50 protein-coding genes and 1 pseudogene (2 of these 51 running past the window's edge) are annotated in these 57671 nt (G+C 42.9%); 15 read left to right on the top strand and 36 right to left on the bottom strand.

What is annotated here, in order from left to right; translation table 11 throughout:
- On the top strand, positions 1–1017 hold the 3' portion of the coding sequence (gene pnpS / locus CXM95_RS04665) for a two-component system histidine kinase PnpS (RefSeq protein WP_086299210.1). Its footprint begins 705 nt before the window's first position; 1017 of the gene's 1722 nt are visible here — the last part of the coding sequence; its start codon lies beyond the left edge, outside the window; its stop codon occupies positions 1015–1017.
- Positions 1018–1088: 71 nt separating this feature from the next.
- Here the strand turns inward: pnpS and CXM95_RS04660 are convergent, their stop codons facing one another.
- The 3 genes from CXM95_RS04660 to CXM95_RS04650 form a co-directional block, all read right to left on the bottom strand.
- The gene (locus tag CXM95_RS04660; RefSeq protein ID WP_101698868.1) at positions 1089–3326 is read right to left on the bottom strand and encodes a GH25 family lysozyme; all 2238 of its coding nucleotides are present in this window, start codon (positions 3324–3326) and stop codon (positions 1089–1091) included.
- 122 nt (positions 3327–3448) lie between these two features.
- Positions 3449–4357 carry a phosphate ABC transporter substrate-binding protein PstS family protein gene (locus CXM95_RS04655; RefSeq protein ID WP_086332128.1) on the bottom strand — a complete coding sequence of 303 codons (909 nt, stop codon included), beginning with the start codon at positions 4355–4357 and terminating at the stop codon, positions 3449–3451.
- Between the two features lie 186 nt (positions 4358–4543).
- A complete protein-coding gene (locus CXM95_RS04650) occupies positions 4544–5713 on the bottom strand; it encodes a pyridoxal phosphate-dependent aminotransferase (protein ID WP_008377389.1) in 1170 nt (389 codons plus the stop codon).
- 177 nt (positions 5714–5890) lie between these two features.
- Between CXM95_RS04650 and CXM95_RS04645 the strand changes: the two genes are divergently transcribed.
- Positions 5891–6610, top strand: a complete 720-nt coding sequence (locus CXM95_RS04645) for a DUF2087 domain-containing protein (RefSeq protein WP_086299207.1) — start codon at positions 5891–5893, stop codon at positions 6608–6610.
- Positions 6611–6770: 160 nt separating this feature from the next.
- On the opposite strand, the gene CXM95_RS04640 is transcribed toward CXM95_RS04645, so the two are convergent.
- From CXM95_RS04640 to map, 8 genes are all read right to left on the bottom strand, one after another.
- Positions 6771–7298 (bottom strand): type II toxin-antitoxin system Phd/YefM family antitoxin, encoded by a 528-nt coding sequence (locus CXM95_RS04640; protein ID WP_005237249.1) that lies wholly within the window; start codon positions 7296–7298, stop codon positions 6771–6773.
- Positions 7299–7399: 101 nt separating this feature from the next.
- Positions 7400–9724: a heavy metal translocating P-type ATPase gene (locus CXM95_RS04635; RefSeq protein WP_086299206.1), complete on the bottom strand. Its 2325-nt coding sequence runs from the start codon at positions 9722–9724 to the stop codon at positions 7400–7402.
- Between the two features lie 118 nt (positions 9725–9842).
- Positions 9843–10052 (bottom strand): copper chaperone CopZ, encoded by a 210-nt coding sequence (copZ, locus tag CXM95_RS04630; protein ID WP_005237251.1) that lies wholly within the window; start codon positions 10050–10052, stop codon positions 9843–9845.
- Between the two features lie 37 nt (positions 10053–10089).
- Positions 10090–10536 carry a CopY/TcrY family copper transport repressor gene (locus CXM95_RS04625; RefSeq protein ID WP_086299205.1) on the bottom strand — a complete coding sequence of 149 codons (447 nt, stop codon included), beginning with the start codon at positions 10534–10536 and terminating at the stop codon, positions 10090–10092.
- Positions 10537–10677: 141 nt separating this feature from the next.
- On the bottom strand, positions 10678–11664 hold the full coding sequence (locus CXM95_RS04620; RefSeq protein ID WP_061053870.1) for an aldose epimerase family protein: 987 nt from the start codon (positions 11662–11664) through the stop codon (positions 10678–10680).
- 286 nt (positions 11665–11950) lie between these two features.
- Entirely contained in the window at positions 11951–13177 is a 1227-nt protein-coding gene (locus CXM95_RS04615; protein ID WP_086299204.1) for a glycosyltransferase family 4 protein, read from the bottom strand.
- A gap of 19 nt (positions 13178–13196) precedes the next feature.
- Positions 13197–14120 carry a YihY/virulence factor BrkB family protein gene (locus CXM95_RS04610; RefSeq protein ID WP_005237256.1) on the bottom strand — a complete coding sequence of 308 codons (924 nt, stop codon included), beginning with the start codon at positions 14118–14120 and terminating at the stop codon, positions 13197–13199.
- A gap of 79 nt (positions 14121–14199) precedes the next feature.
- Positions 14200–14964, bottom strand: coding sequence for a type I methionyl aminopeptidase (gene map / locus CXM95_RS04605; RefSeq protein WP_005237257.1), 765 nt, complete (start codon positions 14962–14964; stop codon positions 14200–14202).
- Between the two features lie 176 nt (positions 14965–15140).
- Here map and CXM95_RS04600 point away from each other — a divergent pair, with 176 nt between their 5' ends.
- Positions 15141–15587 carry a flavodoxin gene (locus CXM95_RS04600; protein ID WP_005237258.1) on the top strand — a complete coding sequence of 149 codons (447 nt, stop codon included), beginning with the start codon at positions 15141–15143 and terminating at the stop codon, positions 15585–15587.
- 54 nt (positions 15588–15641) lie between these two features.
- On the opposite strand, the gene CXM95_RS04595 is transcribed toward CXM95_RS04600, so the two are convergent.
- Complete coding sequence (locus CXM95_RS04595; RefSeq protein ID WP_005228861.1) at positions 15642–16217, bottom strand: TetR/AcrR family transcriptional regulator; 576 nt, start codon at positions 16215–16217, stop codon at positions 15642–15644.
- Between the two features lie 231 nt (positions 16218–16448).
- On the opposite strand from CXM95_RS04595, the gene CXM95_RS04590 reads away from it, so the two are divergent.
- The 11 genes from CXM95_RS04590 to vanS all read left to right on the top strand — a co-directional run bounded on the left by CXM95_RS04590 (position 16449) and on the right by vanS (position 27909).
- Entirely contained in the window at positions 16449–17684 is a 1236-nt protein-coding gene (locus CXM95_RS04590; protein ID WP_005237260.1) for an aminopeptidase, read from the top strand.
- 142 nt (positions 17685–17826) lie between these two features.
- Complete coding sequence (locus CXM95_RS04585; RefSeq protein WP_008377371.1) at positions 17827–18474, top strand: metal-dependent transcriptional regulator; 648 nt, start codon at positions 17827–17829, stop codon at positions 18472–18474.
- 9 nt (positions 18475–18483) lie between these two features.
- Positions 18484–20010 carry a glucose-6-phosphate dehydrogenase gene (gene zwf / locus CXM95_RS04580; RefSeq protein ID WP_008377369.1) on the top strand — a complete coding sequence of 509 codons (1527 nt, stop codon included), beginning with the start codon at positions 18484–18486 and terminating at the stop codon, positions 20008–20010.
- 103 nt (positions 20011–20113) lie between these two features.
- A complete protein-coding gene (gene thiD / locus CXM95_RS04575) occupies positions 20114–20902 on the top strand; it encodes a bifunctional hydroxymethylpyrimidine kinase/phosphomethylpyrimidine kinase (protein ID WP_086299203.1) in 789 nt (262 codons plus the stop codon).
- The gene (locus tag CXM95_RS04570; protein ID WP_015510153.1) at positions 20899–21378 is read left to right on the top strand and encodes an ECF transporter S component; all 480 of its coding nucleotides are present in this window, start codon (positions 20899–20901) and stop codon (positions 21376–21378) included. The genes thiD and CXM95_RS04570 overlap by 4 nt, the downstream gene beginning before the upstream one ends.
- Before the next feature lie 5 nt (positions 21379–21383).
- Positions 21384–21929, top strand: a complete 546-nt coding sequence (locus tag CXM95_RS04565) for a TIGR01440 family protein (RefSeq protein WP_176285398.1) — start codon at positions 21384–21386, stop codon at positions 21927–21929.
- Positions 21930–22274: 345 nt separating this feature from the next.
- The gene (gene vanC / locus CXM95_RS04560; protein WP_086299201.1) at positions 22275–23327 is read left to right on the top strand and encodes a D-alanine--D-serine ligase VanC; all 1053 of its coding nucleotides are present in this window, start codon (positions 22275–22277) and stop codon (positions 23325–23327) included.
- Positions 23324–23896, top strand: coding sequence for a D,D-carboxypeptidase/D,D-dipeptidase VanXY (gene vanXY, locus CXM95_RS04555; protein ID WP_101698867.1), 573 nt, complete (start codon positions 23324–23326; stop codon positions 23894–23896). Before vanC ends, vanXY begins: the two co-directional genes overlap by 4 nt.
- Positions 23893–25995 (top strand): membrane-bound serine racemase VanT, encoded by a 2103-nt coding sequence (gene vanT, locus CXM95_RS04550; RefSeq protein WP_086299200.1) that lies wholly within the window; start codon positions 23893–23895, stop codon positions 25993–25995. Before vanXY ends, vanT begins: the two co-directional genes overlap by 4 nt.
- A 98-nt stretch (positions 25996–26093) precedes the next feature.
- Complete coding sequence (vanR-C, locus tag CXM95_RS04545) at positions 26094–26789, top strand: vancomycin resistance response regulator transcription factor VanR-C (RefSeq protein WP_005237269.1); 696 nt, start codon at positions 26094–26096, stop codon at positions 26787–26789.
- Positions 26779–27909: a vancomycin resistance histidine kinase VanS gene (vanS, locus tag CXM95_RS04540; protein WP_303393847.1), complete on the top strand. Its 1131-nt coding sequence runs from the start codon at positions 26779–26781 to the stop codon at positions 27907–27909. Before vanR-C ends, vanS begins: the two co-directional genes overlap by 11 nt.
- A gap of 83 nt (positions 27910–27992) precedes the next feature.
- On the opposite strand, the gene CXM95_RS04535 is transcribed toward vanS, so the two are convergent.
- The 19 genes from CXM95_RS04535 to CXM95_RS04445 form a co-directional block, all read right to left on the bottom strand.
- Positions 27993–29432: a glutamate synthase subunit beta gene (locus CXM95_RS04535; protein ID WP_101698866.1), complete on the bottom strand. Its 1440-nt coding sequence runs from the start codon at positions 29430–29432 to the stop codon at positions 27993–27995.
- A gap of 1 nt (position 29433) precedes the next feature.
- Entirely contained in the window at positions 29434–33939 is a 4506-nt protein-coding gene (gene gltB, locus CXM95_RS04530) for a glutamate synthase large subunit (protein ID WP_086299198.1), read from the bottom strand.
- A 364-nt stretch (positions 33940–34303) separates the two neighbouring features.
- Positions 34304–37099, bottom strand: coding sequence for an isoleucine--tRNA ligase (ileS, locus tag CXM95_RS04525; protein ID WP_086299197.1), 2796 nt, complete (start codon positions 37097–37099; stop codon positions 34304–34306).
- Positions 37100–37595: 496 nt separating this feature from the next.
- Complete coding sequence (locus CXM95_RS04520) at positions 37596–38351, bottom strand: DivIVA domain-containing protein (protein ID WP_005237274.1); 756 nt, start codon at positions 38349–38351, stop codon at positions 37596–37598.
- A 20-nt stretch (positions 38352–38371) separates the two neighbouring features.
- Positions 38372–39154 carry a YlmH family RNA-binding protein gene (locus CXM95_RS04515; protein WP_086372687.1) on the bottom strand — a complete coding sequence of 261 codons (783 nt, stop codon included), beginning with the start codon at positions 39152–39154 and terminating at the stop codon, positions 38372–38374.
- 18 nt (positions 39155–39172) lie between these two features.
- Complete coding sequence (locus CXM95_RS04510) at positions 39173–39436, bottom strand: YggT family protein (protein WP_005228822.1); 264 nt, start codon at positions 39434–39436, stop codon at positions 39173–39175.
- Between the two features lie 26 nt (positions 39437–39462).
- Positions 39463–40116: a cell division protein SepF gene (locus tag CXM95_RS04505; protein ID WP_005237276.1), complete on the bottom strand. Its 654-nt coding sequence runs from the start codon at positions 40114–40116 to the stop codon at positions 39463–39465.
- A gap of 16 nt (positions 40117–40132) precedes the next feature.
- The gene (locus tag CXM95_RS04500) at positions 40133–40804 is read right to left on the bottom strand and encodes a YggS family pyridoxal phosphate-dependent enzyme (protein WP_008377340.1); all 672 of its coding nucleotides are present in this window, start codon (positions 40802–40804) and stop codon (positions 40133–40135) included.
- 12 nt (positions 40805–40816) lie between these two features.
- A complete protein-coding gene (gene ftsZ, locus CXM95_RS04495) occupies positions 40817–42061 on the bottom strand; it encodes a cell division protein FtsZ (protein ID WP_086299195.1) in 1245 nt (414 codons plus the stop codon).
- Positions 42062–42092: 31 nt separating this feature from the next.
- Positions 42093–43415 (bottom strand): cell division protein FtsA, encoded by a 1323-nt coding sequence (ftsA, locus tag CXM95_RS04490; protein ID WP_005237279.1) that lies wholly within the window; start codon positions 43413–43415, stop codon positions 42093–42095.
- Positions 43416–43568: 153 nt separating this feature from the next.
- Positions 43569–44561, bottom strand: coding sequence for a cell division protein FtsQ/DivIB (locus CXM95_RS04485; RefSeq protein WP_005237280.1), 993 nt, complete (start codon positions 44559–44561; stop codon positions 43569–43571).
- Positions 44562–44647: 86 nt separating this feature from the next.
- Positions 44648–45742, bottom strand: a complete 1095-nt coding sequence (murG, locus tag CXM95_RS04480; RefSeq protein WP_005237281.1) for an undecaprenyldiphospho-muramoylpentapeptide beta-N-acetylglucosaminyltransferase — start codon at positions 45740–45742, stop codon at positions 44648–44650.
- A gap of 15 nt (positions 45743–45757) precedes the next feature.
- On the bottom strand, positions 45758–47116 hold the full coding sequence (gene murD, locus CXM95_RS04475; RefSeq protein ID WP_005237282.1) for a UDP-N-acetylmuramoyl-L-alanine--D-glutamate ligase: 1359 nt from the start codon (positions 47114–47116) through the stop codon (positions 45758–45760).
- Between the two features lie 12 nt (positions 47117–47128).
- Positions 47129–48091, bottom strand: coding sequence for a phospho-N-acetylmuramoyl-pentapeptide-transferase (mraY, locus tag CXM95_RS04470; RefSeq protein WP_005237283.1), 963 nt, complete (start codon positions 48089–48091; stop codon positions 47129–47131).
- A gap of 15 nt (positions 48092–48106) precedes the next feature.
- Positions 48107–50302: a penicillin-binding transpeptidase domain-containing protein gene (locus CXM95_RS04465; protein ID WP_008377336.1), complete on the bottom strand. Its 2196-nt coding sequence runs from the start codon at positions 50300–50302 to the stop codon at positions 48107–48109.
- Positions 50303–50722: a cell division protein FtsL gene (gene ftsL, locus CXM95_RS04460; protein WP_008377334.1), complete on the bottom strand. Its 420-nt coding sequence runs from the start codon at positions 50720–50722 to the stop codon at positions 50303–50305.
- Positions 50723–50727: 5 nt separating this feature from the next.
- Positions 50728–51687, bottom strand: a complete 960-nt coding sequence (gene rsmH / locus CXM95_RS04455) for a 16S rRNA (cytosine(1402)-N(4))-methyltransferase RsmH (RefSeq protein WP_034878729.1) — start codon at positions 51685–51687, stop codon at positions 50728–50730.
- Positions 51688–51712: 25 nt separating this feature from the next.
- A complete protein-coding gene (mraZ, locus tag CXM95_RS04450) occupies positions 51713–52144 on the bottom strand; it encodes a division/cell wall cluster transcriptional repressor MraZ (RefSeq protein ID WP_086299296.1) in 432 nt (143 codons plus the stop codon).
- Positions 52145–52342: 198 nt separating this feature from the next.
- Positions 52343–52711 (bottom strand): DUF3397 domain-containing protein, encoded by a 369-nt coding sequence (locus tag CXM95_RS04445; RefSeq protein ID WP_005237289.1) that lies wholly within the window; start codon positions 52709–52711, stop codon positions 52343–52345.
- 332 nt (positions 52712–53043) lie between these two features.
- Here CXM95_RS04445 and CXM95_RS04440 point away from each other — a divergent pair, with 332 nt between their 5' ends.
- Entirely contained in the window at positions 53044–53163 is a 120-nt protein-coding gene (locus CXM95_RS04440) for a DUF4044 domain-containing protein (RefSeq protein WP_005237290.1), read from the top strand.
- Positions 53164–53225: 62 nt separating this feature from the next.
- Here CXM95_RS04440 and cls read toward each other — a convergent pair whose 3' ends face one another.
- The 5 genes and pseudogenes from cls to CXM95_RS19175 all read right to left on the bottom strand — a co-directional run.
- Positions 53226–54671: a cardiolipin synthase gene (cls, locus tag CXM95_RS04435; protein WP_005237291.1), complete on the bottom strand. Its 1446-nt coding sequence runs from the start codon at positions 54669–54671 to the stop codon at positions 53226–53228.
- 123 nt (positions 54672–54794) lie between these two features.
- Positions 54795–55679, bottom strand: a complete 885-nt coding sequence (gene ftsX, locus CXM95_RS04425) for a permease-like cell division protein FtsX (protein ID WP_005237292.1) — start codon at positions 55677–55679, stop codon at positions 54795–54797.
- Positions 55672–56358, bottom strand: coding sequence for a cell division ATP-binding protein FtsE (gene ftsE, locus CXM95_RS04420; protein ID WP_005237293.1), 687 nt, complete (start codon positions 56356–56358; stop codon positions 55672–55674). Before ftsE ends, ftsX begins: the two co-directional genes overlap by 8 nt.
- A gap of 112 nt (positions 56359–56470) precedes the next feature.
- Positions 56471–57578, bottom strand: a protein-coding gene (gene prfB / locus CXM95_RS04415) for a peptide chain release factor 2 (RefSeq protein ID WP_101495161.1) whose coding sequence is annotated in 2 segments (ribosomal slippage) — positions 56471–57505 and positions 57507–57578 — 1107 coding nt in all. Because the reading frame shifts where the segments join, the coding sequence is not laid out codon by codon here.
- 88 nt (positions 57579–57666) lie between these two features.
- A pseudogene (locus tag CXM95_RS19175) lies at positions 57667–57671 on the bottom strand (SEC-C metal-binding domain-containing protein); its annotated part runs 70 nt beyond the window's last position; the annotation flags it as partial.

Raw genomic sequence — 57671 nt, 5'->3', positions numbered from 1 at the left:
TATGCGGCTTCTGAACAGCAACTGTACGGCTTGCTCAGTGAACTGATGATCGGTGTCTTTATCATCAATGAAGAAAATCAACTGCTGCTGTTGAATCCGACGATGCAAGAACAGCTAGGGATGGAAACCGCACCGATCTTACCGCAACCTTTTACTGAAGTGATCCATGACACACAATTGATCCAGTTGATCTATCAATTTAATGACGAGACCCCTATTTTCCATGCGGAAACCACCCTTAGCGGGGAACGTTCAAAAGTCTTAGATGTTACCTTGCGAAGCTTCCAAGAAAACCAGTTGATTGGTATTTCTTATGACTTGACACGCATCCGACAATTAGAAAAGATGCAAAAAGATTTTGTCGGCAATGTTTCCCATGAATTAAAAACGCCGGTAACTTCCTTGATTGGGTTTACTGAAACACTGCTGGATGGCGCCAAAGAAGACCCTGAAACGTTGCAGACCTTCTTAGAGATCATTCAAAAAGATGCTTATCGCTTGAAAAATCTAATACAAGATATCATCCAATTGTCTCAAGACAGTGATTCTTTCCAGTATGTCGACCAACCGATCAACTTTTCTGAGCTGCTGCAACAAGTCGTTCAAACCTATGGTCCCGCAGCTGTTAAGAAGCAATTGACCTTTCAATTTGAAGGACCCGAACAATTCATTTTATCTACCAAAAAAGAGCTGCTGCAGCCCATCGTAAAAAATCTAGTTGAAAATGCGGTCACCTATTCAAAACCTGGAGGTGTCATCACATTATCCTATTCCGAGCAAGATGACCAGCTGCTTTTTCAAGTGCAGGATCAAGGCATCGGCATCGATGAAGAAGATCAAGAACGGATTTTTGAGCGGTTTTATCGGGTGGACAAAGCCCGTGCTCGCAATTCTGGCGGCACTGGACTTGGGCTGGCTATCGTCAAAGACTATACCAAATTATTAGGCGGCAGCATCAAGGTTGACAGTTTCCCTAAAATTGGTTCTACCTTTACGGTGACTTTGCCGCTTCATTGAGAACATTAGAAAGAAAACTAGCCGAGAAAACGTCTAATGGCATTTTCTCGGCTAGTTTTTTGGAACCATACTTACTTAACAACTTTTGTTGCTGATTCATTGACGTAACCTAGCCAAGTTCCTTTATTATCATAAATTGACAGGTAATTACTTCCATTAAAGTGGCGATACACGTAACGCGCTTCGAACGTCTGTCCTTTCATGGCGTTAGTCACAGTACTTTTTTGTTTCCAAGAGAAATTTTGCCATAGTGGGAAATTCTGAGTAAACGTTATTTTTTTATGGTAACTTTGGTTTATTCCGGCAGCATTACTTGCTTCCTTTGTTCCATTGGCATTGATATAGCCAAGCCAAGTTCCTTTATTATCATATAGTGACGAATAGGTGCTACCATTGAAATGGTTGTAGTAAACTTTTACTTGAAGTGTTTGACCATAAAAATTACTGCTTTTATTTTTTTCTTTCCAAGAAAAGTTTTGCCACATCGAATAATTTTTACTTGTAACAGTGACATATTTACCACTTGAAATAGCTGTTCCACCTGCATTATTCGCTGTTTTGGTACCATTAGCGTTCATATAGCCTAACCATGTACCAGATTGATCATATAGTGAATAATAAATACTGCCATTTAAGTGTTCATAGCGATATTTCGCTAAAACTGTTTTATTCAAGTAATCCTTGCTGGATGCCTTTACTTTCCATGAAAAATTTTGCCATATCGAGTAATTTCCACTGGTGATCGTTACATAGCGTCCATCGGCCAATGCGGGGCCTTGATTCGTTTGAACTGCTAATTTCGTTGAAGCGATGTACCCAATCCATTTTCCAGAAAAATCATAAACTGAATCATAATACGTGCCATCAAAGTGATGGTAAGTACCGGTTACTTTATAGGTATTTTTCACCATATCTGAAGTTACCGGTGCAGTCTTAGTAAATGTAAAATCTCGATATATCGTTCCTGGCTCTTTGAATTTGACATAGATTTGCTTTGATTGCCAATTCCCTTGAGGACCATCAGCAACTTTGACGCCACCAGAGTTAATGTACCCAACCCAATTCCCTTGGTTGTCGTATAATGAATAATAGGTGCTACCGTTAATATGCTCATAACGCACTTTTATTTGCAGAGTCTGACCCAGATAAGCTTTAGAGTCTGCTTTTTTGGTCCAAGAGAAATTTTGCCAAATCGTATAATTGTCTTTTACAACGGTGGCATAACGGCCATCATTGATCGCACCGCCTTGTCCTTGACTGATAAAATACTTGTTATAATCTGAATTCATATCAAAGGTGCCATTGATCCCTGGGAATGTAACGTTATATGTCCACTGCCATGCACTATAATCCGTATACTTCTGATTTTGCGGTTCGTATGGATATTGTGCGATCCAAACTTTGTTTTTTCCTAAAGCAACAGGGTCGATCGCGTTATCCGTGACCCACGACACACCTATATAATGATGCGTATTCGTATACCCCAGTTCTTTTAATCTATTTTCAAAAACTTTTGACAATTGTGTATGATCTGCTTTTTTCTTAATATTTGGCTCTTCAATGTCATTGACCATTAGAGCAGAAGTCGGTAAATTTAATTGTCTCGCATAGCTTACAAAATAATCTGCTTCAGCTTTTGCCTGTTCCTCAGTGGTGAACCAACTGTAGTGATAAGCATGTACAATCAGCCCAGCGGCTTTAGCATTTGCAATTTGACTTGCAGCTAGTGGGTTTCGATAAGAAGTTGCCTCTGTCAATTTCACCACCACTGCAGAAACGCCATAACTTTTAATCAACTTGAACTGCTCCACAGTGATCTCTCCGTTGTGGGAGGAAATATCAATAAAGTCTTGCTTTGGGGTTGAGGGATCTCCTGCTGAAATATAAGGAACACTAGAAACAGACCGTGCCGAACGGCTTAAGCTGACTTTCAAATCTGAACGGCTTCGATACGTTGGGTCTAATCCTGAGCTGATATCATAGACAGAATCCGAAGCATTGTCTGGGCTTTTTTCTTCACTTTCGGCTGTACTGCTATCAACAGTCGTACTGCCCGTTTCACTGCGGTTACTTGATGATGTTGTCTCACTCGTTGAATCAATTGAGTCTTCGCTGGTTTCACCTGTATTCGAGCGAATTGTTTGGCTGTCACTGCTTGTCACATCATTCGTCTCAGAGTAAACAATAGCAGCCTCTTTTGACTCACTTGTTGATTCCGTGTCTGCAAAACCAACACGCATGCCAAAAATGACAAAGGCCGTTCCCGCATACAATGCTGCTATTAACATTTTTTTTGGAAATCTTTTCATTTTTTTCCCCTTTCACTGAATATTCATCTATATTCACTATCTATTTTACATAAAAAATAAAAAAAAAGGTACAAAAAAAGAAGGAGTTCTTCCCTTCTTTTTTTGTACCTTATGAAAACTGTTTATTCAACATTCGTTACTTCGCCGTCTACACTGCGTTCTACTTTCATATCAGTGATTGGCAAGTATCCTAATTCGATAACGATTCCTTGTTGGACATCGTCTGTCATGATGTAATCAAGAAAGGCTTTGACGTTAGCATCTGGTTCACCATTCGTGTACATATGCTCGTAAGACCAGATTGGCCATTTGTTATCTGCAATATTTTCAGGGGTCGCTTCTACCCCATCAAGAGATAGCGCTTGGATTGAATCATCTAAATAAGATAAAGCAAGGTAGCTGATTGCTCCTGGTGTTTCAGCAACGATTTTACGGACTGTTCCAGAAGAATCTTGCTCTTGTGTTTGGATCGTCTCTGCACCATCTAAGCCCCATTTTTCAAAGGTCGCTCTCGTACCGCTGCCTGACGCACGGTTGATTACAGAGATTTCTTGATCTGCTCCACCGAGTTCAGACCAATTCTTCACTTTGCCTGTAAAGATATCGATTAAATCTTGTTGGCTAAGATCCGTAACGCCTGCGTCTTTATTCACTACTGGTGCCATACCAACTACGGCTACTTTATGGTCAACTAATTTGCTGGCGTCCACACCATCTTTTTCATCCGCAAAAACATCGGAATTGCCAATCGTCACAGCGCCTGTTTCTACTTGACTTAAGCCAGTTCCGCTACCGCCACCTTGAACAGTAATTGTATAATTGGGATTGTCCGCTGAGAAGCTTTCACCTGCTGCTTCAACCAAGGGTTGCAAAGCAGTTGAGCCTACCGCTAAAATTTCTACATTTTCATTTGATGCGGCACCTGATGAAGATCCGCCTGATGCTTGACTGCTATCAGTGCTTGTACCACCGCTCCCACAGCCAGCTAATAATAATCCAGTTGCAAAAAATAAAAGTCCCAATTTTTTCATTTAGTAAATCTCCTTTCGTTATATGCTTAGTTTAGCAAGGCGGTGTAAACCCTTGATGGATTTCATGTAAAGAATCGATAAAGCGATGTAAATCTTTTGTAAAGTTTGTCGATTGCCCAAAAAGCCCCCGCTGAATCCATCAGAGGGGGCTTGCTTTATCTAAAAACGAAAGAAATGTCTGTAGAATCAATTGCTTTGCATATAGCGTGTCAAGCGATCCATCGCTTCCACCAAGTTTTCCATACTTGCCGCATAGCTTAAACGAACATAGCCTTCTGCTTCGGGACCAAAGGCGATACCCGGGATGATTGCTAATTGATTCTTTTCCGCTAAGTCGACACAAAAAGCCATTGAATCTTGGTTGAAACCTGCTGGTATTTTGGCAAAAATGTAGAATGCACCAGAGGGCTTCGCCATGTCAAAACCAAGGGCAGTCATCTTTTCAAACAAGTAATCTCGACGTTCACGGTAATCGGCTTTCATGACTTCTGCATCATTGATGCCTTCGATCAATGCCCGCACAGCTGCTTTTTGAGAAATCGTTGATGCCGCAGTCACTAAGTATTGGTGGACCTTAATGATCTGAGCAGTCAACGCTTTTGGTGCAAAAATGAAGCCGACGCGCCACCCAGTCATCGCGTGAGATTTCGACAAGCCATTGATCACGATCGTTTGATCCCGCAAGTATTCGGCAATGGACACATGGGTTTCATCATAAGTCAACTCACTATAAATTTCATCGCTAATAACAAAAACGGGGTATTTTTCTAAAACCTCCGCCAATGCTTTGACTTGTTCTCGGGTATAAACGACCCCTGTTGGATTGCTAGGATAATTCAAAATGACTGCCTTGACTTGCTCCCCATGCTCTTTTAAGGCTGCTTCCAAAACTTCTGGCGCTAAAACAAAGTCATTGTCCGTCGTATCAAGATAGATCGGTTGGGCATGGGCTAAATGGATGACTGGTTCATAGCCTGGATAAATTGGTGCCGGTAGGAGAACTTTATCGCCAGGTTCCAACGTGGCTAATAAAGAAGCTGAGATTGCTTCCGTTGCACCGATCGTCACTAATACTTCTGATTGAAAGTCGTAATCAAGCTGATATTTATTTTTCAAAAAGAGGCTGGCTGCTTGCCGAACATCTGCTAAGCCGGCCATTCCAGAATAGTGGCTAAAATTTTGTTCGATTGCTTGGACACCCGATTTTTTCACGTGCTCTGGTGTGTTAAAATCCGGCTCGCCTAACGTTAACTTTAAAATATCAGGAATTGAAGAAACCCGTTCATCAAATTTACGAATCAATGAAACAGCTATATTGTACACTTCGTGATTGAAGCGTTGGCTTACGTCTGCCATAGTATCACTCCTTTGAATTAAGCAAATTCATTCGCTATTGTTGTTAATCCTAACACAAAAAGGCGACAATTTTAAGCAACGGATGAAATTAATCTAATAACCACAATTCCGTTTGCTTATTTACAAACAAAAACATTTTATGTTAGTATATAATCAAACATAAAAGGAGAACCCAAAATGAAACCTTATCAAGAGTTTACCATTTCTGATTATCAGCAAGGATATGTCGAAACAACAACGGATTATTGTTGCGTATTTTGTCAGGAGACCTTCGACAAAGAAGAAATCTATCCCGTTGATGGCGCCTTTTTTACGGCAAAAAAACGAATGATACAGCATATCACTGAGCATCACGGAACCGTTTTATCCGCATTATTGGCTTTACCCAAAGAACAAACAGGCTTATCAGAAAGCCAGCAGGAGATTTTACAACTGTTTGCCCAAGATGTTAGCGATACTGTGATTGCCCAGCGCTTAGGTATCTCTTCTTCGACTGTCAGGAATCATCGCTTTAAGCTAAAAGAAAAGCAGCGACAAGCGACTGTTTTTATAAGTATCATGTCCTTGTTGCAAGAACCCCCGTTGCTGCCGCCTCACAAAGGGGCGACGATGCTTGATGATCGCTATGCCATTACGGCTAGTGAAAGAGAAAAGATCATTGCTACTTATTTTGATGAAGCGGGGTTTATCAAACAGTTTCCGAGCAAAGAAAAGCGCAAGATCGTTGTCTTAAGTGTGCTGGCACAAAAATTTGATCCGAAGAAAAATTATTCAGAAGCTGCCGTAAACGATGTATTAAAACAAGCGATCACCGATTATGTCACTGTCCGACGATATTTGATCGAGTATGGATTTATGCAACGGACGAAAGACGGAAAAACTTACTGGCTGACTTAAAACCCAGTCTGTAGTTGGATGGAATTTTTGTTGGTTGGATGGACAGTATCTTTCACAGTTGTGAAAAGTTAACAAGCTCCAGTTTTTTACAAAAAAAGACAAAGTACGAAAACACCCGTACTTTGTCTACTGTCTGAAACGCTGGGACAAGTTCCAGCGTTTATTTTTCTTTTAGAAAGATTTTTTTGATGATCAATTTATCAAATAATTGCGTTTGATTGTCTTGTTCCCCAATGACTTCAGCAGTCACTGATTTGCCGTCTTGTTTTTTGCGCAACTGATAAACAATCTTACCTGTTTCTTTCAATTCGTTCACCATGTCGACGACACCGCCAAAACCTGTTTTACGAGTGATGAAGCCTAACGCCACCATCCGCTCATCTAAATTTTTTGCCGAGATGCTGGCACCGGTGATCAGTGCTTGCCGCATGATTTGTAAGAATTCTTCTAGCCCTGCCACTGGCGGCTGTTCAGGCTCTTCTTCCATCAGCGGTCGCTGACGCAAATAATCTAATTCCTGCAATAACGTTTCGTACTGCTCTTGTGTCAACATGACCCCCGCCACTTTTTCACGATTGAATACATATACTGCTGTTCCTGCTTCTCGCGCTTGATTAAATACATCCATCGGAGATTTTTTTACTTCAGTAATTGAAGTAGTGGGAACATCCAACTTCTTCAGTTCCATAATCAACGTCCTCCTTGTCTCAACGAACACATTATAGCATAAATCCAGAAGCAGATTATAGAGGTATTTCACTGCTCCTAGGAAAAGAAACAAAAAAGCGGCTAATCGCCGCTTTTTTCGATTGATAAGGTCATTGCATTGATGGCAACGATGATCGTACTCATAGACATCAAGACAGCTCCGACTGCTGGGTTCAAAATGATCCCGATTGGTGCGAGCACGCCAGCTGCCAAAGGAATAGCAAAAATATTGTATCCTGCGCCCCACCAGAGATTTTGAATCATCTTGCGCCTTGTTTTTTTCGCCAAAGTCAAGAAGTGCAAGATGTCTTGAGGTTCGCTATTCGTCAAAACGACATCGGCTGAATCGATCGCTACATCGGTACCAGCTCCGATCGCAATCCCGATCGTCGCTCTTGCAAGACTTGGGGCGTCATTGATCCCATCGCCTACCATTACGACGCGCTTGCCCTCTTTGACATAGTCACTGACTAGACGTTCTTTATCGTCTGGTAACATTGCCGCATGAAAGGCTTCGATTCCTAGGTAATCGGCTACGGCTTGCGCCGCTTCTTGGTTGTCCCCAGTAGCCATAACTGGCGTGATGCCTAAGTCTTTCACTTTTTGAATAAATTGACTCGCTTCTGGTTTCACCTTATCCCCTAATGCGACGATTCCTTCCACTTTGCCGTCATGAACCAAATAGCTAATGGTATTGCCCTGCTCTTGATAATTTTTCAAGGATTTCCCTTGATACTGGATGGTTAATTGCTCCAATCCTTTTTGATTGACGATCAACCACTTTTGTCCATCGATTACGCCTTCCAGGCCAATCCCCGTCCTTGTTTGAACATCAGTCGCCTTTTTGGCTGTGATGTTTTCCTTTTCTGCTTGGGCTAAAATGCCTTCTGCGATCGGATGATTGGCGGTTTTCTCAAGACCTGCTAGGTAAGCTAGTACTTCTGATGCAGAAAGGCTGCCTGTCGCCTCGATGCCAGTTACGGTAAACGTTCCTTCTGTTAACGTACCGGTCTTATCGAGGATCAGATAATCAACATGATGCGCATTCTCCAGTGCGTTGCGATTTTTTAAGAGCAAGCCGTTTTTGGCAGCGATCGATGTTGAACGAGCCACGACGAGGGGAATCGCTAGGCCTAACGCATGGGGACAGGCAATGACGAATACCGTGACCATTCGATCAAGAGCAGTCGGTAGGTCAGCAACAAACAGCCATACAGCAAAGGCCAAAACACCAGCAACTAAGGCGATATAGAACAACCATTTCGCCACTTTGTCCGAAAGTGCTTCTAAGCGGGATTTATCAGCTTGGGCTTTTCGTACCATTTCCATGACTTTTGCCAAATAGCTGTCTTCGCCAGTCCCTGTGACTTCCATCGTAATGGTACCATTGCCGTTGACAGATCCTCCAATGACAGTACTGCCGATGGTTTTAGGTACCCGTCTGGATTCACCGGTAACTGCCGACTCATCGATCGTTGTTTCCCCTTCAAGAATCGTTCCGTCTGTAGGAATCTTATCTCCTGAGCGAACGATCAGCTGTGTTTTGTTGGTCACTTCTTCTAATGGAATCTGTTCTTCTGATCCATCTGCATTTTTCCGAATCACTTCTTTTGGCAACAGTTCTGCTAATTTCTGTAATGCATTGCCGGCATTAGAAACGGCATTCATCTCGATCCAATGCCCCAACAACATGATCACGATCAGAGTCGCTAGTTCCCAGAAGAAATCCATTACATGAGGAACAGCAAGAAAATGATTAGCGATAAACGCGTAAAGACTATAAAAATAAGAAACCGTGATCCCCATAGCAATCAAAGTCATCATGGCTGGGCTTTTTTGTTTCAATTCCATTTTTGCACCACTTAAAAACGGCTGCCCCCCATAGAAAAACAGGATCGTTCCTAAAATCAATACAACCCAATCTGAGCCGGGAAACGTGAACTGAAAGGGCAATTCGATACCCATCATTGGTGATAAAATGACGATTGGAATCGCCAAAACCAAGGATAGCCAAAACTTTTGCTTAAAATTTCCCATATGCATACTATGATCCATACCAGACATCTCATGATCCATATGACTGTGATCCATGCCAGACATCTCATGATCCATGTGGCTGTGATCCATGCCAGACATCTCATGATCCATGTGGCTATGTTCCATACTGGAAACCTCATGATCCATGTGAGCATGGTTACTATCGGCGCTTTCATGCTCCTGCAGTTTTGATGTCGCCCCTTGATGATCCACCCCATTCATCTCATGGCTTCGGGGCTCAGGGACTTCCTCCGCCTGTGGGTGTGTGAGTCCTTCTTGCCCTTTATTATCCTGCTCATTCCTAGGTTCATGCCTATGATGGCTTGACGTCTGACGATTGTCTGCAGGTGACGTTTTTTTCTGATTCATCCTAGTATTCCCCTTCCTATTTCACTGAATATCCGTACAGTCTTGCGCCTTCATACAAAAGCTTCAAGCGGCTGGACTTTCTAGATTTTTCTCCTTATCACTTTAGCGTTTGCATCGCTTATTCAAAAACACCTTGATAACCAGCTTCAGTTATTGCACTGATTAAGGCTGTTTCTGTCACTTGCGACTCGTCAAATTTGACCGTCCCACGAGCTTTTTTCAAGTCCACTTTAGCTTTTTTCACACCCGGTACTTCATTTAAGGCTTTTTCAACTTTTGCGGCACAATGGGCGCAATTCATTCCGCTGATTTGCATATTTTTTTTCATTACTATTCCTCATTTCTTTTAACAGTTTGTTGGCTACTTATTTTGTTGCATGGGTTTTGCATTGGCACTGACCAGGAATACAATTACACGAAATCGCTGCTACTGGCACTTTTTGGTCGACTACTGCTTGGAGCATCGCCAAATCTTCTGCCGTCAATGCTGCTTCTTGGATCATTTCTGCTAATGTTTGTCCGACTTTTTTGGCACAAATATGAGAAAAAAGATTCTCAGCTGCACTGCGAACAGTGGCTTCTTCTGAAACAAGTGGCGAGTAAACAAACTTTTTCCCTTGGCTTTCTGTTTTCAATACGCCTTTTTTAACAAGTCGTCCTAAAAGCGTTTTGACTGTCGCTGCTTTCCAATTTTTATTTTCGCTTAACAAAGCGGTGATCTCTTTCGCATCGGATTGTCCCAATGTCCAAATCACACGCATGACTTCCCATTCAGAATCGCTGATTTTGATTGGTTCGACCACTGATTGCATTTGTCCACTTCCTTTCATAACTGATTCACATTTTTAAGTTTACATCTGTAATCGCATTTTGTCAAAAAAAAGCATCGCCAAACTTTCTGCATTTTGGCAATGCTTTTTTCTATTTCGTTAAAAATGGTTTGTTTCCAACGTTTAAAAGTGGACCTGATACGTCGTCACAGAGTGGAAGGGTTCTTCTGGGCGCAGCACGATCTCACCAAAGTGGGTGAATTTCTCAGAGCCAGGAACACCTTGTGTTTCGATCGCCATCCCGCCATGTTTGGCAAAAGGACCGGTCTTCATTGGGGCCCCAGCTTCTCCCTCACCTGTTGTGTAAATAACAACAGCAGGACGGTCAGTAGTTACAGTCAGCTGCACTTTTTGATCGGGACTGGTTACTTTCAGATCCCACTCTTGCTCATGATCCAATAAGAATGGATCATCCAACATGGTCGTTCCCATTGGGCGTTCTTGTCTAAAATCAAACTTTGTGCCTGCGACAGGCGTTTTTTCACCGGTCGTCGTCACGTCATCGTTCGTTTCAGCCACATGTTCGGCATTGATTTGAACCAAGTGGTCATCGATCGGCTGTTGGGTATCACCTGTCAAATTGAAATAACCGTGGTTCGTTGGGTTAAATAAAGTCGCTTTGTCTGTGTTAGCGTCATATGCAAGCAATAGTTCATTGTCATTAGTCAACGTATAGGTGACTTGATAACGAACATTTCCTGGAAAGCCGCCGTCGCCATCTTGTCGTGAGGTAGTAAAAATCACGCCGGCTCTGTCTGCTTCCTCAAAAGTTTCAGCGATCCAGATATCCGTGTCAAGCCCCTTTGAACCACCATGAAGCGTATTGCCGCCATCATTGTCCTCCGTTTGGTATTCTTGCCCCTCAACCTCAAAGCGGGTACCTGCGATCCTTCCCGCTACTGGACCGATCGTTGCACCATAATAGCGTGCTTGGCGATGTCCTTCGATCGTATCATAACCGACCACAATGTCGCGGCCTTCTTCTACTGGAACGACCCAATCCAATAAGCGTGCGCCTTCGGGACTCAGCCTTACGATGGTACCGCTATCATTGGAAAGCTCATAAATCGTTCCCATTTTTTCTGAGGTCGTTTGTTTCACATTTGGCATTCGTTCATATCCTTCTTTCTTTGTTTAGTCTGCTACTCTTTTTAAGTATAGCCGTTAAGGGCTAGATCCGTCAATTCAAGACGGACGGATTCAGTAGGCATTCATTTTATGCCGGGCCGTCTTCACACAAATAAAAAGCGGCAAGAATGCCCAACTGGTTGATTGAATCATGGTCAGCTGATCGTGAGAGAAAGTACTAGGAGAAGCGCTGGCTGCTCCTGTCTTTTCTTCAATAATCAATCACATTCGCTTCGCCTGTTGGGCTCCTATGCCGCAATTGTATCGTTTATTTTTTGTGTTTTGCTTGGTAATGTTTTCTCTTTCGTCGCTTTTCTTTGATTTGAGAAGCACTGGAAGCCAAATCCAAATCCTCGCTTCCCTCTTCTTGCTTGTCTTGTCTTTTTTCTGCCCGCGCCATGAGGACTTTTTGCCTAAATCGACGGTTTCCCAGGAATTTCAGTGCACACATCAATGGTTGACGATTTTCTCCTACCAAACCAATCAATTCGATAAACAATTCAATACCGAATCCTGTACTGATGATCAGTAAAATGATTGCGGTGTTGCTGGCATAATTCATCAATAACGCAATAAATGAAAAAACCATCGCCAAGGCATAGATCGTCAAGACCGTGCCACGGTGGGTAAACCCTAATGAAAGTAAGCGATGATGCAAGTGCATTTTATCCGCCGATGAGATTTTTTGTTTATTAAATTTTCTGCGAATCATGGCATAGACGGTATCCGTGATCGGTACCCCTAATATCAGCATCGGGGTAACCACTGTAATGAAGGTCGCATTTTTTAAGCCTTGCAACGATAGGACGGAGATCATGAAACCTAGAAAAAGTGCCCCAGTGTCCCCTAAAAAAATCGTGGCTGGATAAAAATTATAAGGAAAAAAGCCAACGATCGCAGCGATCAGCGTAAAGATCACCATCGGTACTTCAACTGAATTTGGTAAAAAGAAATAACTGATGATCCCAATGGTCGTCAGACTGATAATGGAGACCCCACTCGCTAGACCGTCCAAACCATCAATCAAGTTGACCGCATTTGTGATCGCCAAAATCCACAAGATCGTCATAGGCAATCCAAGCCAGCCCAAATCAAAAACCCCGAGATAAGGGATCGAAACCGTACTGATTTTGATGCCGGCAACAAAATAGATCTCCAAAGCCGCTAACGTCAAGCCTAGCGTTTTTTGCATAGGGGTCAACTCGAAGATATCATCCAATAATCCAGTAACTACGACGATAGCTGCCCCTAAAAGCATCGGCCAGACGTAGTCAAAGGGAATCATTGCGCGAAATTCCCAAAGCAATGCAAAAGAGAAGGAGAGGAAGATGCTTAATCCCCCTGCGGTCGGCATTGTTTTGGTATTGATTCGGCGATCTCCTGGTCGATCGACTGCGCCGATCTTAAAAGAGATCAATTTAATGATCGGTGTTAGGATTAAAGACACGATCATTGTTATAAATAAGCGCATTACAAATTTGAATGCAAAATCCATCGTTTATTCTCGCTTTCCGTTATTTCTCTTTATTGGTAAATGTATCTTCGATTTTCGAAGAAATCCGCTGAACAGGATCTGTTCGTTCTTTGATCTCTTGTCCTGATACATACTCTTCTACCACTGCGTTGATGATTCCACCCAAGATAATAATCGTCGCAGCAAGATTCAACCAGATCATTAAAACAATAAAACTTCCAATAATTTGATAGCCAATGATTTTCGCAGCAAAGTAACGGGCGTATAAGCCAAACACTTGTGACAGCAACATCCAGCCAATCGTTGCAAAGATCGCCCCCGGCAAAGTCGAACGCAACTTGACCTTTGCATTAGGCACTAACCAATAGATCAGCATCATGATAAACAGCAAAGCAACGATCGTGACTGGCCATTTGACTGTTTGGAACGTATCGATCAGATTGTCTTGAAACTTAAAAATCGGCTGCAAAAAATCAAGAATGATTTTTCCAAGCCCAAATACCATCGTAACCCCAACGATCGCAATCATAAAGAGCAGGATGATCACAAATGATACTGCGCGCACCACGATAAAATTGGAACGCTGGTCCACACCGAAGGCTTTGTTCATCGCAATTTGCAAGGCATTGATACTTTGACTCGCGGACCACAACGCCGCTAAAGCGGAGATCGACAACAATCCACCAGAGCTTGTGGTGAGGAGATTTTCGATCGCTGGGCCGATAAAATCATAGATTTGATTCGGGATCAATTCCTGTACATAAGATAAAACCGTGTTCGGATCAATTGATAAATAAGGCAAAAGATTCCCCAGCGCAATCATTAACGGGAAAAGTGAAAGCAATAAATAGTAGGCCACGACGACCGAAGTGGTCCCCATTTCTGAATCAGTTATTCTATTTTGCGTCGTTTCGATGAAACGCATCAGCTTTTGATTGCTTTTTACTTTATCAACGATTTTCATGTTTCTTCCTCCGCCAGCGAATCATCTGCCTTTTTTTCTTTGTCATACGTAACAACCAGAAGTCTCCTACTTATAAAATTTAGTAGGTTCCTTCTTCTCCTTGAGAAGTTAAAATTCTCGGACCTTCTTTGGTGATAGCCAAACTATGTTCATATTGGCAGCTTAAGCCACCATCTAGAGTATAGGCGGTCCAGCCATTAGGGTCCATTTTCATTTTCCACGTCCCTGTATTGATCATAGGTTCGATGGTAATGACCATTCCTTCTTTTAAACGTAACCCTTTGCCGGCTTCTCCGTAGTGAGGGATCATCGGACTTTCATGGATCGTTGGGCCAATGCCGTGTCCTACGAAATCACGCACAACCCCGTACCCTTCTTTTTCCGCATAGGTTTGAATGGCATGACCGATGTCACCGATTCGGTTGCCCACTTGCGCTTGTTCGATTCCTAGATACAATGCTCTTTTGGTTACTTCCATTAATCGATCAATCTCAGGCGTCGAGTTCCCTACGACATAACTCCAACAAGAATCAGAAATGGCGCCTTTTAAATCAATACACATGTCGACTTTGATCAGATCGCCGTCTTTCAATGGTTTTTTTCGAGGAAACCCGTGACAAATCTCATCATTGATACTGCAGCAAGTGGCATATTTGTAATCTTCAAAACCAATTTGGGCAGCGATGCCGCCGTGGCTTTCAATATAATCTCTGACAAACACTTCGATATCCCAACTCGTGATACCTGGTTTGATGAAACTGCGTAATTGTTTGTGGACATCTGCTAACAGCGCGCCGGATTCGGCCATGCGGTCAATTTCTCTGGCAGATTTTAATGTAATCATGTTCTCGTCTCCCTTAATTAAATTCCTCTTATTTTACCATAGAAATCCCTTATTTTACAAAATTCACAGACATTGTAAAGAGTTTTTCAAGTTTTGTTTTCAAACTTTCGTGCATTTGCTATAATCTGTAAGAGAGTTTTCCTTGAGAATAGGAATGAGATTGGAGGAAAAAGCCCATGGCTTTAGCAAAAATCGTCTATGCAAGCATGACGGGGAATACGGAAGAAATTGCGGATATCGTTTCTGAAGCCCTTGAAAATCTTGACATGGAAGTAGAAATGAATGAGTGTACCCAAGTGGATGCAGATGACTTTGAAGATGCCGATATCTGTATCGTCGCAACCTATACATATGGAGACGGGGAGCTTCCGGATGAGATCGTCGATTTTTATGAAGATTTGCAAGAACTTGATTTAAGCGGCAAAATCTTTGGAGTCTGCGGCTCCGGCGATACTTTTTATGATGACTTTTGTAAATCCGTTGACGACTTTGAAGCCGCCTTTAGCAAAACTGGTGCGACAAAAGGAGCTGACAGCGTCAAAGTTGACTTGGCTGCAGAAGAAGACGATATTCAAAACTTAGAAGCCTTTGCCAAAAAACTAGCAGAAGCATTCGCTGAATAAAACAAGAAAACCTCTGACAAAATCAATTGATTCTGTCAGAGGTTTATTGTTTGCTTAATGATAACTGATATCGATGGGTGTTTCTCTTGCTAAAATATTATCGGTGGTTTCCGTCATCAGCTTAGCAATCTGATCTTCTGTCGGATGAATGATTCCCGAAGACATCAATGCCGCTAAGCCGGTAGCGACGATCCAGACACCGGTGTGCAAAGATTGTAATTTTACATCAGATAGATCTTGATATTTTGGTTCTTTTTTCACTGATTTCACAAAAAGGTCAAATGAAAACTGTTGCATGGAATCCCCACCACCATGCTCTTCTAAGTATAGCGCTCGGTATAATCGTTTTTCTTTATTTGCAAAGCCAATATAATTTAGCGTTAAGTCAACGATGACATCTCCCCGTCTTTCAACTGGAAAAACTTCTGTCGCTAAGTAGTCGTAAATCTGATTGATCAATGCATTTTTTAAGTCATCCATATTTTTAAATTCTAAGTAGATCGGTTGCGTTGAACATTTCATCTTCGCTGCGATATTGCGTGCGGTAAAACGTGTAAATCCTTCGGTTGCGACAACTTCATAGGCAGCTTTTAAAATCTGGTCTCTAGTAATAGTTTTCTTTCTTGCCATAATTTTTTAATCTCCTTAATTCTGCTATACATCGCTTTCAGAAATACCTTTTACTTATTGTATCATGTTTTTTTAAGTTTGCAAAAAAACTTTTAAAATTATTGCCCTTAGTGTTTCCAGTTTTTCAATTTGAAGACCACTGTTTTTTTGCTCACTTTTTCGTTTGTTTTCAAAAATACTTAGTGCTATCATGAAGACAGTTATAAATTTAGAATAAATGGAGGAATTTTAATGGTTTTACCAAACTTTAATCAGAACCTTGAAAAATATGCCCAACTGATCACTGAAGTTGGCGTAAATGTCCAAAAAGGGCACACGATCGTCATCCAAATCGCCGTGGACCAAGCACCTTTAGCTCGTCTATTAACGAAAAAAGCGTATGAATTAGGTGCAGACGAAGTAATCGTCCAATGGACCGACGATGAGATCCAAAAAGAATTTCTTACTCATGCGGCCGAAGATCGTTTGTCTACGATTCCTCAGCACAAAATTGATCAAACGGAAGACTGGGTTGAAAAAGGTGCCAGCCGTATCAGTGTCGTTTCCGCGAATCCAGATGCGTTAGCGGGCGTCGACTCAGACCGAGTGGCAACCTTCCAAGCAGCTTCTGGTAAAGCGATGATGAAATTGCGTCAAGCAACACAAGCCAACAAAGTCAGCTGGACTGTGGTTGCGGCGGCTGGTCAAGATTGGGCCCAAAAAGTATTCCCTGATGCTTCCCCTGAAGAAGCACAAGACAAGCTTTGGGATCAAATTTTCAAAACGACGCGTATCTATGAAGAAGATCCTGTCGCAGCTTGGAAAAAACACGATGAAACCTTGCAAGTTAAAGCCGAAGAATTAAACAAAGAACAATTCAGTGCTCTGCACTATACGGCACCTGGTACCGATTTGATCATCGGTTTGCCTAAAAACCACTTGTGGGAAGGTGCTGGCAGTTACAATACCCGCAATGAAAAATTCATGGCGAACATGCCAACAGAAGAAGTCTTTACTGCCCCAGATAATCGTCGCATCGATGGCTATATTTCAAGTACGAAACCATTGAGCTACGCAGGCACCATCATCTCTGGGATGAAGTTCACCTTCAAAGACGGCAAAGTCGTGGACTTTTCTGCGGAACAGGGCGAAGAAGTGTTAGGCAAACTGCTAGCAATCGATGAAGGAGCAAAATCTTTAGGTGAAGTCGCATTAGTTCCTGATCCTTCCCCTATCTCACAATCCGGCATCATCTTCTTCAATACGTTGTTCGATGAAAATGCCTCAAACCACTTGGCTTTAGGATCCGCTTATGCCTTCAGCTTGCAAGGCGGCACTGAGATGAGTGAAGAAGAACTGGCAGCTGCTGGTTTGAACCGCAGCCAAACCCACGTAGATTTCATGGTTGGCTCTGACCAAATGTCCATCGATGGCATCAGAGAAGATGGCACCACGATTCCTGTCTTTCGCAATGGTGACTGGGCTTAATAAAAAAAGGCTGAGGTGGAGTTGCTCCCCTCGGCCTTCTTTTACATAGAATATTGGAAACCGGCGGGTTTTTTCGTAGTAATCAGCCGGCTTTTTTGATAAAATCTACTTTGATAGTCTTTGATAAGAGAGGATGGATCCGATGACACCAAATCGTGAAGATTATTTAAAGCTCATCTTGGAGCTTGGTGGTGACCAAAAGAAAATCAATAACAAACAAATCGTGTCAGGTCTGGACGTCTCAGCAGCTTCAGTAAGTGAAATGATTTCAAAATTATTAAAAGAAGGCTTAGTGGAACATTCACCTTATCAAGGGGTACAGTTGACTGAAACTGGTTTAGCTTCTGCAAGTGCTCTGATCCGCAAGCATCGTTTATGGGAAGTCTTTCTTGTGGAGCACCTGCATTACTCATGGAATGAAGTTCATGATGACGCAGAAGTTTTAGAACACGTCACCTCGGAAACACTGGCGAGCCGCTTAGAAGCCTACCTTGATCATCCTCGGTATTGCCCACATGGCGGAATGATCCCCGAACAAGGAGAACTCATTCACGAAGGCGAAAAAAACACCATGAGTTCCTACCCGGTAGGAACCAAGATTCGTATCGCCCGTGTCCTTGATGAACGAGAACTGCTGGATTACCTTGTTTCGATCCAATTGAATATTCATGAAGAATACGAGATCATCGATGCGGCAGCATACGAGGGTCCGATTACGATCAAAAATGACACAAAAGAAATTGCTGTCAGCTACAAAGCCGCCAGCACGATTTTTGTTGATAAACTGTAAGGAGTGAAGATGATGGAAAAAAAGGTCCTTTTTACGATTTTTGGCGGTACGGGCGACCTTGCCCAACGCAAACTATACCCTTCTTTGTTTCGGTTGTACAAAAAAGGCGATTTGAAAGAAGATTTTGCAGTCATCGGTACTGCTCGCCGTCCTTGGTCGGATGAACACTATCGTGAAGTAGTGATAGGTACGATCAAAGAATTGAGCGACTCACAAGAGCAAGCAGAGACATTCGCTTCTCATTTCTACTACCAATCACATGATGTAACAGATACGAGTCATTATGATTCATTAAAGGATTTGGCGGAAACCTTAGATCAGAAATACCATTTAGAAGGCAATCAGATTTTTTACTTAGCAATGTCCCCTAATTTCTTTGGGACGATCGTTTCTCACTTGAAATCCCAAGGAATGCTGGATACTGACGGCTACCATCGGGTGATCATCGAAAAACCATTTGGAAGCGACTACGACTCAGCAAAAGAATTGAATGAAGAGATCAATCAAGTCTTTACAGAGCAAGAAATCTACCGGATCGATCATTATTTAGGAAAAGAAATGATCCAAAACATTTCTGCGATTCGTTTTGCCAATAACATTTTTGAGTCGATGTGGAACAATCGGTACATTGACAATGTTCAGATCAATATCGCAGAAAACTTAGGTGTTGAAGAACGCGGTGGGTATTATGATAAGAGCGGCGCCTTGAAAGATATGGTCCAAAACCATATTCTGCAGATCCTTTCCTTATTAGCCATGGAACCGCCAGTGGCTTTTTCTGAAAAAGAATTACGGACGGAAAAAATCAAAGCCTTAAATGCGATCCGTATTTACTCCGAAGAAGAAGTGAAACAACACTTCGTTCGTGGTCAATACGCCAAAGGGCAATTAGAAGATAAGGAATTTGCTGGCTACCGAGAAGAAGCCAATGTCGATGAAGAATCGGCAACGGAAACCTTCGTTGCTGGAAAATTCTTGATCGACAACTTCCGCTGGTCCGGCGTACCTTTCTATGTACGAACCGGGAAACGCTTGACGGAAAAAGGCACTCGAATCAACATTGTCTTTAAACAAGTCCCTGTCAATGTCTTTAAGCAAGACCTGAATGAACAAAAGCAAAACGAGAGTTTGGCACCGAATGTGCTGACAATCTACATTCAACCGACAGAAGGCTTCTCTCTTTCCTTGAATGGAAAAGAAATTGGCCAAGGGTTTGAGACATTGCCAGTGAAGCTCGATTATCGGAATAGTACTGAAATCGTCGAAAACACCCCTGAAGCCTACGAAAAATTGATTTTAGATGCTTTGAACGGGGATGGCACTAACTTTACCCATTGGGATGAAGTTGCCCAATCTTGGCGCATCGTTGATGTGATCCGTCACGCTTGGGACCAAGAAACGCCTGATTTTCCAAACTATGCCGCAGGAACGATGGGACCCCAAGCTGCCTATGATCTCTTAGCTGCCGATGGTTTTGAATGGATCTGGCGCCCCGATGAATGGTATCGTGAGCGAGATTTACTAAATGAAAAATAAGCAATTGGTCAATTGGATGAGGAAAAAACATCCAATTGGCCGTTTTTCTTTTTTACCAACTGTTTATAATAGAAAGAAATGAGAAACGAAAGGAGCAGCATAGATGAAACAAGTCTTATCGATCGCCGGTCTTGACAGTTTGGCAGGCGGCGGCATGACGGCGGATTTGAAAACATTTGAGGAATTCGGGGTGTTTGGTCATGCCTTATTGACCTGTGTTGTCGCCATTAACGATAATCTTTTGTTCCATGATCTTCCTGAGCCTGTGATCCGAGCACAATTGGATTCGCTGCGTTCGACCGTATCCCTAGATGCAATCAAAATCGGGCTGCTTCATCAAACGGCCATCATTGAATTGCTGCGGGATTTTTTACAAACATTTACCGGACCGATCGTGCTCGATCCAGTTCTTGCCTTTAAAGAAGGAGATACTGCCTTTAACCACTCCTATCAAGCAGGATTGATCTCATTGTTTCCTTACACAGCATTAGTAACACCTAATCTACTCGAAGCTCAGCACCTCTCTGGTCAAACCATTACGACGTTGGCGGAAATGAAAACCGCGGCGAAAAAAATCCATGCATTGGGTGCCCCAAATATCCTGATCAAAGGTGGCAGTCGACTAACTGGAGAAAGAGCCTACGACCTTTTATACCACTCTGGGCAATATACTGTTTTCGAAGCAGAAAAAAGTACCCGAACGACTACCAACGGTGCTGGGTGTACCCTTTCATCGGCGATTGCCGCTTTACTTGCCAAAGGCACTTCATTGGAAACAGCTGTTCAAACTGCAAAAGCATTTGTTTGGGCAGGGATCGAAGACGGTCTGCCTTTAGGAACCTCTGGCAACGTCAATCAGCTCGCCTATTTTAAAAAGGAGGAACACCTATGAAAGTAAGAAATTTAACTACGATCGCTATGCTGACGGCACTCACGTGTGCACTTTCTTTGACCTTTATCATTCCTGTTCCGCAAACGAAGGGTTTTGTGACCTTATGTGAAGCAGGGATCTATATCTCGGCCCTTTTGTTTGGTCCTAGCGCCGGGGCCTTCGTCGGTGGAATGAGCGGCGGCATCATTGATTTTCTATCAGGTTACCCTGAATGGGCCTTCTTTTCCATCGTGATTCATGGTGTACAAGGCTGGATCGTAGGCAGAATGAGCCACCGGCCACTAGCAGCCGTCATTGTCGGCAGCTTGATCATGATCGCCGGCTACGCAGCAGCAACAGTTTTACTATTCGGGTTAGGCGCTGGGATCGCCTCGATTCCAAGTAATTTGATCCAAACGGTCTTTGGCAGCATCGTTGCTTTACCGCTGACGCATGCCTTGCGCCGCACGAAAAAGTTTTCTTTAAATGAAAGGTGATTCTTATGACAGATATCAATCAATTAAAAACGGATTTAACTACGATCGTTGAAGAAGTCATTACGACAGCGAACGTTGGTGAAAACGATCTTTTTGTCCTTGGCTGTTCAACAAGTGAAGTCGTGGGCGGCTTGATTGGCAAAAATTCCAGTCAAGAAGTAGGCATGATCATCGTCGAAACACTGCGAGCGATCTTGCGTCCTAAAAATATTCATTTAGCCGTTCAAGGCTGTGAACACCTCAATCGGGCTTTAGCCGTTGAGCGTGAAACGGCTCGACTATATCAATTAGAAGAAGTCGCAGTAGTGCCCCAGCTGCATGCAGGCGGTGCTTGCTCAGTTGCGGCTTTCCAGTTGTTCGATGAGCCTATCGAAGTGGAGCACATTGTGGCCAAAGCGGGTATCGATATCGGCGACACAGCGATCGGTATGCATGTCAAACATGTTCAAATCCCGATCCGTCCCTCTATCAAGACCCTTGGCGCTGCCCATGTCACAGCTCTGGGATCACGGCCCAAATATATCGGTGGTCCTCGTGCTCATTACGCATAATAAGCGAATCGTATAATGAGCGAAAAACCATCTTCAAAAGGAAAAAGCATGCTTCGGCGTGCTTTTTTTGTGTCAACGTTCCTGCTATTGCCTCTCCTTTCCTTCCTTAAATGTGCTCTCCTTTCACTATTTTCTCCGCTCCATCTTATGGCAGCTTTTTCTACTTCAAATTCTGTTTCCTTTCTTGCGTAAAAAGAGCGGCAGCTGTCGCCTTCCTTTTGTCATAAATTCGTCACAATTTCATCACAAAAAGAAAAGAAAGATGCCAGTAAGCCCGCAAATTTCTTTTTTCTTTCCTTGGTAGACTGAATGCAGCAAGAATCGAAAAGTGGAAGGAAGAAAAATATGAAAAAAATCGCCATTATTTTTGGAGGCAATTCACCGGAGTACGCCGTTTCTTTAGCCTCAGCAACTAGCGCAATCGAAGCACTCCTATCATCTCCCGATGACTATGACCTCTCTTTGATCGGGATCGCCCCAGATGCTATAGATTGGTATTTGTATACAGGAGAACTGGAAAACATCCGACAAGACACGTGGTTGTTGGATACGAAACATAAACAGAAAATCCAGCCGCTTTTTGAAGGAAACGGCTTTTGGCTAAGTGAAGCGCAGCAAACGTTGGTACCTGATGTTTTATTTCCCATTATGCATGGCAAATACGGGGAAGATGGCAGTATCCAAGGATTGTTTGAATTGATGAAACTACCTTATGTAGGCTGCGGTGTGGCGGCCTCCGCATTATGTATGAACAAATGGTTATTGCATCAAGTAGCAGAAGCGATTGGCGTACAAAGCGCTCCTACGATTCTCTTGACAAATCAAGACAACCAGCAAAGACAAATCGAAGCCTTTATCCAGACCCATGGCTTTCCGGTTTTCTTTAAGCCTAATGAAGCTGGCTCCTCAAAAGGGATCACAAAAGTGACTTGTGTCGAAGAAATTGCTCCTGCCTTGAAGGAAGCCTTCGCTTATTGTTCAGCAGTGCTCTTACAAAAAAATATCGCTGGCGTTGAGATTGGTTGCGGTATCTTAGGCAACGACTCTTTGACTGTCGGTGCTTGTGACGCTATTTCATTAGTAGAAGGCTTTTTCGATTTTGAAGAAAAGTACCAGTTGATTAGCGCCAAGATCACCGTTCCTGCACCATTGCCTGAAACGATTGAAACCAAGGTCAAAGAACAAGCTCAGCTGCTCTATCACAGTCTTGGTCTTAAAGGACTTGCTCGCATCGACTTTTTTGTCACGAATCAAGGAGAACTATACTTGAATGAAATCAATACTATGCCGGGCTTTACTAGTCACTCCCGCTATCCGGCCATGATGGCAGCGATCGGCTTATCCTATCAAGAACTACTACAAAAACTGCTTGTCTTAGCAAAGGAGGAAGTCAAATGAATCCCTATCTACAGTTAGTTAGCAAAGAATTTCCGTTAGAAAAAAACCAAGAGCCGCCTCATTTAGTCCTTGCTGCCTTCAGTGAAGACGAGGTTTACTTGCAACCAGAAGCAGCCAAACAATGGAAACGGCTAGTCAAAGCTTTAAAGCTTGAAGACGAGATCTGCTTATTAGATGGCTACCGAACCGAAAAGCAGCAACGGTATTTATGGGAATATTCCTTGAAAGAAAATGGGCTAGCCTATACGAAACAATTTGTGGCATTGCCCGGGTGCAGTGAACATCAGTTAGGCTTAGCGATCGATGTTGGTTTAAAAGGCAGCCAGGATGATTTGATCTGCCCACGATTTCGTGACAGCGCAGCGGCGGATTTATTTACCCAGGAAATGATGAACTATGGGTTTATTTTACGCTATCCCGCGGACAAACAGGAAATTACAAGGATTGGCTATGAACCATGGCATTTTCGTTATGTCGGTCTGCCCCATAGTCAAATCATCGCCAGCCAACAGTGGACCTTGGAAGAATACCATCAATACCTTGAACAAACGGCGAGGCAGTTCGCATGAAGAAGAATCAAGGAATCGAGCAATTTCGGGTAATTTTGGCGATGATGGTGGTCGCGATCCACTGTCTGCCCCTTCATCGATTGTGGCCCAATGGTGATATCCTGATCACATTGACTCTTTTCAGAATCGCCGTCCCCTTCTTTTTTATGATCAGCGGGTATTATGTGTTCAGTGATTTAGCCACCCAAAACAGCTATCCTGCCAGACAACGTATCTGGTTATTTATCAAAAAACAGCTGCAAGTCTATCTCATTGCCACACTGCTCTTTTTGCCGCTTGCTTGGTACAGCGGCATACTAGGATTGAACATGCCACTAGACACTTTTATTCAAACTTTGCTAGTCAACGGCATTCTTTACCATCTTTGGTATTTTCCTGCGATCATTACCGGCGGTCTACTAGTGATGGGCCTCTTGACACGGCTTTCTTTCAAGCAGGTGTTTTTCATTGCTGTCGGTTTGTATGTGGTTGGTTTAGGTGGGGACAGTTGGTCTGGCCTGGCTGCACAAACACCCATCACGCCACTCTATTCACTGATTTTCCAACTATTGGATGGCACTCGCAACGGCATTTTTTTTGCTCCCTTATTTTTGATCTTAGGGGTACTAGCCAGAAGATTTGCCAAAAAACCTGCTTCTCCCCATCGCTATAGTTATCTGATGATTAGTCTGATTTGCTTGCTTTTGGAAAGTTATCTCTTGCATCACTTTACTACACCTAAACATGACAGCATGTATGTCTTTTTGCCCTTCGTTCTCTTGTTTTTATTTCCGATCATTCAGCAATGGCAAGCACCCATGATCTGGAAACAAGCGGGTCGTCTGTCCCTTTGGCTCTATTTGCTCCATCCTTATACCATTGCAGTAACCCATTTTCTTAGTCAGAAACTGCCCTTGCTTCAAAACAATCTAATCAATTACTTCGTGGTCTTAGGATTGACCATCGGGTTGATTTATGGTCTCTTTGCTTTGCAAAAGCTGTTGCCGTTTCCGAAAAAAACGCCGCTCCACTTGCAGCGGGCAGCCAAAGAATTCTCAGCCCCCGCCCTGTTGCACAACTTGCAGGAAATCAAACGAGTGATTCCATCCACAACAAAAGTGATGGCGGTCGTTAAAGCAGATGCCTATGGTTGCGATGCACAATTGGTCGCTCGTACCTTGGAAAGAGTAGGCGTCGATTTTTTTGCTGTTGCCACCATAGAAGAAGCCATCGAATTACGGCGAGCTGGCATTAAAAGTCGCTTACTGATTTTAGGGTACACTTCTGCCCAACGTGCCAAAGAGCTGAACCGATATTCCTTAATTCAAACTATCGTCAGTGAAGCGCATGGACAAGCGTTAGCCCGAACAGGCCTTCCAATCGAATGCCATTTAGCGGTAGATACCGGCATGCATCGTCTAGGCGTTGCCCCTGACCTTGAAACAGTTAGAAGGCTTTATGCCTTGCCATCCCTCAAGATCACAGGCATTTTTTCCCATCTAGGCTCTTCAGATCAGCTAGATACGGCAAGTATCTTACGGACACAAGCCCAAATCATTTGTTTTGATGATCTATTGGCTGGCTTATCCGCTAGAAATATCGCCTATGGTCTGACGCATCTGCAAAGCAGTTACGGAATATTGAATTATCCAGAGAAACAGTATGATTATGTGCGCCCGGGTATTCTTTTAACTGGTTCCCTGAGTGTCCCGAATGAACCAACAAAACAGAAGATAAACGTACAGCCGATTCTGACCCTAAAAGCCTTACTAGTGGACAAAAAAACAGTCGCCGCTGGTGAAGCGATCGGCTATGGACTAGCCACTGTTTTTGATCGACCTACCACGATTGGGATCGTTAGTATCGGCTACTGTGACGGAGTCCCCCGTGCCCTATCAAATCAAGGATTCCAATTGTCTTATCAAGGGGGGTTACTCCCGCAGGTTGGGTTGATTTGTATGGATATGCTCTTGATCGATTTAACGGACTATCCAGAACTGGCGGTCGAAAGTTGGTTAGAAGTAATCAGCGATTGGACGAATACAGCTGATCAAGCACAAACCATTCCCAATGAATTGATCAGTCGACTAGGTTCCCGCGTCCCTTCAATGTCAAAGTAGAAAACGAATGCATTCGCTTACCGATTACGGTATGATGTGGGTAGAGTAAATGGTAGTTTAAATGAAAAAAGATCGTAGATAGTTGGAGTGAATCAAGGATGGCAGAAAAAATAATTGTTGTTGATGATGAAAAAGAAATCGCCGAGTTAGTCACGACGTTTCTAAGGAATGAAGGCTTTCAAGTGGAACCTTTTTATGATGGAACGAGTGCTTTGGCTTATCTCGAAAAAGAAACAGTCGATGTGGCAGTTTTAGATGTGATGCTGCCGGATATCGACGGCTTTCAGCTGTTACAGACCATTCGCAAAACCCACTTTTTTCCAGTACTGATGCTCACTGCCAAAGGAGAAGATCTGGATAAAATTACCGGTCTAAGTCTAGGTGCAGATGATTATGTGACGAAACCCTTCAATCCATTAGAAGTTGTTGCTCGGGTCAAAACGCAACTACGGCGATACCAACGATACAATCAGTCAGCTGTTCCGCAGAAGATTGAAGAATACGAAAAGGAAGGCTTACTGTTGAAAATCAACAGTCACCAATGTTATCTTTATGGCAAAGAGGTTTTCTTGACCCCCATCGAATTTAAAATCCTGCTTTACTTATTTGAACACCAAGGATCGGTCGTTGCCTCAGAAACTCTTTTTGAAGCAGTCTGGAAAGAAAAATATTTAGACAACAATAACACAGTGATGGCACATATTGCCCGTCTGCGGGAAAAGCTAAACGAACAACCCCGCAAACCGAAATTAATCAAAACTGTATGGGGGGTCGGCTATATCATTGAAAAATAGAAGTCCATTGATCCGGAAACTTTTGACTCAATACTTTATCACCACAGGTGTTTTAATGCTCCTTTTGATTCTGATCCCTTTAACTGTTCGCTTTGTAGCAGGATTGAGGGTTTGGTACGGCTATGAGCCCATTTATCAAATATTACGGCTTTTTGCTGATTATTGGCTCGTCTGTCTAGCAATCGGTGCCTTGCTGATTTGGGTGAGCACAACGATTTATTATATGAGTAAAGCCATCAGCTATTTGAATGAAACGATTCAAGCCACGAATCAATTGATTGCTGAACCTACGAAGCGAATCGTTCTTTCCAGCAATCTGATCGACGTGCAAGAAGAAATGAACCAGTTGCGGGAAAAAAATCTACAGGATCAACGAGCTGCCAAAGAAGCAGAGCAGCGGAAAAATGATTTGATCGTCTATCTCGCACATGATTTACGCACACCTTTGACCAGTGTGATCGGCTATTTGACACTTCTAGAAGAAGAACCGCAGCTTTCTTCCGAACTACGCGCACGCTATACCAAGATCGCCTTGCAAAAAGCCCAGCGGCTAGAATTATTGATCAGCGAGTTTTTCGAAATCACCCGTTTTAATCTTACAACGATCGCCTTACAGACCGAAACCACGGATCTGAGCTTGATGCTGGAACAGTTGACGTTTGAATTTTTGCCGCTGTTAGAAGAAAAAAACCTTCATTGGCAACTGCAGCTGCAGAAAAAAGTCTATGCGACTGTCGATACAGAGAAGATGGAACGCGTCTTTGATAACTTGATCCGCAATGCCATCAATTATAGCTATCCTAACTCCCCTTTGCGTTTAGCCATCAGCGAATCTGATGATATCCTGATTCGTTTGACCAATCAAGGAAAAACGATCTCAGCTGAAAAGATTGGCTTGATTTTTGAGCCTTTTTACCGCATGGACGCTTCCCGAGCAACGGCGACGGGTGGGACCGGTCTGGGGCTGCCGATCGCCAAAGAAATCGTTGAAGCATTAGGTGGAAAAATCTGGGCGGAAAGCCGTGACGAAACCATCGTCTTTTCGATTCGCCTACCGAAGGCAGCAATGGAAAAAAATGAACAGCGGTCAAAGCCCCATCCATCTGAACCAACTGCTTAACAGGCAAACAACCTGAGCATTTCGCTGTTCCCCTTCTAATTCAGAGGGAGGAAGAGCTGCTCAGGTTGTTTTTTATTGATTGCTTATTGATACACCAATGATCGTAACGCTTGATCGACTTTTTCTGCCGCTAAGCGTCCTTCGCGAATCCCCCAGATGACTAAACTCGGTCCTCTTTTAGCATCTCCTGCGACTAACACTCGTTCATTGTTCGTCGTGTAATCATCGTACACTTCTCGCACACCAAAGGCATCGAAGAGTTGGGTCTCTGCACCAACAAAGCCCATTGCCAACAAAACCAAATCCGCCTTGATCACTTGCTCTGTGCCAGGGATCGGCTGAAACTGTTGATCTACTGAGACCGTTTCGATGGCGATCAACTGGCCGCGTTCGGCGCCGATAAAGGCTGTTGTGGACACCCCATGATACGTCACTTGTGTTTGCAGGACTTCAGCCGCTTCTTCTTGCCCATATCCTGTGCGGGCTGTCATTGGGTATTCAGGCCAGGGATTGCTGTCGGTACGTGTCAATGGCAGTTGGGGCGTGATCTCCAATTGACGCACAGAAGCGGCTCCTTGCCGAATCGCTGAACCAATACAGTCATTTCCAGTGTCGCCGCCGCCAATCACGACGACGTGCTTGCCAGCAAGTTTTTTACTTGTTGCCGCTTTGCCATGCTTTAAGACATCTTTGGTTGCTTCCGTCAGATAATCGACTGCAAATTGCACCCCAGTCAATTCACGACCTGGAATCTTCAAGTCACGAGGAACACTAGCTCCTGTTGCCAAAATGACCCGATCATACTGAGCGGATAATTCTTCTGCTGACAAGTCACGACCGATCTCCGTATTAGCGACAAAGGTCACGCCTAGCTCTGCCATCAAGTCAATACGTCGCTGCACAACATCTTTATCTAATTTCATATTTGGAATACCATACATCAGTAAACCGCCAAAGCGATCACTGCGTTCATAGACCGTCACTTGATGTCCTAGTTGATTCAAGCGCCATGCAGCGGATAAACCAGCTGGTCCGCTGCCGACGATGGCAACTTTGAACCCAGTCGCTTCTTGAGGCAATCCGAAGGCTTTGACCCAATCGTTTTCAAAAGCAGTATCGATAATAAAGCGTTCATTGTCGTGGATCGTGACACCTGAGCCATTCAGTGCCTCGGTACAGCCTTTTTCACATGGAGCTGGACAAACACGTCCAGTCATTTCCGGTAATGGATTGGTTTTGGCAAGACGCTCAAAGGCGGCTTGGAAACGCCCTTGATAAACCAGATCATTCCATTCAGGAATCAGGTTGTCATTGGGACAACCTGAAACCGCTCGTTGACCGCCGTAAAAAGAACCGGTATGACAAAAAGGAATCCCGCAGTTCATACAGCGTGCTGCTTGCTCTTGACGCTCATTTTCAGGCAATGGCGTCTGTAATTCTTGCCAGTCTTGGATACGTTCTGAAACCGGTCGGGTAGGATTTTCTACTCTTGGGTACTTTAAAAAACCAAATGGATCTGCCATATTAGTCGCGCTCCTTTCCTGGAATAGTCAATTGTGGACCGACGACGGCTTCGAAAGCTTTCGTCACAAGTTCCTCCCCGATAAATCCTTGCTCAGCCAAAGTCTCCGTTGCTTGGATCATCTGATGGTACTCTGTCGGATAGACTTTGATGAAATGTTGCTGCTGATTTTCCCAATCTTCTAAAATCTCAGCCGCCTTCAATGAATCTGTATAGGCAAAATGCTGCTGGATCATCTCCTTCAGCTGATGGTCATCGCCACTTTCGCCAATCCGGTACAAGTCAACCATTTCCCGATTGCATTTTTCTGCAAAAGTTTGATCAGGGTCATAGACGTATGCCACGCCACCGGACATTCCGGCACCGAAGTTGCGGCCGGTTTTTCCTAAAATCACCACGACGCCGCCAGTCATGTACTCACAGCCATGGTCCCCAACACCTTCTACAACGACTTTGGCTCCACTATTACGGACGCAAAAGCGTTCGCCAGCAATGCCGCGGAAATAGCCTTCACCCCGATTCGCCCCAAAACAAGCAACGTTACCGACAATCGGTGAATGCTCTGCGTCATAAGCGGCATCATCAGGCGGCACAATGATCAAACGGGCACCACTCAGTCCTTTGGCTACATAATCGTTGGCCTCGCCAATCAGTTTCAACTGGATGCCCTGGGTGGCAAACGCCCCAAAACTTTGTCCAGCAATGCCGCGGTACGTAAACTGCAACAAACCTGGCGTTACTTCGTAATTGCCAAAGCGTTCTGCGATCCAGCCCCCTAAACGAGCGCCGACTGAACGTTGAACATTATTGATCGTATGATTCATAACGATTTCTTGATTATTGTCGATAGCTGCTTGGGCAAAAGCGTCTAACTCTGGCCACTGTCGTTTCTCAAGGAATGGGTCCGTCACTTTGCGTTCGATCGGGATCGTCGTTCCAATCATTCTGGAAAAGTCTAATGATTTTGCTTTGCCTTTGGCAACGAAGCGTGGTGTCAACAATTCCGCGTGTCCTACCATCTCATCAATCGTGCGAAACCCTAGCTCGGCCATCGTTTCCCGTAAATCTTCTGCTAAAAAGTACATCGTATTGATGATGTGCTCAGGTTTCCCTGCGAAAAATTTGCGCAACGCTGGGTTCTGTGTAGCAATGCCGACAGGACATGTATTGATACTGCAAACCCGCATCATGACACAACCAATCGCAACTAGCGCTAAAGAGGCAAAGCTATATTCTTCTGCTCCTAAAAGAGCAGCAATGGCGATGTCACGCCCCGTCATCAATTTTCCATCTGTCTCTAAGGTCATTCGCTGCCGCAAATGATTCATAGCTAACGTTTGATGGGCTTCTGCAAGCCCCATCTCCCAAGGCAAGCCAGCATCCCGAATCGAATTTCTCGGAGAAGCACCGGTCCCACCGTCATAGCCTGAGATCACGACTACGTCTGCACCGGCTTTAACGACACCGGTAGCGATCGTACCCACACCTGTACTAGAAACCAATTTGACATTAATGCGGGCATACGGGTTGATTGCTTTTAAGTCATAGATCAGCTGGGCTAGATCTTCAATCGAATAAATGTCGTGATGTGGTGGCGGCGAAATCAGTCGGACACCAGGTGTTGAGCCACGAATCTCCGCTACCCATGGGAAGACTTTGTTGCCTGGCAATTGACCACCTTCACCAGGTTTTGCCCCTTGGGCCATTTTGATTTGGAGTTCGTCCGCACTCATTAAATATTCGGCATTGACACCAAAACGGCCAGAAGCAACTTGTTTGATACGACTGTTATAGTTAATGCCCTTCACTGGTTTGAAACGATTCCGATTTTCTCCACCTTCTCCACTGTTGGATTTTGCACCGATCGCATTCATCCCTTCAGCAATACAGCGATGCGCCTCTTCACTTAGAGAGCCGTAAGACATCGCGCCGACTTTAAACCGTTTGACGATCGTTTCAACAGGTTCCACCTCAGCTAAAGGAATACTGCGTCTCGTGTTCCCAAAAGTCCACATAGAACGGAGGGTCGTTGGATTCTCTAACGCGTCTTGGTTCATCTCCGCCGCATATTCTTTATAAAGCGCATAGCTGCCTGTACGAACAGCTTTTTGAAACCCATAGATCGTTTTTGGATTGAACAGATGATGTTCCCCGTCGGCTTTGTATTGGAAACTACCGCCCGAATCAAGATAATCCACGCGTTTCTCGCCATACGCCGCTTCATAACGCATTAAGTATTCTTGCTCGATTTGCGCTAATGAAAGTCCACCGATACGAGTAACCGTGCCGGTAAAGTATTCGGAGATGACTTTCTCAGAGATACCAACAGCTTCAAACAATTGCGCCCCATGGTAACCGGCGATCGTTGAAATCCCCATTCGTGACATGATTTTGACAATGCCCTTTTCACATGCTTTACGGTAACTTTCGATCTTCTCTGAAAGCTCAAAATGCGCCAATGTCTGGTAAGCCCCATAAGGGTGGACCCCACTTACTCCGTAGCCGACTACCATGGCATAATGATGGACCTCACAGACTTCCGCAGTATCCGCAACGATTGATGCCAAGGAACGTTTGCCTTTTCGCACCAAGTAATTGTGCAGACCTGATACCGCCAAGAGAATCGGAATCGCCACTTTTCCTTCTTGCGCTTGGATGACTTCCCGATCACTTAAAATGACGATCGTTGCCCCAGAATCGATTTTTTGCTCCGTCTCTTTAAAAAGCGCTTCTAACGCTTGTTGCAAAGCTGCCCCGTTTTCTGGTACATAATCATAAAGAATCGACTGTAAAGCCGCTTTTTGACCATTTTGATCTAACTGTTTGATTTTTTCATATTCACTCGTTTTTAACACCGGACTAGCAATCTTCAGCTTATTACAATTGATTCGAATGTCCTTTGAAACATCCCCATCTCGACCTAAAAACAGCTCGGTACCGATCACCAATTTTTCGCGAATCGCATCGATTGGCGGATTGGTCACTTGGGCGAATTGTTGCTTGAAGTACGTAAACAAGGATTGGGGACGTTCGCTCAAAATAGCTAAGGGTGAATCAAACCCCATGGAGATCACTGGTTCTTCTCCCGTTTGAGCCATTGGTAAAATCAACGTGCGAATGATCTCATCCGTGTAACCATTTCGTTTCCAAAGGGTCTGGATCGCATCATCTGCTGTTTCCTCCTGCTTCTCAGTCTCAGGAAGCAGCTCTGGTATCAATAAGTGATCCGCTAGCCACTCCTGGTAAGGATGGGCATTCGCATAATGAGCTTTGATTTCTTGATTGCGTAAGATCACTCCTTTTTTGGTATCCACCAAAAACATATTTGCTGGTCCAAGCACCCCTTTTTCAATCACTTCCGATGCTGGCAAATCGACAACACCTGACTCAGAGGCCACGACCACAAAACCAGTTTTCGTGATCGAGTAGCGAGATGGCCGTAACCCATTTCGATCGAGTGCAGCCCCTACCAAATCCCCATCTGTAAAACATAAAGCTGCCGGTCCATCCCAAGGAGCCATAAAGCTTGCGTTGTACTCATTAAAAGCCGTCAGCTCCGGCGACAATCCAGCTTCTTTTGACCACGCTTCTGGCACCATCATCAACAGTGCTTGAGGAATATCTCGCCCTTGACGGTACAAATATTCCATACAATTTTCTAGTTTCGCCGAATCAGAATTTTCATCATCATAGACTTCGATCTGATGTCCATGCATCCAATTTTCTGCCCCGCGTAACGTGTTGATTTCGCCATTATGGGCTAAGAAACGAAAAGGTTGCGCCCGACTCCAGCTTGGAAAGGTATTTGTCGAAAAACGAGAATGGGTCAATGCGATACAAGAGGTCATTTCTGGGCTTTGAAGATCTTTGAAAAATAAGCCAACTTGATAGGCATGCAGCATTCCTTTATAAACAACTGTCTTACTGGACAAGCTGCAGATAGACAACTCATCAGTATGATACGTTTTTTCCAGTTTACGTCGTAGCCGGTAAAGCTGATCTTCAAAGGGACGGCCAGCAGCTACATCGACAGGTTTTTCAATAAAGACTTGCACAAATGAGGGCATGACTTTTTGCGCCCCCGGTCCACACTGATAATAATCATAAGGCACATCCCGTTGCCATAAAACGGTAAAACCCATTTGTTGAATGTCTTTAGTTACTTCTTCTTGGACCTGTGCTGCTCGGAGCTTTTCTTTCGGTAAAAAAAACATCCCAACAGCATAGGCACCTTTTTCAGGCAATGGGATTTCGGCCTCTTTTGCTCGCTGTTGAAAAAATGGGTCAGGCATTGCCATCAAAATTCCAGCTCCGTCACCTGTGTCAGGTTCAGCGCCAGTTCCCCCTCGGTGGTTCATCCGTTCTAACATTGTTAAGGCATTTTGCACAAGTTCTCGGGAATAGCGACCATCTTTTTGTGCAATAAACCCCATCCCACAAGCATCTTTTTCAAAAGCGGCATCGTACATCGTTTGGTTCGTTTTCCTCATCATCTCTAAATCACTCATGGAATCACACTTTCTTTCAATATTCTGAATATTCCGATTTTTAACAGTTTACAACCTGTTTTTCTATCTGGCAAGTTTTTTTTACTTGATCCGAGCTCGTTGGTTTCTTCTGTTGACAGTGAAATACTCCATCTCGAACAAACAATTGCCTACAGACCTTAAGGAAGAAACTTCGTCTAGTAAGGTTTTTTTATTATACAATAAACTGTCGAAAAATTATTACAAACAAATGAGAATCGTTATCAATTGCCACCTATTTTCTCATATTCATGTCAGAAACGTGCGTTTTTCTCCCATTCTCAAGGAATAAGAATGAGCAAGCGCAAAAAAGATGACCCGCAATGGGTCATCTTTTTTCGTTCTATTATTTTTCAAAGCCTTCTGCAACTGCTTCGGGATAGTTTTCTTTGACGATGGTTGCACAATGCCCACAAAGTGTTGGCAGTTGCTCTTCTACACCAACATCTACCCGGACTTGGCGACAACGTTCACATACTTCCCCTTCGGCTTTTTCAACTAAGATCGCCACATCCTCAAATTGATATGCCGCTTCAGGAGCTGCTTCACCGACTTCTTTGATCGTTAAGAAGTCTGGTGAAATGATCAGCAGTTGTGCAATATCTGAATCGATAGCTTTTAGCAATGCCGCAACTGGCTCAGTTGGATAAACAGTGACTTTCGCTTCAAAGGACTTTCCGATCAATTTTGCATTACGCGCTTCTTCTAATGCTTTTAAGACATTGTCACGGAAATCAAGGAAGGCCCGCCAAAGATCGAGCAGTTCTTCTTGGTTAGCAAATGTATCATAGCCAGGGAACTCCGCTAACTGTACGTATTCCTCTTCTTCTTTCAAGTGTGACCAGATTTCTTCTGCGGTATGCGGAATGATCGGTGTCAATAATTTCGTCAATGCAACCGCTGTTTGATAAAAGACAGTTTGCATAGCACGGCGTTGGAAATCATTTTCAGCTTCGATATAAACGACATCTTTTGCAAAATCCAAATAGAAGGAAGACATATCGACTGTCAAGAAGTTGATGACTGTCCGGTAAATATGCAAGAAGTTATATTTTTCATAGCCATCTTCCCGAATCGTTTTGATCGTTTGATTCAAACGAACCATCATGTATTTATCGACAGAACGCAAGTTTTCAAAAGGTACGCTGTCTTTTGCTGGATCAAAATCACTCGTGTTCGCTAATAAGAAACGCATGGTATTGCGAATCTTCCGATAGACTTCTGACACTTGATTCAAGATATCCATAGACACTCGGACATCCGCTTCGTAGTCAACACTGCTGACCCAAAGACGCAAAATATCCGCACCCATTTGATTGATCACTTTTTCTGGTGCAATGGTATTACCAAGAGATTTACTCATCTTGCGACCTTCGCCATCTAAGGTGAAGCCTTGAGACAAGACGGCTTTATATGGTGCGACTTCATTGATCGCAACACTAGTCGTGATACTTGAGTTGAACCACCCACGATATTGGTCAGAACCTTCCAAGTACATGTCAGCTGGGAACGTCAATTCTGGACGTTGACGTAACACGGCTTCGTGAGAAGAACCTGAATCAAACCAAACATCCATGATGTCAGTCTCTTTCGAGAATTTGCCATTTGGTGAGCCCGGATGCGTGAAGCCAGCTGGCAGTAATTCTTCTGCTTCTTTTTCAAACCAAATCGTTGAACCATGTTCAGCAAACAAGTTTGCCACATGCTCGATCGTTTCAGGCGTAATGATGGCTTCGCCGTTTTCTGCATAAAAGATTGGCAACGGAACACCCCACGCACGTTGACGAGAGATCACCCAGTCGCCGCGGTCGCGAATCATATTGTATAAACGAGTTTTGCCCCATGGAATGATCCAATCTACTTTTTCGATTTCATCCAAAATATTTTGACGGAACTTATCAATAGACGCAAACCATTGTGGTGTTGCCCGATAGATGACTGGTTTTTTCGTCCGCCAATCATGTGGATAGCTGTGAGTAAAGAAGTTTAGTTTTAGTAGGGCTCCTTTTTCTTCTAAAAGCTCAGTGATCATTGGATTGGCTTTGTCATAAAAGACCCCTTCAAATCCTGGTGCTTCTTCTGTGAAGACCCCACGGCTATCGACTGGTGATAAGACATCTAGACCATATTTTTTGCTGACGATGTAGTCATCTTCCCCGTGTCCTGGTGCAGTGTGGACCAAACCAGTACCGGCATCCAATGTCACATGGTCCCCTAACATCAATAAAGACGTACGATCATAAAAAGGATGTTGTGCCGTCATTTTTTCCAATTGATCGCCAGCCAATTCTTGTAATACTTCGACAGATTCCCAACCGATCTCATTCGTCACGGTTTCTAATAAATCTTTTGCCACGACGAATTTGCGGCCATCGGCCAAGATTTGAACATAGGCAAAGGTTGGATTCACAGAGATTCCTAGATTCGCTGGTAAGGTCCATGGCGTCGTCGTCCAGATAACAAAAGATGTATCTGAATCAAGCAAATCTTTGCCATCTGCTACTGGGAAAGCCACATAGATCGATGGTGATTTCACATCTTTGTATTCGATCTCAGCTTCTGCTAATGATGATTCACTAGATGGTGACCAGTAAATTGGTTTCAATCCTTTGTAGATGTATCCTTTTTCTGCCATTTTTCCGAACACGCGGATTTCTGCTGCTTCATAGTCTGGTGTCAATGTGATATATGGATGATCCCAGTCACCAGAAACGCCTAAACGTTTGAAATCAGCTCTTTGTGTATCCACTTGTGTCAAAGCATATTCTTCACATTTTTTCCGATATTCTGCCAAGCTCATTTCTTTGCGCTTGATTCCTTTATTGGTCAGTACTTGTTCGATCGGCAAACCATGAGTATCCCAACCAGGTACATAAGGTGAACGGAAACCTGACATCGATTTGGAACGTACGATGATGTCTTTACTGATTTTGTTCAATGAGTGTCCAATATGGATGTTTCCATTTGCGTAGGGAGGGCCATCGTGTAAGACAAAGGTTGGCTTGCCTTCATTTAATTCTTGACGACGTTGATACAATTGATTTTCTTCCCATTCTTTTTGCCAATCCACTTCGCGGTTCGGCAAGTTGCCTCGCATTGGAAAAGCGGTTTTTCCAAGATGCAGTGTTTCTTTCATTTTCATTCTTGTTTCGCTCCTTTTCGTCTCTCAACGTTTTGGTATAGTTTCAAAATCCATCGACTCGATCAACCGATTGCTTCTATTGAACCTGTCAAATGGATTGGTTGCCATAAACTCAATGCATTTAGGATTCACTGATTGTTAACAGTTGATCAGCGTGATTCCTAATTTGGTTACTACGCTCCCGGCGGTCGCCTAGTACTGTTCATCATCTGCTCTGTTCCGCTTTGCGGACCAATCGCAGTGATTCACAGCAAAAAACACGTCCGTCCCTGGTAAGGGACGAACGTGTTCGTGGTACCACCCAAATTTTATTGTCGGTTGACAATTCTTTGATGATCGGTAACGGGATCAGGCGTCGTTCTCTACTCGAGTCTTTGAAAAGTCAGCTCTTTCAAGAACGCAACTCACAGATGATCTGATTTCTTACAGGGTTTTATTTGGCTTCCACTCTCCCAAACTCGCTTGAAAAATATAAGAAATTTTTCTGTTCTGTGTCTTAGTTGTTATCTGTCTTGTTCAATTCGTCTAATAAGTTTCTCGCATCATCTAATGTTTTCACTTCAGGGCTTTCACTTACATCAACGATTTTTTCATCTGATTCAACAATGTCCACATCAAATGTTTCCACTGCTTCTGAGTTTACTCCAGAACCATTTTCACTGTCAAGTTCTTTTGACAAAACTTCTCTGATCACTTGGTGGGAATCTTGTACATAGCTTGAAAATGGCGCCAAAATTTCTTCCCACTCAGGACTCTTCACTTGTTCTAATTGCGTTTGCAACATAACTAATAAGTTGTTATGGAAGACTCTGGTTTTCTTCTTCAAGTCATTTGTTTCTGTCGCCAATTGACGGGCATTGTCGGTTGCATCCGTCAAAATCTCTTTGGCTTTTTCTTCCGCTGAGGTCATCAAGGCATGCGCATGTTTTTCTGCAGTAGCAACCATTTCATCCGCACGGTTTTGAGCAGAAGTAACGATTACTTCTGATTCTTTGCTTGCGCTTGTTTTTACTTTATCCGCCGTATCTTGAGCCACGATAATGGATTGATTCAAGGCATCTTTCAATTCATTGAAATATTCAAGTTTTTCTTCTGCGTGTTTCAACGATTTTTCTAACTCACGATTGCGTTGAACGGCTTCTTCATAATCACGAACGATCATGTCCAAGAAGTCATCGACTTCATCTTGGTTGTAGCCTCTCATTTTTACTGAAAAGTTTTTATTTTGAATGTCTAATGGAGTTAATGCCATATTCTATACACCTCTTTGATTTATTTACGTAATACACCTAATAACAATCTAACTTTTTCTTTTTTCGTGGTTCCTTCTAACCCCTGTATTTGAATCCGACCAAATCCTCTTACCGAAATGATATCCAGTAAATCCAGAACAAAATCTGGTCGTAATGCTTCTGTCCAGTTTACTTTTACTTTTCCTGATTCGATCAACTGTTTCGAACGCTGGCGTGAGATGTTGTATACGGCAGAGATCACTGTATCAAGACGCAATGAGCTAACCGTTTCTCTTTCCTCGGTCCAGCCATCTTTAGGCACGATCAAATCGGTATATCTTGTTTCTTCCAATCGAACGGATACGTTGCCGATTTTATCCACTTGGAGTTGAATAAAATGACTGACTTCAGTGGCAACGAATACTTGCCATATTTCACCATCGGAAAGAATGTCTCCAAAGTATTCCCTCTTGACTCCAGTCCCCATTAATGTGCCTAAAACTTTTCCATGACTCAACACCGTAAATTTTTTCGGGTATTGAATCGTAAATAAAGTCATGTCAAACTCATCGGTGGTGGGCTCATAGTAATCGGGATAAATCAAACAACGTCGTCTCTCAGCAGCTTCATATCCACCAAAAAAGCGGAAACTTAAATCCGTTGATTGACGAATCAAACTTTCTAAGATATACGCTTGTCTCGGATCTAAAAAATCAGTCAAGTAAGGCGCATACTGCATTTGCACTTGTTCGATCCATCCTTGAGCGGAATCAATAAAAGGGCGTTCATCGTTTCGAAAATGTTGATAGACATTTGCGTTCACCGATAACCACCCCTTACGTTAAAATAAAATTGATTGTAGGATCAATATCAATGCTTGTGATGCTAGCTGTAAGACAATAATTGCAAATGCAATCGTAAAATCGATACCAGCAAAACTTAATTTCAATCGATCAAATAAACTCAAATACGGTTCACACACTTTTGCTAAGAAACGGCCAAAAGCGGACTGATACCCTCCTGGAAACCAAGACAAAAGTGCATAGATCACTAATAAAATGGTATACAGATAAACAGCATCACTCAGTAATTTAACGAATCTCAAGAATAAAATTGGCGTTCCTCCTCACTTTAGATATCAAAAAAATTGGTATCTGCTAATGTTTGGGCAGTGCCTTCAATTTCCATACCCTTAGGCGTGCAAAGAAAAATTTCATCGCCAACACGCTTGATATCACCATCTTCAGCGTACACTGTTCCTGTTAAAAAATCAACTATTCGACGAGCTTGGTACTCTTCAATTAAATGAAAATTAACAAGTACAGCATCTCCATTGATGACTTGCTTCGCAATCCCCATAGCTTCTGAATAAACGCGTGGTTCTACGATCGTTATTTTTCCAGCCATTTGTGGAGAAGTTTCTTTTGCTTTTGTGTCTTTGACTCTCGTATTAGTTCTTTGTTGCGCCATTGGAACGACTTTTTCTTCCGTCTTAGGCACCGATCTTACTCGTTCAGCCGCCGCTGAGGATTGTTGATAGGCAGCAGTTTGAGGCTGCTGTCTGTATTGATAGGCTTGATTTTGTGGTTGACTTGTTGTATAAGAAGCCGCTTGGCTAGAAGCACGCGTACTCGCTGTTGTTCTAGGGGCGGTAAAAGCTCCTCCTTGGTTCACAGCTGGTTTCGCTGCCGTGCGTGCCGGTTCTTCAGTGGCAAATGTTTCTTCATAATAATCTTCTTCGTCAGTCAATCCAAAAAAATTGGTCAGTTTCTCTTTGAGCGACATCGGTCAACCTCCTTTTTTATTGAAATAATGCTGTTCCTACACGAATAAATGTTGCGCCTTCTTGAATCGCAATGGGAAAGTCATTACTCATTCCCATACTCGTTTCTAAGCAAGGGGCATGTGTAAGATGCAGGTCAGCGATCTGTTGTTGAATCCTTTTTAATTCTTTGAAAATCTGATGCTGCTCGTCTTTGGAAGCAGTGAGCGGGGCCATCGTCATCAATCCAACAACACGAATTTTGTCGAACGAAGCGAGTGCTTCAATAAAAGCCACCACCTCTTCTACGAAAATCCCTTGTTTCGTTGCTTCCTGCGAAACATTCACTTCCACAAAGCAGTTGATCGGATGCTCTGCTCGTTTTTGAATTTCTTGTGCCAGTTTGATTGAATCCAACGCATGGAAAAAATCAATCTCATTTATAACTGATTTTACCTTTCTGCGCTGTAAATTACCAATAAAATGCCAACGGACATCTGGGTAATCAGTTAATGCTGCCTTTTTTTCAAGTAGCTTTTCTACTCGATTTTCTGCACAATCACGCACACCATTTTCTAGAAGTTCTCTTGTCGTTTCTGTATCGACGGATTTTGTCACAGCTGTCAAACAGACCTCACTGGCATTTCTAGAAACAAGAGCACAGGAGTCCTGTATCTCTTGCTGGATCTTGTGCAAGTTCTCAGAAATCATGTGCTCTGCCCCCTAGCGTTTACGACGGAAAAATGGTGGTGTGCTTAATTCGTCGTCATCATTCGAGCGTACTTCATCACGGCTGAAGGTGTCGAATTCTTTCTTTTCTACATTTTCAAATGTGTTTTCTTCTACTTTAGGTCGTACATTTTGTTCTTTACGGATATCCCAATCACCAAAACCATTGCTTTCTTCTGCTTGTGCAGGACGCGCTTGGTCCATATCTAAGGTTGGTTTTTGTGGGATAGAATGAATTTGGCTTTGACTTTGTCTGTTAGAGCGAGACCCACGTTCTTTTTTAGAAGGGTCAATGCCAGTTGCAATGACAGTCACACGGATTTCATCGCCTAAGTCTTCATTGATTGATGTACCTAAAATAATATTTACATCACCTGTTGCCGCATGAGCGACGATATCAGAAGCATCTTGTGCTTCAAATAAAGTCATGTCCAATCCGCCAGTGATGTTCAATAGCACTTGTTCAGCACCATCGATCGATGTTTCTAGCAATGGTGAAGAGATTGCTTTTTTCGTTGCTTCGATCACGCGTTCTTCGCCGCTAGCAACGCCGATTCCCATCAAAGCGGTGCCTTGATTTTCCATCACTGTTTTCACATCAGCGAAGTCTAAGTTGACATAGCCAGGTGCAGTGATCAAGTCTGAGATCCCTTGAACCCCTTGACGCAAGACATTGTCTGCTTCACGGAATGCTTCAAGCATTGGCGTTTTCTTGTCAACAACTTCTAACAAACGGTTGTTTGAGATGATCAATAAGGTATCGACATTCTCTTTTAATTTAGCGATTCCTTCAGCAGCAAAACGGCCGCGTTTTGGTCCTTCAAATGTAAACGGACGAGTAACGACGCCGACTGTCAATGCGCCGATTTCTTTGGCAATTTTAGCTACGATCGGTGCAGCACCGGTCCCGGTTCCGCCACCCATACCAGCGGTAATGAAAATCATATCCGCGCCTTCTAATGATTCACGAATAGAATCTTCACTTTCTTCTGCTGCTTTTTGACCAACTTCTGGTTGTGAACCAGCACCAAGACCACGGGTATATTTAGGGCCTAATTGAATGACTGTTTCTGCTTTTGAATTTTTTAATGCTTGAACGTCAGTGTTGGCTGCAATAAATTCTACGCCTTTGACATTTTCTTCGATCATACGATTTACTGCGTTGCCGCCACCACCGCCGACTCCGATGACTTTGATCACAGCGCCGTCATTGATGTTATTATCAATTGAAAATTCCATAGTTTATCTTCCTCCTGAGAATCGTTTTAGATTATTCAAAGATATTTGAGAAGAAATCTTTTACTCGGTTTGTGATCGACTCACCTTTTTTCTCTTCTTCTGTTTCTTCATAAGTTTCTTCTGGAGCTTCATATTGTTCGTAATGCACTTCTTGTTGTTGAATGGCAACGGGCTGTTGCGCGACTGTTTTTTCACCAGTGATCGCACTTTTGGCAAGCTGATAGACTTCGCTTAAGTTTGCTGAATAGTCAACGATACTGATTACATTGGTGAATACAGGATTTCTAAGTCCCATATGATTAGGAACGTAAAGCTTAACGTTTGTTTCGAATACTTCTTGAGCCAAATCTACGACACCCGGCAGGCTTGCAGCACCACCAGTCAAAATCACGCCACCTGGCAAATCAAGTCCATCAATTTCATCTAAGACTTCTTTTGATTTGGTAAAAATCTGTTCCATACGTGCTTCGATGATTTCTGACAAATAGCGTTCATCGATCTTCACAGGTTCTGATTTCCCAATCACATCCACTGGAAATTCTTCACTAGCGGACGTCCGTTCAGGATACGCATCCCCATAATTGATTTTTAACGCTTCTGCATTGTTGAAGGAGGTATTTAAAACTGTCGAAATGTCTTTTGTGACAAATTCGCCACCCTCTTGGTTCACATGGGTAAATTTCAATTGCTTGTCGTGCATCGCTGATGTCGTCGTTTGGCCGCCGCCGATGTCGATAACGATCGTACCAAAGTCTTTTTCACCATCAGATAAAATCGATTCTGTCAGTGCTAATGGCGTAATGACTACTTCATTAACGATCAGACCAGATTTTTCCACACATTTACGAATGTTGTGAATGATGGTTTTTGGACCTGTATAAACCACACCAAACATCTCTAGGCGAACACCGATCATGCCACGAGGATCTTTGATCCCTTCAAAACCATCCACTGTAAATTCTTGCGGTAAGATAGCAATGATCTGTCTTTCAGGAGGGGTTGAACGTACAAGTGCTGCGGAAGCAACATTGCGGACGTCTTCGTCGGTGATCTCTTTTGATTCACTGTTGACAGCGATCATCCCTTGACAATTTTCCACTTCAAGAAGATTGGCTGGTACACCAACACTTACACTGCGAATTTGAATTCCTGCTTTTTCTTCTGCTTGTCTTACTGCTCTTTGAATGGCTTGTACCGTTTTATCGATATCTACAATGATGCCACGGTTGATTCCTTCTGATTTTGCATTTCCTACACCAATGATATTCATTTGGCTGTCAACGTATTCGGCTACTACAACTTTTACAGATGTCGTGCCGATATCAAGGCCAACATACATTCCCGTTTTTGCCATGGATGGGGTTCCCTCCTACTTAAATTGGATATATAGCGAACCATCACAGTCCGTTTTTAGAGTTCATTCGAATAATTTGTTCACTGTTACCAATTCTACCATATAATGGCGCTTTTTAGAAACAAGTTAATGAAAAAAACTCTTGAATTTTTCCTAAGAATCACTATCAGCTGTTTGATTTTCGTCTGCATCGTCTTCTTGTGTATTTGAAATTGGATAAGTAAAGATCCCAACTTCCATATCCACAATACTGTCCTCGGTCAAATCTTTGGCAATTTGCGGATAATACTGCATTTGACTCACCATATTTGAGATATTGACAATCACTTGATTGCCATCATTCATAAAGAGAGTTAACAGTTCATCATTGCTGTCACGGGGGGTGTATTTGATTTGAGAAATGCCATCTCGAATTTCTGAACTTAATTCTTGATAGGCACTGAGTGTCGCCTTGATTTTGTCTTCAGCCGAAAAATTTTCTAAAACCGGCAATCCTTCCTCTGGCTGCTCACTGATATCATCCAAAACAGCGCCATTTTCCAAAACTGGTGCATAGCCGCCATCTTTGGCTAATAAAGCCACTTCCTGGAATTCAGTGACAGTGATATCAAAACGATTAATACCAGATAAAGAAATAGAAGCATTTTTTATGCGCGGCAATTCTTTTTTGATTGCTGCTACACTCTGATTCCGTTCAAAAAATTGCGGCCACATCTCTTCATTGACGGCTAGGTCAGAATTTTTGAGAATCGCTTCTGCGGATACTTCTTGATTGCCTTTGACCACCACATTAGCCAAACGACTAAGCGGCGAAACAAAATACAAAACAATCAGCAAAGGAATCATCAGTAAACCGATAATCAGCGCTAAACGGCGAATCAATACTTGATTGCGGTACGCCTTTAGATTAGGTAGCCGATCAGCAAAGGAGCGAGCCTTTTTTTCTGGCTCAGGCAGCTCTTCTTTCCCAGCGTCGGTTTCTTCTATCGCTTGTTCTGCTTCAAAAAGTGCTTCTTCTGCCAACTCCTCTTCATCTTCATGCGCTTCTTTCATGTCTTCTGTTTCTTCAGAAGCGGGTGAAGACCAAGCTGGCTGATTGCCTTTTTCTTGCAAATATTTTAGATTTTCTTTTTGCCAAGGGGTCAACTCTTCCGTTGACGAGGGGGTTTGATCATCATGAGGTGTTTTGTCTTTACTAATGATAATCGCTCCTTTCTATCCCACACATTGTACTATTTGATTACCTCTTGCACAAGTCGAAATAATCGTTCTGAGGCATCGCTGATCCCTTGTTCTTTTGAGGCTTTGGCCATCTTACTACGAAGGGCTTCATCTTGCATGATACTATCTACTGCTTCCACGAGGTTTTGGCTGTTTAGTTCATGATCGGCAATCATTTTGACTGCTCCTGCATTAGCTAAACTTTGGGCGTTCTTTGTTTGGTGGTCATTAGTCACATAAGGGCTAGGAATCAGAATTGCTGGAATCCCTAATGCCGTAAATTCGGCAATCGATGTGGCACCTGCTCGTCCAATCAACAAATCACTATTTGCCATCACTTCTGCCATTTGATCGATATAGGGACGAATACTGATATTAGGGAAAGCATCTTTTGACATCCCGATTTTTTCTTCGATCTCTTTGTAATACCTTTCGCCAGATGCATAAAGTAACTGATACTCTTTTTGAGCAAAAAGCGGCAGCGCATCAATGATCGCTTGGTTGATTTTCAGAGCTCCTTGACTCCCACCAAAAACCAAAACCGTTTTTTTCGCCGGATTTAAATCGTAAGAAGACAAAATCGTCGACTTTTGACTATTCCGTACTTCTTGCCCCCTGGGATTGCCCACAAGCACCGTTTTCTTCGCTGGAAAGTATTGAGAAGCATCGTGAAAAGCAATGGCGATTTTATCCACATACTTGGTTAGAAACTTATTGGTGATTCCAGGAACACTATTTTGTTCATGAATAATGGTAGGTATTTTCAACTTCGCTGCAGCAAAGACCACGGCGCCAGAAACATAGCCGCCGGTGCCAATCACCACATCCGGTTGAAACTCCTTGATGATTTTCTTTGCTGCATAATAGCTTTTCATGAAAAGCTGGATCGTTTTTACGTTATCAAAAGACAGCTTACGCTTAAAGCCTTGGATCTCTAACGTTTTAAAAGGAATACCTGTTGGAGGGACGATTTTATTCTCTAAGCCCCTTGTTGCACCAATGTATAAAAATTCGGCTGTCGGGTCAATCTCTTTTACGTAATCGACAAAAGACAACGCTGGATAGATGTGGCCGCCAGTACCGCCGCCAGTCACAAGTATTTTCATGTCCTTCACTCATTTCTATTTAAGTTCTGCTACTGCCGCCATAAATTTGTCGCCGCGAACTTCAAAATTAGGGTATTGATCCCAACTTGCATTCGCCGGTGACAATAGAATCGTATCTCCAGCAGCACTTAAAGAAAAGGCAACTGGGACGGCTGTTTCAACATTGTCTGTCATTTCAATCGTTTTTACGCCAGCTGCTTGAGCGGCTGAGGCTAATTTTTCTTTTGTTTCTCCAAACACTACGATAGCTTTGAGTCCTTTTAGTGCTGGAACCAACTCATCAAAACTGTTGCCACGGTCCAAGCCGCCTGCCAATAAGACCAATTTCTCATTGTCAAAACCGCCTAAGGCCATTTCTGTTGCTAAGATGTTGGTTGCTTTGGAATCATTGAAAAATTTCACCTGATTGATGGTGGTGACATACTGGGTCCGATGAGGTACCCCAGTGAAGGTTTGCAACGCTTGTTTGATTGCTTCGTTTGGCATATTGCAAAGTTTTCCAACAGCGATCGCCGCTAAGGCATTTTCAATATTGTGTGCCCCTGGTACGCCAAGTTCCTCCGCTGCCATAATTGCTTCTTCTTTATAGTAGAGCATCCCATCAAGCATATATGCTCCTGCTACTTTTTCCTTGGTGGAAAAAGGAATGATTTTCGCCTTTGATTTGGCCGACAGTGCTTCTAGTTCCGGTTGGTTCCAGTTGATCACTAAATAATCGTCAGCGGTCATTCGTTGTTGCAAGCGCCATTTTGCTAAGACATATTCCGGGCGACTACCATGGTAATCGATATGGGCTTCATATATATTCGTGATGACAGCGATTTTCGGCCGTAAGGTATCGATTCCCATCAATTGGAAACTTGAAAGCTCCATCACCAAGCGATCTTCAGGCTTAGCTGTTTGAGCAACGGAACTTGCAGGAAACCCGATATTTCCAGAAAGCAATGCCTGTCCTTTTTCCATTCCAGCATTCAAGACATTGGCGATCATAGTCGTTGTGGTGGTTTTTCCATTCGTACCAGTAATACCGATAATCGGCGCTTCAGAGATTTGATACGCTAGTTCCACTTCCGTGATCACAGGAATTTTTTTCTCTAAAGCTTTTTGAACAAGAGGTTGTGAATAGGGGATCCCTGGATTTTTAACGACTAGCGAAAATCCTTCATCCAATAATTCAATCGGGTGGCTGCCAGTGATCACTTTGACCCCTAAAGCCAAAAGATCTTGTGCTTCTGGATTTTCAGCAAATGGCTTTCCGTCATTAACGGTCACAAGTGCGCCCAAATCATGTAACAATTTGGCCGCACTGAATCCACTACGCGCTAATCCTAGCACAAGAACTTTTTTATTTTGATATGTTGTAATTTTTTTCATTTTCTTCATCTCCTACCATACAAGGGCTATTGTGAGCAAAGAGCAACCTAACGCGATACACCAAAACACAGTGTCGATCTTCCACTCAGACCATCCGCTCATTTCAAAATGATGATGGATGGGTGACATCTTGAAGATTCGTTTGCCTGTTAATTTGAATGAGGCAACTTGCAGCATCACGCTTGCTGTTTCACAAACATAGACCAGTCCGACAAGCAATAGGGTCCATTCTTGGTGTAAAAGAATCGAGATAGCTGCCAGCAGACCGCCTAAAGCCAGTGAGCCGACATCCCCCATAAAGATTTTTGCCGGTTTGCGATTGTAGGGAAAGAAGCCGATCAATCCGCCGATGATCGCAAGACAAACGATTAACACATCGATTTGATCTTGTCGCCAAGCAATCAGTGCGTAAGTTGAAAAAGAAATCGTGCCCAGTCCTGCGACTAGCCCATCGATACCGTCCGTCAAGTTGACTGCATTTGAAAAACCAACAAGCCAAAAAATGACGAACAAGCCATAAAAAATCGATAGCGACACGTCTATCCCAAAGAAATTCAGTACATCCGCATTGCCTTCGGATCGGAAAACAAAGTAAAAGACGAGTCCGCCTAAAATCTGTCCAATCAGCTTTTGCAACGAGTTCAGCCCCATATTTCGTTTGCGGAAAATCTTGATGAAGTCATCAAGAAATCCTAATGCACCATAAACCAAGGTAATGAACAAAAGAATGAACAATGAAGCAGTCAATTGATTTTGCCATGCTCCTACCCAGATGGCAGTGATCATTGCAGAAATCAAAAATACAAACCCACCCATCGTTGGTGTACCGGCCTTTACATTGTGCCATTTGGGGCCGTCACCACGTATTTCCTGTCCGTATTTCTTCATTTGAAAATAGCCGATAAACAAAGGCATTGTGGCTGTTACGATCGCAAAGCCACTTGCCAAAGGTAATATCATCTCTGTCCATTCCATATTGTTCTCTCCTATTTATTCGTTTTCACTTAGTGTAAACTTGATCGATTGTCCTGATAATTCGGTGTATGGTTCCACGCTTTGTTTGGTACAATAGCCGTTTCCTTCAAAACTGACGTCTACATTCAGCAGACTACCAAATTTGATTAAGTCTGCTTTTGACCAAGAAGTCGTATCCGGCATATAGTACTTATCGCTGTCGGTAACGAGCAGTACCCGTCCGCCAGGCATGATCGAAGTCCCACTGTCAACCGATTGGGCAATGACTTTTTCACCATCCCCGATGACTACCGGGATCAATCCAGCTTTTTGAACATCCGTTGCAGCCGATTCTGTATCGAGATTGCGATAATCCCCCACAGTTGTTTCGCTACCAGATGTTGTGCTTTCTTCTAATGCAGAGTTTTTCAGATCCATGACCCGTTTCATCAATGGATTGGCAATTTCACCCAACACGGTGCTTTCGTGCTTCTCTGGTAATTTAATCGTCAAATACAAAATGTATTCTGGTTCTTCTGAAGGAAACATCAAAACAACGGAATATAGATAATTGGTGCCACCAGACAAATACTTACCGGTTGTTGGATCGGCTACTTGGGCCGTCCCTGTTTTTGCAGAAATGTTGTAGCCAGGTAATTCATAAACGCCATAGGCACTTCCATAATTTTCACTCTCGACAACATCACGCATATATTCACGGACCTCTGTTGCAGCCTCTTTTGTGATCGGATGGCCGACCTCTTCTGGTTGCGTGACCGTTTCTTCTCCAGTATTGCCATCAACGATTTTACTAATAAATTGTGGTTTCAGCATCGTTCCATTATTTGCGACCGATGTGAAAGCCTGCATCATTTGGAAATTCGTCACACCAATCGCTTGACCAAAGGAAGTCATCGCTTGGCTGACAGGATTATCTTCTGGGGTGATTCCAGTATTTTCGTTAGGCAATCCTGAATAGGTGCTACGGCCAAAGCCAAATTCTTTTAAGTATTGTTGCCAACGATCAGCCATCCGCTGCTCCAAGGTCACCATTCCGATATTACTGGACCATGAAAGAGCTTGGCGCATCGTCAGTGTTCCTTTTTGACCAAAGTCCCAGTCATTGATGGTTGCATCGTAAAGTTTTAATCCATCAGGACTTGGGGTAAAGGTTTCGTTCTCATTGAAGATGCCTTGATCGATGGCAGCTGCTGTCGTCAAAATCTTCATGGTTGATCCTGGCTCATAGTTGTCTTCAACTAACAGATTTTGCCAATCATTGATCGAATCCAAATTTTCTGGATTGTAGGTTGGTCGTTGCGCCATCGCTATGATTTCGCCGGTTTTGGCATCCATTAAGTTCGCTGTTAAGTTTTCTGGTTTGTTTTCTTTAAAGACGCTGTCCATCAGCGTTTCCAAATAGCTTTGGATTCGACTATCGATGGTGGTATAAACGTCTTTTCCGTCAACGGCTGCGACGGTCTCTGCTACTGTTCCGGGCAGCGGGTTTTGATTGTTATCTTTTTGATAAACGATCTCACCATCAGTTCCCGATAATACATCATTGTAAGCAGCTTCCAACCCAGTTTTGCCGACTAGACCAGTATCGTCATCATTGGCAACAGCATACCCGATAAAGTGAGAAGAAAAGACCCCATTCGGATAAAGGCGAGCTGGATGGCTATCAAAATGGAAGCCGGCAATATCTTCTTTTTCCATTGCATCTTCGATCGCATTTTTTTGTTCTAATGTAATATTATTTCCCTTGCTCCCAAAAGAGACCCGCCACAATTGTTGCTCAAGGCCATCCTCTAACGTATTGACTGCTGTTTCTTGATCAATGGACAATACATCTGACAAAATTTTGGCCAACTTATTGAAGTTTGCTTTTTCTGCAAAGAGATTTTTGTTGCCATCTTTGTAATTCTGATTCAAAACAGCATAAATGGAATACGAGGTCACATCTTCGGCGATCGGAATCCCATTACGGTCATAGATTGTTCCACGTTTCGCTTTGATCACTTCGCTGCCTTCATAAAGATTTTTGGTCTTTTCTGCTAATGAAGTTCCCGCGACATCCCCGACAATGACGATATAGCTCAAACGCGTGACAAACAAAAAGAACAATCCAATACTCGTAGCAAAGAGAATAATACCTACTTTTTTGCGATTGTTCGTTGTAGTTTGATTGTTCTTTTTTAAGTATTGCTTGAATTTATCTGTTAACTTCATTTAGTCCACTTTCCTTAAATTGCCATCATCGATCGACAATCCATTATCCTCAGCAATCTTTTGGATGCGCTCGGTTTTAGAAAGTTCATTTTTCTCTTGTTCCAACTGTTCTGCTTGTGTTGTTTTCTCAGTGATATCCGATTGGATCAAGGAAATATCATGCTCAACTTGGCTGATATTGGTCCGAATATTGATGGTCAAGATTGCCAACGTCAATACAGCGATAATCACAAAGGCAGCAATCAGTTTTTCTAGAGTAGAAATACTTTTTAACCGACGAGCCGGAGATGCTGGTACACGGATGACCTCAGGACGCTGGGGATCAGTAGGCAGTTTTTCAGTTGTCGGTTCAGAGTGATCCAAAGGTTGTGATTCAAGAGGTTCTCTGAATTCATAGTCATGAACTTTTAGTTCTGCCATAGTTGTTACCCTTCGCTTTCCTTGATTTTTTCCGCGATTCGTAGTTTCGCACTACGAGAACGATTATTTTCAGCTACTTCTTCCTCAGTAGGAAGCAGTGGTTTTCTTGTTATAAGTTTTAATGTTGGTTGAAATTCTTCTGGTATCATCGGCAGACCTGGTGGCATATCCTTTGGTGTACTGTATTCCTTGAACATCGATTTCACAATGCGATCTTCTAATGAGTGGAACGTGATCACACTGACACGTCCGTTGACTGCTAAAAGATGAATGGCTTGTTCAAGTGAGTCTTCAATTACACCTAGCTCATCATTGACTGCAATTCGAATGGCTTGGAAAACCCGTTTTGCTGGGTGACCGCCCTTTCTTCTTGCTGGAGCTGGAATGGCTGTTTTGATGATATCGACCAATTCCCCCGTTGTTTCGATGGGATGATCTTGTCTCACCCGCTCGATTTCCCGAGCGATTTGTTTTGAGAATTTTTCTTCTCCATAACGGAAGAAGATTTTGACTAATTGATGGTAGTCGAATTGATTGACCACTTCATAGGCAGTCAATGCTGCAGTTTGATCCATCCGCATATCCAGCGGTGCATCTTGGTGGTAGCTAAAGCCACGTTCGGCTTCATCTAATTGGGGTGAGGAAACACCTAAATCATACAAAATACCATCGACTCGGCTTACGCCGTGTTGATTCAATGCTTCCTTTAAATAGCGGAAATTACTTTTAATAAACGTGACCATCCCTTTAGCAACATAAGGTGCTAAACGTTCTTTTGCATGGTCGATGGCGGTTTGGTCTTGATCAAAAGCAAAGAGATGTCCTTCTTCAGACAGTTGTGACAATAAATATTCACTATGACCAGCTCCACCTAATGTACAATCGACATAGACGCCTTCTGGACGAATTGATAATCCATCAACGGTCTCCTGTAGCATAACGGTGTAGTGTTGAAAATCTGCCATGTGTTTTTTCCTCTTCCTATCAAGCCTATAAGCCAAAGTCGATCATTGTTTCAGCAATTTCATCAAAGTTTTCTTCTGCTTCTTCAGAGAATGCTTGCCAACGCGTTTCATCCCAAATCTCGATTCGATTTGAAACCCCGATGATCACGCAGCTTTTAGTAAGGTCTGCATGATTTCTCAATGTAACAGGGATATTGATTCGTCCTTGTTTATCGATCTCGCACTCTGTTGCAGCAGAATAAAAGAAGCGGACAAATGTCCGAGCATCCTTTTTCGCTAAAGGCATTTCGTTTAGTTTTTCTTCAAGTTTTTCCCATTCAGATAAGGGGTAGCCAAATAAACAGCCATCTAATCCACGTGTCACAACAAATTTTTCTCCGAGTTTTCCTCGTAGTTTTGAAGGGACGATTAGTCGGCCTTTTGCATCTATCGAATGTTGAAATTCACCCATAAACATCGATAAATAACCCCCGATCTCCACCTGATATTCACAGTCTACCACAATCCCCCACTTTCTACCACAAATTATATGAAATTTGAAAGGGAAGTTGTTTGACTTTTCTTTACCAAATGAACAAAAAGAGGAAATCAGACTCCTTAAAGTCTTTAAAAAAACTTTAAGTGAAAAAATGGACGTTTATCAAGGGGCAAAACACTATAAGTAACTTACGATATTTAGAATGATCAAAACGACATGAAAAATGATCGTAAATAGAAAAATACTGCGCCAATACATCTTAAAATAGCGACCATATTGGATCTCTTCATAGTAGTACGCCTGAAAGACGGCCAGTAGAATGCCTAATAAAAAAATGGAGATCAAATAATACAATGTGATTGCTTGATCAAAAGTATATTTTGATAATTGATGAATCCCCACCATTAAAAATGGTACCGCTAAATCCGGTGCCTTCACATGGAAACGATCATTCAACGAAAGTGCAGAAACGATAAAACGACAAGCAAAATAAACGAGCACAGGAAAAATATACCAAAACAAAACGATTGGATTAAATCCAGACATACAGCAAAATCCTTTCTAACAACTAGTGTCACTATACTTTATTTTCTTTACATCCATGTTTCAGTTCTTTTAAAAATTTAAGCCGGAATAAGACAGCCATGAAATTTTTTAAGGAGGCTCTTATTTCAACAACTAACTTTTGAAAGTTTTAAAGAATGTATTTCTTTACCTATTAAAACAGAAGGGAGTAGCTTCAACAAGCCTATCTTGCCATTCTAACGAATTTTTTTATAGTGAAATTGAAATTTTCTTAATTTCTCCTTGGATCAACTTGAGTTCTTGAGAAATTGAGGGTAAACTGTCACTAGAATAACTCTAAAAGGTGGATTAGAATGAACGAGAAAAAACCAAAAAGTACCTTTGCAAAAATCACGCAAGTCGTGATCTGGACCATGCTTATTCTCACTGTCGGCTCGATTTTCTTAGCAGCGTACACAAGTATTATGGGTTAATCCTATTAAAAAATGCCCTTTTCCAAAATGATGGCTTCCATCTTTTGGAAAAGGGCATTTTTTTACAGTAACGGTGACACAAGACGTGCCAGGCCTTCCTTGATCTTGATCGTCAATTTTCTTTGTTGATACGCTTCGATCGTTAACGGTTTGGAATCGATCGAATCCGCCAGAAACGCTTCTTTTGTTTGAGTCGCAAGTTGCGCATCATAGATAATCGTATTGACTTCAAAATCTAAGCGAAAGGATCGAACATCGATATTTGCTGAACCAATCGATACAAGTCCACTATCTATAATCATCGTTTTCGCATGCATAAACCCTTTCTCATAGGTTTCAATGATTGCGCCAAAATGAAGCAGCTCAGCCGCAAAGGAATAGGTCGCCCAGTAAACCAAGGGATGATCTGGTTTGTTCGGAATTTGTATATGAACTTTCACCCCAGAGAGCAGTGCTAACTTTAAGGCGTTATGAATGGCTTCATCCGGAATATAATACGGCGTTTGAATTAGGATTTCTTTCTTGGCTAAATTGATCATTTTCAAATACGTCATTTTAATTTCTTCATGTTCCGTATCAGGACCACTAGTGATGACTTGGGCTGCGACTGTCCCCGCTTGTTTGATTTCAGGAAACAAAGAAGGATCATATTTGATCTCCAAGGCATGTTGTGAATTCCAATCCATCAAAAACCGATTTTGCAGCGAATAGACAGCTGAACCGGCAATTCGCAAGTGATTGTCTCGCCAATAACCAAATTTTTCCACTTGTCCTAGATATTCATCTCCCACATTAAAACCGCCTGTATAACCAATCTCACCATCAATCACCACGATTTTACGATGATTCCGATAATTGATTCGCGGATTGACATAAGGAACGAACAAAGGAAAGAAAAAGGCAATTTGCCCGCCATGCAGACGCAATTCATCAAAAAACTTCAATGATACCTGGGTACTGCCCCAAGCATCTAACAAGACTCTTACTTTTACGCCTCGCTTTGCGGCTCGTACCAATGCTTCTTTGACCTCATTTCCCAATGCATCACTGCGATAAATATAATATTCCATATGAATGTGATTTTTTGCCTGTTCGATATCCGCGATCAAGGCATCAAATTTCTGCCGCCCATCGGTATAAAGTGTCATGCTATTGGCTGTCGTATAGAGGGATTGACCAAAGACCGTCAACAGATAGACTAACTGCTGGACTTCTACTTGAGCAGTCGGCGGATGCGGAAACAAATGACGCGCGAGCGCTTGTTTTTGTTCTTCTAATTCAACGTTTAGACCAATCTTTGCTTGTGAGCGCATATCGAAAATCTTTTCCTTGGAAATTCCTCTACCAAAGAAAAAGTAAAGCACAAAACCAACGATTGGGATGAACATCAAGACCAAAAGCCAAGCCCATGTCTGAGCAGTCTGACGTCTCTCTCTGAAAATGATAATGATTGATAACAAAATATTAACTATAAATAAAATGGTTACCAAATTATCCATTACAACCATTTTTCCACCTCTTCCCCGATTTCCCGCTACTAAAGCATATCAAAAAATAGTACCTAAAGTAAAGAAACACTGTGATGAAACAAAAAAAGCCGATCTGACGATCGACTTTAATAAAACATACGTTTAGAATTTTAAAAATCGGCGCATTGATAAGACGGAACCAAGCGAACCAATCACGATACCAATCAGTGCCATCACACCGCACACTTGTATTAGAAACATATTTGGTGCAATTAAGCTGTAATTTGAACGTAGCAAGGATGGATTGACCATTGCATAAACTTGATGATACCCGAAGTACATCAACGCAATTGGGACAATTGATCCTAAGAGTCCGATCCAGCCTCCTTCAAGGAAGAATGGCCAACGAATGTAGCCGTTTTTCGCCCCAACCAGACGCATGATTTGAATTTCTCTTTGACGGGACAAAATCGTGATCCGAATCGTATTAGAGATTAGGAACATTGCCACAAAAATCAGTAAGACAGCAGCAGCTAAGCCCCAAGTCCGCACAGCCGCAGACAATTCAAAGATTCGGTCAGAAGAATCTCCACCGTAATCGGCTTTAAAGACATTCGGCAAATCCCCAGCTTGTTCTGCGATCTCTGTCGTATACTCTGGATCTGTTGCACTTACAACAAATACGTTATACAGTGGATTACTGTCGCCTTCGAACAAGTTCCATGAATCCCCCATGGCATCCTGGATCTTCTGCAATTCTTCGTCTCGACTAGAAAATGTCACTTCTGAAACGTTCGGCAGATCATTTAAGGCCTGTTCTAAAGCATCCATGTCTTCTTGTTCTGTACCAATATCAACGAAAACCGACACGTCCACATTCTCACGAATATCTTCGGCTAGTTTTGTTGCATTTAAGATTACACCTAGAAAAATACCGACTAATGTTAATGTGATCGTCACGGCACTCAATGACGCGATAGTCATCCAGCCGTTACGCTTTAAACTTTTAATACTCTCCAGGAGATGACGGAAAAATGTTCTAATCATCGTAACCATATTCTCCTTCCGCTTGGTCGCGAATAATGCGGCCATTCTCAATCGCGATCACGCGATGACGAATCGTATTTACGATCGTACTATTATGGGTCGCCATAACGACCGTTGTTCCTTGTGCATTGATTCGATCAAGCAATTTCATGATTTCCCATGAGTTTTCAGGATCTAGATTTCCGGTTGGTTCATCCGCAATCAATACCTTTGGTGTATTTACGATGGCACGAGCGATCGACACCCGTTGTTGTTCCCCACCGGAAAGCTCACTTGGAAAGACCCGAACTTTATGTTTCAGTCCGACCAAATCCAAAACTTCCATCACCCGTTTTTTGATATCACGGGGTTTGCGTCCGATAACTTGCATTGCATAAGCAACATTTTCAAAGACCGTTTTCCGCGGTAAAAGTTTGTAGTCTTGGAAGACCACGCCGATTTCCCGGCGCATCAAAGGGATCTCACGGTTTTTCATGCCGACCAAATCATATCCTGCGACATTCAAAACGCCTTTTGTTGCTCTTTCTTCTCGATACATCAATTTGATAAAGGTTGATTTTCCGGCGCCGGATGGTCCAACGACATAGACAAACTCCCCTTGATCAATTGAAATCGAAAGGTTACGGATAGCAGTCGTACCATTAGAGTACTTTTTCATTATATCTTTCATTTCTATCATACAGCTATCTCTCCATCTCAAATTTTCATTCTGGCTTATTATAGCATGAATATATTTCACCTTGCTTGCAACAGATTACAATTGTGTTTCAATCTGTTTAAGTCATACCAGGTTATTTTTGATTCAGTTTCAGCTTCAAATAGGCATCGATAAAGCCGTCCAAATCGCCATCCATGACTGCCTGTACATTCCCAGTTTCGAAATTCGTTCGGTGATCTTTGACCATTGAATAGGGATGGAAGACATAAGAACGAATTTGCGAGCCCCAGCCGATCTCTAATTGCTCGCCTCGCAAGGCTGCTGCTTCTTGTTCTTTCTTTTCGACTTCTAATTGATACAGCTTAGCTTTCAACATCCCCATCGCTTGCTCACGGTTTTTCAGCTGTGAACGCTGGGCTTGGCTAGCGACCACTGTACCTGTTGGAATGTGAGTGATCCGCACAGCAGATTCGGTTTTGTTGATGTGCTGTCCACCAGCGCCGCTTGCGCGGTACGTATCGATCTTCAAATCATCTGAGTTGATCTCCACATCGATCGCCCCATCTAATTCTGGCATCACATCCACCGAGCAAAATGACGTATGCCGTCTCTTAGCAGAATCAAAAGGTGAAATACGGACCAAGCGATGCACGCCTTTTTCCGACTTCAAATAGCCATAGGCGTTGTGGCCTTTCACAAGTAATGTGACACTTTTTATCCCCGCTTCATCACCGGCTTGATAGTCCAAAGTTTCCACCTGATACCCATGTTGTTCGCAAAAACGAGTATACATCCGTAACAGCATGCTGCCCCAGTCTTGCGACTCGGTACCGCCTGCTCCCGGGTGCAGCTCGATGATGGCATTGTTTCGATCATAGGGTTCATCTAACAACATCGACAATTCATAAGAAGCCATTTTCTCATTTAACTTACCGATTCGCGCATCAAGTTCTGCTTCCATTTCCGGATCGGCTTCTTCTTGAATCATTTCCAACATCACTTCGAGTTCTTCCAATTCTTCTGCTAGCTGATTGAATTGATCGTAAGTCTCTTTGTTGGCATTGTTGGCGTTAATGACTTGTTGAGCTTTTTCTGAATCATCCCAAAAGGTAGGATCTGCCATTTGGTGTTCCGCTTCCGCAATGTCCTCTTCTAACTGATCTAAGTCAAAGAGACCCCCTAAAACTGATTATTTTTTCATTCATCTGGGTCAATTGATTCCGAATATCTGCGATTTCCATTAAAATTCCTTCTTTCTTTTTTTCTTACAAACGAAAGTAGACTGGACAAAAACGTCTGCCAGCCTACTCTCACCTTTTTCAAAACGTGTTACA

It is taken from the genome of Enterococcus sp. CR-Ec1, assembly GCF_002850555.1.
Taxonomy (GTDB): Bacteria; Bacillota; Bacilli; order Lactobacillales; family Enterococcaceae; genus Enterococcus_D; species Enterococcus_D entomosocium.
The sequence above is the reverse complement of the archived record's forward strand: the minus strand, read 5'-3'. Positions and strand labels throughout refer to the sequence as shown.

What these genes read in the sequence shown, in the direction of transcription:
- CXM95_RS04615 (WP_086299204.1), bottom strand. Translation starts at nt 13,177, where the DNA reads ATGGATTTTGCATTCAAATTTGTAATGCGCTTATTTATAACAATGATC.
- CXM95_RS04645 (WP_086299207.1), top strand. Translation starts at nt 5,891, where the DNA reads ATGAAACCTTATCAAGAGTTTACCATTTCTGATTATCAGCAAGGATAT.
- CXM95_RS04620 (WP_061053870.1), bottom strand. Translation starts at nt 11,664, where the DNA reads ATGCCAAATGTGAAACAAACGACCTCAGAAAAAATGGGAACGATTTAT.
- vanXY (WP_101698867.1), top strand. Translation starts at nt 23,324, where the DNA reads ATGAATCCCTATCTACAGTTAGTTAGCAAAGAATTTCCGTTAGAAAAA.
- CXM95_RS04610 (WP_005237256.1), bottom strand. Translation starts at nt 14,120, where the DNA reads ATGAAAATCGTTGATAAAGTAAAAAGCAATCAAAAGCTGATGCGTTTC.
- thiD (WP_086299203.1), top strand. Translation starts at nt 20,114, where the DNA reads ATGAAACAAGTCTTATCGATCGCCGGTCTTGACAGTTTGGCAGGCGGC.
- vanC (WP_086299201.1), top strand. Translation starts at nt 22,275, where the DNA reads ATGAAAAAAATCGCCATTATTTTTGGAGGCAATTCACCGGAGTACGCC.
- CXM95_RS04535 (WP_101698866.1), bottom strand. Translation starts at nt 29,432, where the DNA reads ATGGCAGATCCATTTGGTTTTTTAAAGTACCCAAGAGTAGAAAATCCT.
- CXM95_RS04650 (WP_008377389.1), bottom strand. Translation starts at nt 5,713, where the DNA reads ATGGCAGACGTAAGCCAACGCTTCAATCACGAAGTGTACAATATAGCT.
- murG (WP_005237281.1), bottom strand. Translation starts at nt 45,742, where the DNA reads ATGAAAATACTTGTGACTGGCGGCGGTACTGGCGGCCACATCTATCCA.
- CXM95_RS04565 (WP_176285398.1), top strand. Translation starts at nt 21,384, where the DNA reads ATGACAGATATCAATCAATTAAAAACGGATTTAACTACGATCGTTGAA.
- cls (WP_005237291.1), bottom strand. Translation starts at nt 54,671, where the DNA reads ATGGTTGTAATGGATAATTTGGTAACCATTTTATTTATAGTTAATATT.
- CXM95_RS04595 (WP_005228861.1), bottom strand. Translation starts at nt 16,217, where the DNA reads ATGGCAAGAAAGAAAACTATTACTAGAGACCAGATTTTAAAAGCTGCC.
- vanT (WP_086299200.1), top strand. Translation starts at nt 23,893, where the DNA reads ATGAAGAAGAATCAAGGAATCGAGCAATTTCGGGTAATTTTGGCGATG.
- CXM95_RS04570 (WP_015510153.1), top strand. Translation starts at nt 20,899, where the DNA reads ATGAAAGTAAGAAATTTAACTACGATCGCTATGCTGACGGCACTCACG.
- rsmH (WP_034878729.1), bottom strand. Translation starts at nt 51,687, where the DNA reads ATGGCAGATTTTCAACACTACACCGTTATGCTACAGGAGACCGTTGAT.
- CXM95_RS04500 (WP_008377340.1), bottom strand. Translation starts at nt 40,804, where the DNA reads ATGATTTCTGAGAACTTGCACAAGATCCAGCAAGAGATACAGGACTCC.
- CXM95_RS04600 (WP_005237258.1), top strand. Translation starts at nt 15,141, where the DNA reads ATGGCTTTAGCAAAAATCGTCTATGCAAGCATGACGGGGAATACGGAA.
- ftsX (WP_005237292.1), bottom strand. Translation starts at nt 55,679, where the DNA reads ATGATTAGAACATTTTTCCGTCATCTCCTGGAGAGTATTAAAAGTTTA.
- ileS (WP_086299197.1), bottom strand. Translation starts at nt 37,099, where the DNA reads ATGAAAATGAAAGAAACACTGCATCTTGGAAAAACCGCTTTTCCAATG.
- CXM95_RS04520 (WP_005237274.1), bottom strand. Translation starts at nt 38,351, where the DNA reads ATGGCATTAACTCCATTAGACATTCAAAATAAAAACTTTTCAGTAAAA.
- mraY (WP_005237283.1), bottom strand. Translation starts at nt 48,091, where the DNA reads ATGGAATGGACAGAGATGATATTACCTTTGGCAAGTGGCTTTGCGATC.
- mraZ (WP_086299296.1), bottom strand. Translation starts at nt 52,144, where the DNA reads ATGTTTATGGGTGAATTTCAACATTCGATAGATGCAAAAGGCCGACTA.
- CXM95_RS04655 (WP_086332128.1), bottom strand. Translation starts at nt 4,357, where the DNA reads ATGAAAAAATTGGGACTTTTATTTTTTGCAACTGGATTATTATTAGCT.
- CXM95_RS04465 (WP_008377336.1), bottom strand. Translation starts at nt 50,302, where the DNA reads ATGAAGTTAACAGATAAATTCAAGCAATACTTAAAAAAGAACAATCAA.
- vanR-C (WP_005237269.1), top strand. Translation starts at nt 26,094, where the DNA reads ATGGCAGAAAAAATAATTGTTGTTGATGATGAAAAAGAAATCGCCGAG.
- CXM95_RS04635 (WP_086299206.1), bottom strand. Translation starts at nt 9,724, where the DNA reads ATGAATCAGAAAAAAACGTCACCTGCAGACAATCGTCAGACGTCAAGC.
- CXM95_RS04625 (WP_086299205.1), bottom strand. Translation starts at nt 10,536, where the DNA reads ATGCAATCAGTGGTCGAACCAATCAAAATCAGCGATTCTGAATGGGAA.
- ftsZ (WP_086299195.1), bottom strand. Translation starts at nt 42,061, where the DNA reads ATGGAATTTTCAATTGATAATAACATCAATGACGGCGCTGTGATCAAA.
- copZ (WP_005237251.1), bottom strand. Translation starts at nt 10,052, where the DNA reads ATGAAAAAAAATATGCAAATCAGCGGAATGAATTGCGCCCATTGTGCC.
- zwf (WP_008377369.1), top strand. Translation starts at nt 18,484, where the DNA reads ATGATGGAAAAAAAGGTCCTTTTTACGATTTTTGGCGGTACGGGCGAC.
- CXM95_RS04660 (WP_101698868.1), bottom strand. Translation starts at nt 3,326, where the DNA reads ATGAAAAGATTTCCAAAAAAAATGTTAATAGCAGCATTGTATGCGGGA.
- CXM95_RS04585 (WP_008377371.1), top strand. Translation starts at nt 17,827, where the DNA reads ATGACACCAAATCGTGAAGATTATTTAAAGCTCATCTTGGAGCTTGGT.
- ftsA (WP_005237279.1), bottom strand. Translation starts at nt 43,415, where the DNA reads ATGGCAAAAACGGGAATGTATGTTGGCCTTGATATCGGCACGACATCT.
- ftsE (WP_005237293.1), bottom strand. Translation starts at nt 56,358, where the DNA reads ATGATAGAAATGAAAGATATAATGAAAAAGTACTCTAATGGTACGACT.
- ftsL (WP_008377334.1), bottom strand. Translation starts at nt 50,722, where the DNA reads ATGGCAGAACTAAAAGTTCATGACTATGAATTCAGAGAACCTCTTGAA.
- CXM95_RS04640 (WP_005237249.1), bottom strand. Translation starts at nt 7,298, where the DNA reads ATGGAACTGAAGAAGTTGGATGTTCCCACTACTTCAATTACTGAAGTA.
- CXM95_RS04505 (WP_005237276.1), bottom strand. Translation starts at nt 40,116, where the DNA reads ATGTCGCTCAAAGAGAAACTGACCAATTTTTTTGGATTGACTGACGAA.
- gltB (WP_086299198.1), bottom strand. Translation starts at nt 33,939, where the DNA reads ATGAGTGATTTAGAGATGATGAGGAAAACGAACCAAACGATGTACGAT.
- CXM95_RS04590 (WP_005237260.1), top strand. Translation starts at nt 16,449, where the DNA reads ATGGTTTTACCAAACTTTAATCAGAACCTTGAAAAATATGCCCAACTG.
- map (WP_005237257.1), bottom strand. Translation starts at nt 14,964, where the DNA reads ATGATTACATTAAAATCTGCCAGAGAAATTGACCGCATGGCCGAATCC.
- CXM95_RS04440 (WP_005237290.1), top strand. Translation starts at nt 53,044, where the DNA reads ATGAACGAGAAAAAACCAAAAAGTACCTTTGCAAAAATCACGCAAGTC.
- CXM95_RS04445 (WP_005237289.1), bottom strand. Translation starts at nt 52,711, where the DNA reads ATGTCTGGATTTAATCCAATCGTTTTGTTTTGGTATATTTTTCCTGTG.
- murD (WP_005237282.1), bottom strand. Translation starts at nt 47,116, where the DNA reads ATGAAAAAAATTACAACATATCAAAATAAAAAAGTTCTTGTGCTAGGA.